The 57,671-nt window shown below is 63.6% G+C and carries 45 protein-coding genes, 1 other RNA gene and 2 pseudogenes (2 of these 48 cut by a window edge); 29 read left to right on the top strand and 19 right to left on the bottom strand.

The window, feature by feature from the left end; translation table 11 throughout:
- The 5 genes from urtA to P9255_RS15515 all read right to left on the bottom strand — a co-directional run.
- Positions 1-320: the 5' portion of an urea ABC transporter substrate-binding protein gene (gene urtA / locus P9255_RS15535; RefSeq protein ID WP_309789994.1), read on the bottom strand. Its footprint begins 991 nt before the window's first position; the window shows 320 of its 1,311 coding nt (coding positions 1-320); it begins with the start codon at positions 318-320; its stop codon lies beyond the left edge, outside the window.
- A gap of 1,384 nt (positions 321-1,704) precedes the next feature.
- Positions 1,705-3,084, bottom strand: coding sequence for an IS4 family transposase (locus P9255_RS15530; protein ID WP_309789499.1), 1,380 nt, complete (start codon positions 3,082-3,084; stop codon positions 1,705-1,707).
- A 171-nt stretch (positions 3,085-3,255) separates the two neighbouring features.
- Complete coding sequence (locus P9255_RS15525) at positions 3,256-4,572, bottom strand: MFS transporter (protein ID WP_309764282.1); 1,317 nt, start codon at positions 4,570-4,572, stop codon at positions 3,256-3,258.
- Positions 4,573-4,710: 138 nt separating this feature from the next.
- Positions 4,711-5,487 carry an SDR family oxidoreductase gene (locus P9255_RS15520; protein ID WP_309764283.1) on the bottom strand — a complete coding sequence of 259 codons (777 nt, stop codon included), beginning with the start codon at positions 5,485-5,487 and terminating at the stop codon, positions 4,711-4,713.
- A 25-nt stretch (positions 5,488-5,512) separates the two neighbouring features.
- Positions 5,513-6,952 (bottom strand): aldehyde dehydrogenase family protein, encoded by a 1,440-nt coding sequence (locus P9255_RS15515; protein WP_309789993.1) that lies wholly within the window; start codon positions 6,950-6,952, stop codon positions 5,513-5,515.
- Between the two features lie 183 nt (positions 6,953-7,135).
- On the opposite strand from P9255_RS15515, the gene ppa reads away from it, so the two are divergent.
- The gene (gene ppa / locus P9255_RS15510; RefSeq protein ID WP_309789992.1) at positions 7,136-7,663 is read left to right on the top strand and encodes an inorganic diphosphatase; all 528 of its coding nucleotides are present in this window, start codon (positions 7,136-7,138) and stop codon (positions 7,661-7,663) included.
- A 54-nt stretch (positions 7,664-7,717) separates the two neighbouring features.
- Here ppa and P9255_RS15505 read toward each other — a convergent pair whose 3' ends face one another.
- Positions 7,718-8,017, bottom strand: coding sequence for a GIY-YIG nuclease family protein (locus P9255_RS15505; RefSeq protein ID WP_309764287.1), 300 nt, complete (start codon positions 8,015-8,017; stop codon positions 7,718-7,720).
- Between the two features lie 146 nt (positions 8,018-8,163).
- Here P9255_RS15505 and P9255_RS15500 point away from each other — a divergent pair, with 146 nt between their 5' ends.
- From P9255_RS15500 to P9255_RS15480, 5 genes are all read left to right on the top strand, one after another.
- The gene (locus tag P9255_RS15500; protein WP_309764288.1) at positions 8,164-9,321 is read left to right on the top strand and encodes a GNAT family N-acetyltransferase; all 1,158 of its coding nucleotides are present in this window, start codon (positions 8,164-8,166) and stop codon (positions 9,319-9,321) included.
- 18 nt (positions 9,322-9,339) lie between these two features.
- Positions 9,340-11,427 (top strand): NAD(+) synthase, encoded by a 2,088-nt coding sequence (locus tag P9255_RS15495; RefSeq protein ID WP_404980356.1) that lies wholly within the window; start codon positions 9,340-9,342, stop codon positions 11,425-11,427.
- 125 nt (positions 11,428-11,552) lie between these two features.
- Positions 11,553-11,891 (top strand): P-II family nitrogen regulator, encoded by a 339-nt coding sequence (gene glnK, locus P9255_RS15490; RefSeq protein WP_008342452.1) that lies wholly within the window; start codon positions 11,553-11,555, stop codon positions 11,889-11,891.
- A gap of 183 nt (positions 11,892-12,074) precedes the next feature.
- The gene (locus P9255_RS15485) at positions 12,075-13,832 is read left to right on the top strand and encodes a cation:proton antiporter (protein ID WP_309764289.1); all 1,758 of its coding nucleotides are present in this window, start codon (positions 12,075-12,077) and stop codon (positions 13,830-13,832) included.
- A gap of 116 nt (positions 13,833-13,948) precedes the next feature.
- Positions 13,949-15,394, top strand: a complete 1,446-nt coding sequence (locus P9255_RS15480) for a type 1 glutamine amidotransferase (protein WP_309764290.1) — start codon at positions 13,949-13,951, stop codon at positions 15,392-15,394.
- Between the two features lie 83 nt (positions 15,395-15,477).
- Here the strand turns inward: P9255_RS15480 and P9255_RS15475 are convergent, their stop codons facing one another.
- Positions 15,478-16,170: a DUF2968 domain-containing protein gene (locus P9255_RS15475; RefSeq protein WP_309764291.1), complete on the bottom strand. Its 693-nt coding sequence runs from the start codon at positions 16,168-16,170 to the stop codon at positions 15,478-15,480.
- A 51-nt stretch (positions 16,171-16,221) separates the two neighbouring features.
- Positions 16,222-17,343, bottom strand: a complete 1,122-nt coding sequence (locus P9255_RS15470; protein ID WP_309764292.1) for a hypothetical protein — start codon at positions 17,341-17,343, stop codon at positions 16,222-16,224.
- 522 nt (positions 17,344-17,865) lie between these two features.
- On the opposite strand from P9255_RS15470, the gene P9255_RS15465 reads away from it, so the two are divergent.
- A complete protein-coding gene (locus tag P9255_RS15465) occupies positions 17,866-19,161 on the top strand; it encodes an MFS transporter (RefSeq protein ID WP_309764293.1) in 1,296 nt (431 codons plus the stop codon).
- Between the two features lie 72 nt (positions 19,162-19,233).
- Here the strand turns inward: P9255_RS15465 and P9255_RS15460 are convergent, their stop codons facing one another.
- Positions 19,234-21,084: a tetratricopeptide repeat protein gene (locus P9255_RS15460; RefSeq protein WP_309789991.1), complete on the bottom strand. Its 1,851-nt coding sequence runs from the start codon at positions 21,082-21,084 to the stop codon at positions 19,234-19,236.
- A gap of 126 nt (positions 21,085-21,210) precedes the next feature.
- Here P9255_RS15460 and P9255_RS15455 point away from each other — a divergent pair, with 126 nt between their 5' ends.
- The 3 genes from P9255_RS15455 (at position 21,211) to P9255_RS15445 (ending at position 24,462) form a co-directional block, all read left to right on the top strand.
- A complete protein-coding gene (locus P9255_RS15455; protein WP_309789990.1) occupies positions 21,211-21,546 on the top strand; it encodes a metalloregulator ArsR/SmtB family transcription factor in 336 nt (111 codons plus the stop codon).
- 22 nt (positions 21,547-21,568) lie between these two features.
- Complete coding sequence (locus P9255_RS15450; RefSeq protein ID WP_309764296.1) at positions 21,569-22,558, top strand: cation diffusion facilitator family transporter; 990 nt, start codon at positions 21,569-21,571, stop codon at positions 22,556-22,558.
- Between the two features lie 170 nt (positions 22,559-22,728).
- The gene (locus P9255_RS15445; RefSeq protein WP_309789989.1) at positions 22,729-24,462 is read left to right on the top strand and encodes an FAD-dependent monooxygenase; all 1,734 of its coding nucleotides are present in this window, start codon (positions 22,729-22,731) and stop codon (positions 24,460-24,462) included.
- A 28-nt stretch (positions 24,463-24,490) separates the two neighbouring features.
- Here P9255_RS15445 and P9255_RS15440 read toward each other — a convergent pair whose 3' ends face one another.
- From P9255_RS15440 to P9255_RS15425, 4 genes are read right to left on the bottom strand one after another with little or no spacing between them, the layout of a single operon-like run.
- The gene (locus P9255_RS15440; protein WP_309764298.1) at positions 24,491-24,736 is read right to left on the bottom strand and encodes a formate dehydrogenase subunit delta; all 246 of its coding nucleotides are present in this window, start codon (positions 24,734-24,736) and stop codon (positions 24,491-24,493) included.
- 3 nt (positions 24,737-24,739) lie between these two features.
- A complete protein-coding gene (gene fdhF, locus P9255_RS15435) occupies positions 24,740-27,667 on the bottom strand; it encodes a formate dehydrogenase subunit alpha (RefSeq protein WP_309789988.1) in 2,928 nt (975 codons plus the stop codon).
- Between the two features lie 10 nt (positions 27,668-27,677).
- Complete coding sequence (locus P9255_RS15430) at positions 27,678-29,234, bottom strand: NADH-ubiquinone oxidoreductase-F iron-sulfur binding region domain-containing protein (protein WP_309789987.1); 1,557 nt, start codon at positions 29,232-29,234, stop codon at positions 27,678-27,680.
- Entirely contained in the window at positions 29,231-29,713 is a 483-nt protein-coding gene (locus P9255_RS15425) for an NAD(P)H-dependent oxidoreductase subunit E (protein ID WP_309764301.1), read from the bottom strand. Before P9255_RS15425 ends, P9255_RS15430 begins: the two co-directional genes overlap by 4 nt.
- 126 nt (positions 29,714-29,839) lie before the next feature.
- On the opposite strand from P9255_RS15425, the gene P9255_RS15420 reads away from it, so the two are divergent.
- The 3 genes from P9255_RS15420 to P9255_RS15410 all read left to right on the top strand — a co-directional run bounded on the left by P9255_RS15420 (position 29,840) and on the right by P9255_RS15410 (position 32,793).
- On the top strand, positions 29,840-30,910 hold the full coding sequence (locus P9255_RS15420) for a substrate-binding domain-containing protein (protein ID WP_309765419.1): 1,071 nt from the start codon (positions 29,840-29,842) through the stop codon (positions 30,908-30,910).
- Positions 30,911-31,036: 126 nt separating this feature from the next.
- On the top strand, positions 31,037-31,306 hold the full coding sequence (locus P9255_RS15415; RefSeq protein ID WP_309764302.1) for a hypothetical protein: 270 nt from the start codon (positions 31,037-31,039) through the stop codon (positions 31,304-31,306).
- A gap of 410 nt (positions 31,307-31,716) precedes the next feature.
- Entirely contained in the window at positions 31,717-32,793 is a 1,077-nt protein-coding gene (locus tag P9255_RS15410; protein WP_309764303.1) for a glycosyltransferase family 4 protein, read from the top strand.
- A 52-nt stretch (positions 32,794-32,845) separates the two neighbouring features.
- On the opposite strand, the gene P9255_RS15405 is transcribed toward P9255_RS15410, so the two are convergent.
- From P9255_RS15405 to ompA, 5 genes are all read right to left on the bottom strand, one after another.
- Positions 32,846-35,251, bottom strand: coding sequence for an FG-GAP-like repeat-containing protein (locus P9255_RS15405; protein ID WP_309764304.1), 2,406 nt, complete (start codon positions 35,249-35,251; stop codon positions 32,846-32,848).
- A 481-nt stretch (positions 35,252-35,732) separates the two neighbouring features.
- Positions 35,733-36,090, bottom strand: a transfer-messenger RNA (tmRNA) gene (gene ssrA / locus P9255_RS15400).
- 77 nt (positions 36,091-36,167) lie between these two features.
- On the bottom strand, positions 36,168-36,932 hold the full coding sequence (gene gph, locus P9255_RS15395) for a phosphoglycolate phosphatase (RefSeq protein ID WP_309764305.1): 765 nt from the start codon (positions 36,930-36,932) through the stop codon (positions 36,168-36,170).
- A gap of 4 nt (positions 36,933-36,936) precedes the next feature.
- On the bottom strand, positions 36,937-37,635 hold the full coding sequence (gene ubiG, locus P9255_RS15390) for a bifunctional 2-polyprenyl-6-hydroxyphenol methylase/3-demethylubiquinol 3-O-methyltransferase UbiG (protein WP_309764306.1): 699 nt from the start codon (positions 37,633-37,635) through the stop codon (positions 36,937-36,939).
- A gap of 183 nt (positions 37,636-37,818) precedes the next feature.
- Positions 37,819-38,484 (bottom strand): outer membrane protein OmpA, encoded by a 666-nt coding sequence (ompA, locus tag P9255_RS15385; protein ID WP_309764307.1) that lies wholly within the window; start codon positions 38,482-38,484, stop codon positions 37,819-37,821.
- 654 nt (positions 38,485-39,138) lie between these two features.
- On the opposite strand from ompA, the gene gyrA reads away from it, so the two are divergent.
- From gyrA to cysM, 16 genes and pseudogenes are all read left to right on the top strand, one after another.
- Positions 39,139-41,796 (top strand): DNA gyrase subunit A, encoded by a 2,658-nt coding sequence (gene gyrA, locus P9255_RS15380; RefSeq protein ID WP_309789986.1) that lies wholly within the window; start codon positions 39,139-39,141, stop codon positions 41,794-41,796.
- A gap of 181 nt (positions 41,797-41,977) precedes the next feature.
- The gene (locus P9255_RS15375) at positions 41,978-42,589 is read left to right on the top strand and encodes a DUF2059 domain-containing protein (RefSeq protein WP_309765420.1); all 612 of its coding nucleotides are present in this window, start codon (positions 41,978-41,980) and stop codon (positions 42,587-42,589) included.
- Between the two features lie 208 nt (positions 42,590-42,797).
- Positions 42,798-43,880 carry a 3-phosphoserine/phosphohydroxythreonine transaminase gene (gene serC, locus P9255_RS15370; RefSeq protein WP_309764309.1) on the top strand — a complete coding sequence of 361 codons (1,083 nt, stop codon included), beginning with the start codon at positions 42,798-42,800 and terminating at the stop codon, positions 43,878-43,880.
- A 26-nt stretch (positions 43,881-43,906) separates the two neighbouring features.
- Positions 43,907-44,990: pseudogene (pheA, locus tag P9255_RS15365) on the top strand (prephenate dehydratase).
- Positions 44,991-45,052: 62 nt separating this feature from the next.
- A complete protein-coding gene (locus tag P9255_RS15360; RefSeq protein WP_309764311.1) occupies positions 45,053-45,979 on the top strand; it encodes a prephenate dehydrogenase/arogenate dehydrogenase family protein in 927 nt (308 codons plus the stop codon).
- Between the two features lie 9 nt (positions 45,980-45,988).
- Positions 45,989-47,294: pseudogene (gene aroA, locus P9255_RS15355) on the top strand (3-phosphoshikimate 1-carboxyvinyltransferase).
- Between the two features lie 55 nt (positions 47,295-47,349).
- Positions 47,350-48,033 carry a (d)CMP kinase gene (gene cmk / locus P9255_RS15350; RefSeq protein ID WP_309764313.1) on the top strand — a complete coding sequence of 228 codons (684 nt, stop codon included), beginning with the start codon at positions 47,350-47,352 and terminating at the stop codon, positions 48,031-48,033.
- 155 nt (positions 48,034-48,188) lie between these two features.
- The gene (rpsA, locus tag P9255_RS15345; protein ID WP_309789985.1) at positions 48,189-49,922 is read left to right on the top strand and encodes a 30S ribosomal protein S1; all 1,734 of its coding nucleotides are present in this window, start codon (positions 48,189-48,191) and stop codon (positions 49,920-49,922) included.
- A 22-nt stretch (positions 49,923-49,944) separates the two neighbouring features.
- On the top strand, positions 49,945-50,274 hold the full coding sequence (locus P9255_RS15340) for an integration host factor subunit beta (RefSeq protein WP_035959682.1): 330 nt from the start codon (positions 49,945-49,947) through the stop codon (positions 50,272-50,274).
- Between the two features lie 317 nt (positions 50,275-50,591).
- Positions 50,592-50,885, top strand: coding sequence for a LapA family protein (locus P9255_RS15335; protein WP_309764315.1), 294 nt, complete (start codon positions 50,592-50,594; stop codon positions 50,883-50,885).
- Positions 50,886-50,940: 55 nt separating this feature from the next.
- A complete protein-coding gene (gene lapB / locus P9255_RS15330) occupies positions 50,941-52,116 on the top strand; it encodes a lipopolysaccharide assembly protein LapB (protein WP_309789984.1) in 1,176 nt (391 codons plus the stop codon).
- Between the two features lie 71 nt (positions 52,117-52,187).
- Positions 52,188-53,591, top strand: a complete 1,404-nt coding sequence (locus tag P9255_RS15325) for a UDP-glucose/GDP-mannose dehydrogenase family protein (protein WP_309764316.1) — start codon at positions 52,188-52,190, stop codon at positions 53,589-53,591.
- Positions 53,557-54,534, top strand: coding sequence for a D-glycero-beta-D-manno-heptose-7-phosphate kinase (gene rfaE1, locus P9255_RS15320; RefSeq protein ID WP_309764317.1), 978 nt, complete (start codon positions 53,557-53,559; stop codon positions 54,532-54,534). Before P9255_RS15325 ends, rfaE1 begins: the two co-directional genes overlap by 35 nt.
- Before the next feature lie 20 nt (positions 54,535-54,554).
- Positions 54,555-55,547 (top strand): ADP-glyceromanno-heptose 6-epimerase, encoded by a 993-nt coding sequence (gene rfaD, locus P9255_RS15315; RefSeq protein ID WP_309764318.1) that lies wholly within the window; start codon positions 54,555-54,557, stop codon positions 55,545-55,547.
- 73 nt (positions 55,548-55,620) lie between these two features.
- The gene (locus P9255_RS15310) at positions 55,621-55,989 is read left to right on the top strand and encodes a helix-hairpin-helix domain-containing protein (protein ID WP_309764319.1); all 369 of its coding nucleotides are present in this window, start codon (positions 55,621-55,623) and stop codon (positions 55,987-55,989) included.
- 250 nt (positions 55,990-56,239) lie between these two features.
- Positions 56,240-57,142, top strand: coding sequence for a cysteine synthase CysM (gene cysM, locus P9255_RS15305; protein WP_309789983.1), 903 nt, complete (start codon positions 56,240-56,242; stop codon positions 57,140-57,142).
- A gap of 38 nt (positions 57,143-57,180) precedes the next feature.
- Here cysM and mltB read toward each other — a convergent pair whose 3' ends face one another.
- Positions 57,181-57,671 carry the 3' end of a lytic murein transglycosylase B gene (gene mltB, locus P9255_RS15300; protein ID WP_309764321.1) on the bottom strand. It continues 664 nt past the right edge of the window, so the window shows 491 of its 1,155 coding nt (coding positions 665-1,155); its start codon lies off the right edge, out of view — the gene reads right to left on this strand; the stop codon is at positions 57,181-57,183.

Genomic DNA, 57,671 nt, shown 5'->3' with positions numbered 1-57,671 from the left:
ACGCATGCGACCTTGTCTTGCGTGAGCAGTTGGCGGGCCTTTTCGGCGAAGAGCGGCCAGTTGGAGGCGGGATCGACGACGACAGGTTGAAGCTGACGTCCCATGACGCCGCCGTTCTTGTTGATATCGGCGATGGTCATGAGGGCGGTGTCCTTGAGCGATGTTTCGGAGATCGCCATGGTGCCGGACAGCGAATGCAGAATGCCGACCTTGATCGGACCGTTCGTGTCGGCGGCTTGCGCTTTCGATATCGGCAGTTGGCCTGCGATGGCCAGTGCGCCCGACATGGAGCCGAGTTTCAGCAGACTGCGTCGTTTCATTTTTTGGTTTCCCCTCTTGGCGGATTTGGCTCTTGCATGCTTGCTTTCTGTTGCTCGCAGGGTGGTTTGCAAGGGGTATGCCAATGGGGGCCGTTTGCACGGCTGGCTTGGGTTTGCTGGGGTTTTTCACTCCAGTTCTTCTTGTTCGCTTGGGCTTGTTCTGGATTGTTTTGGTGCACTGCCCGTGCGGGTTGCATCGTTGCGGTGCGCTTAGGGATTTCTTTTTCCTTGCAGGGGCTTCTTCGTTGAGCTTGTATTCGTGTCGGTCTATTAGTGCGCCCCTCCCCGGGGCGGGGGTCACTTTCTTTGCTGCTGCAAAGAAAGTAACCAAAGAAAGCAGCTTTTCCGGCCCGAAGCAGTGACTGTTTCGCCACTCCGTAGATCATCGGTGGCACTCAGCTTGACACAGCCTTGAATCACCTTCCACGCCCACTGACGACTAACGTCCTCCGAGCCCCCTGGCTCGACAACACCACCACGACACACAACACCACTCTCTAAGAAATAAAGCGGAAGCAAACCCATACACCGCTAGCCGCTAGCCAAAAGCCAAAAGCCAAAAGCCAAAAGCCAAAAGCCAAAAGCCAAAAGCCAAAAGCCTCGAACGCAACTTAAAGCGCACGAGTACGACCAAGCGAAAGGGCCGACTTCCACGGCGAATGATGGCCGAGGCCGTACAGGAGGGAAGTCGGTTGCGATCGACAAGCGCTTTAGGGAAATGGGAAGTTATCGAGTGATTTGCTTGGGCGGGGTGGTGACAGTCCTGATGGTGCTAACGAGCCAGGGGGCTCGGAGGACGTAAGTAGTCAGTGGGCGTGGAAGGTGATTCAGGGCTGTGTCAAGCTGAGTGCCACCGGTGTTCTACGAAGTGACCACACAAATCAGTGCATCGTGCGGTTCAGAAAAAAGCTGCTTTCTTTGGTTACTTTCTTTGCAGCAGCAAAGAAAGTAACCCCCGCCCCGGGGAGGGGCAAGCTAATAGACCGACACGAAAACAAGTTCACCGTAAGAAAAAAACTCACCGATTGACCATCCGCGCCGGAACACTAAGCGCGAGCAAAGCCCCAAGCACGAGGAAACAAGCGAGCATATACATCCCACTAGAGTTAGACCCAGTGACCTGCTGGTGTTAACGAGCCAGGGGGCTCGGAGAACGTAAGTAGTCAGTGGGCGTGGAAGGTGATTCAGGGCTGTGTCAAGCTGAGTGCCACCGGTGTTCTACACAGTGACCACACAGTCAGTGCATCGTGCGGTTCAGAAAAAAGCTGCTTTCTTTGGTGACTTTCTTTGCATGGGACCAGAGTAGGCGCTAAAGCGCCAACTCTGGTTGACAGCCAAGAAAGTGACCCCCGCCCCGGGGCTCACCTTTACCCACAAAGTGGAATCACTCGTTTTGCCGGAAGATCCGATACATCTCGGTGATCTCGTGCAAGGTGAGAAAGCCGCGCCACATGACGGTCGGTCCGGGTGGCGTGTCATGCTTGCGATTCAGATATCCGCCGAGCTTGGCGATCCACAACACGACTTGTGCAAGTGTTGGGGGGGCGTCAGGCAGTTTGGTCGTGCCATGTACGCGGCAGTACAACGCGCGCCATTCGACCGGCTGTAGCAACACCTCGCATGGCAAGTCGCCGTCCATCCGGGCGAGCAGCGTCGCGTACAGAATACGCCAGCTGATCACTGCAAATAGCGCAGTGGCCCGCACGAAGCGATCGAGGTTGCCGAATTGCCGCGCCTCGACACGGCACCCGCTCTTGAGCACGCGATGCCATGATTCGATGGTCCACCGGCGGGCGTACCATGCGAGACGTTCAAGGGCTTCGGCGTGCGTTCGCGTGGGCACCGAACTTAGCAGCAGCCATTCGAGCGGCTCGATGCCTTCGCTGGTGTCAGTCTCCAGGGCGTGGATGGCAAACACTTCAACTTCCGGTAACTTCTCGCTGCGACGCGCGCGCGGTGGGCGAAGCCGCACTGGGATACAGCGCACTGTCAGGCGTGCGGTGCGCGCCAGCCTCTTCGCGGTGGCAGGCACCTGGAGTTCGGTTTCGCCCAACACTGGCGCGGCTAGCACGGTTTGCCAGAGATACGCTTCGGGGTGGGCGACGCGCCGATTCCAGGACGCGCGGACTAGCCAATCGACGCCAGCAGGCCGGTTGGCCAAAAACACGTCATAGACGTCGCCCTCGCGATCGCTCACGCCGACGATGCGCGTGTTCGGGCAGTACGCCTTGAGTGCGGCAAGATGCTCGCTACCTTCGAGCCACTTGACGCTCTCCTTCTCACGGATAGTCCGGTGCCTGCGTTGGTGTTTCTTGCCGAATTCTTCCTGCGGGCGCACCCAGGTCTTCATGCCCAGCACACCAAGTGGCAAGCCCTCGGGTGTAACCGCCAGCAGGCTGTGCATCAGGAACCCGCGTTCGTTACCGCCCGTGCCATAGCCCAGACCCTGTGTCGCCGGCAGATGGGTGAGATTGAATTCGGTCGTGTCCTGGGCCGCCAGCACGATTGGCAACTGCCGCATGCGATTCAGCGTCTGGCCAATATGCGAGCCCAGCACGCCGTCGGTATTGACCTGCGGATTGTCGAAAAAACGGTACGCCGCCTTGAGCTGCGGGCCATCAAGCGACTGCGGAAACGAGCACTGTGGACTGAGCGACAGCCGGCGCGCGAGCGCAACCAGACGCTGAGTCAGGCGTGCGTCGCCCAGCTCAGCCGCGCCGAACTCCTCATTCGCCCAGTCGTCAAGCTCGTCGGTGTCAGGCACTGCCGTACATCGCCGTCAACGAAGTGCATCGACGTTAACATCGCCTACCGTCGTTTACAAGCACGTTCGGCCTTGCAACATTGCTGCCGTACCGACTTGTCGGGAATCCTCAGGCCCCGGGGAGGGGGAGCAAGCAGACCGACACGAAAACAAGTTCACCGCAAAAAAAACTCACCGATTGACCATCCGCGCCGGAACACTAAGCGCAAGCAAAGCCCCAAGCACAAGGAAACAGGCAAGCATATACATCCCACTAGAGTTAGCCCCAGTAACCTGCTTAAGCCAGCCCACAAGATAAGGACTAAGAAACCCAGCCAGATTACCGAGTGAATTGATCATGGCGATGCCAGCAGCGGCTCCAGTGCCAGCAAGAAACGCCGTAGGCAAGCTCCAGAACAACGGCAAAGTAGTGAGAATGCCCATCGTGGCAAGCGTAAGTCCGAGCATCGCAAGCGCGGTATTCCCGGCCCAGACCACCGAAAGCACGAGCCCAATGGCCCCAACAAAAGCCGGCACGGCAATATGCCACCGACGCTCGCCGCGCTTGTCCGCACTGCGCGCCACGAGCAGCATGCCAACCACCGCAGCCCCATAAGGAATCGCCGACAGAAGCCCGATCATCAACGCATCCGTCACGCCCGTCGCCTTGATAATCGTCGGCAACCAGAAACTCACGCCATAAAGACCCATCACGAACGAAAAATAAATCAGGCTCATCAGCCAGACCTTCGGGCTCGACAAGATACGCCTGATCGGCGGATCCTCCTTCTCGACGTTATCCGCCGCGATATTGCGCTCCAGTAAGTCGCGCTCTTCCTGCGTCAGCCACTTGGCCTTGGATATGCGATCGTCCATCATCAACAGCACGACGATGCCCACGATCACCGACGGAATGCCCTCCAGCAGCAACAGCCATTGCCAGCCATGCCAGTTGTTCATGCCATCGAAGGTCTTCATGATCCAGCCCGACACCGGCCCGCCAATCAGTCCCGACAACGCAATCGCCGTCATGAACAGCGTCGTCATCCGTCCGCGCCGCTGCGCCGGATACCAGTACGTCAGATAAAGAATGATGCCGGGAAAGAAGCCCGCTTCCGCGACGCCGAGCAAGAAGCGCATCACGTAGAACATCGTGGGCGTGGTGACGAACATCGTGAGCGCAGAGATGATGCCCCACGAAATCATGATCCGCGCAATCCACACACGCGCGCCGACCCTGTGCAGAATGACGTTGCTCGGTATCTCGAAGATGAAATAGCCGAAGAAAAAGATGCCCGCGCCGAAGCCATATACGGCATCCGACAAGCCGAGATCGGCGGACATCTGCAGCTTCGCAAAGCCGACGTTCACGCGATCCAGGTAAGCCACCACGTAACAAATCAGGAGCAGCGGCGAGAGCCGCCACGCGACCTTCCGATACGTCGCTTCCTCAAAGCTCGAAGGCGCACCCGCGCCCGGGCGCTGCATGGGATTGGCAGTGCTGGACATCTCGTCTCCTTACGCTCGTGCGAACGCGAGCATCGTTATGTTTGCGTAAGGATTCTAGCCGCTCGGCTGCACGCCAAGCGGCTGTTTTCGATGGGGAAAACACCGATGAAGCCCGCACGGTGCGCCCGTTACGCCGCGTCAGACGCAGCGTCCGCCATCCACTTCGAGCGCGACGCCCGTGATGAACTCGGCATCGTCGGAAGCGAGGTAGAGCGCCGCGTTCGCGATGTCCTGCGGCGTCGAAAGGCGGCCGAGCGGAATCGTCGCAAGGAACTTCTGACGGTTCGCGGGGGTGTCCTCCATGCCCATGAACTCGGAAAGCAAGCCCGTCTCGCCCATCACCGGATTGATGCAGTTCACGCGGATGCGGTCCGGGCCCAGTTCGACGGCCAACGCCTTGCTCGCGACGATCACCGCCGCCTTGCTGCCGTTGTACCAGACGAGTCCGGGACGCGGCCGCACGCCCGCCGTTGACGCAACGTTGATGAACGCGCCGCCGCCTTGCTCCCGGAAATACGGCACGAACTGCTCGACGCTCCAGTAGATGCTTTTCACGTTCACCGCATAGACGCGATCGAACTCCGCCTCCGTCACATCGAGCACGGGCTTGTTACGGTGCGTCGTGCCCGCATTGTTGACGACGACCTGCACGCTGCCGAAGTCGTCGATGGCGGCATCGAAGAGACGCTGCCAGTCGTCGCGCTTCGTGACATCGCCCTGAACGGCGATGGCGCGTCCGTGCTTCGCTTCCGGCGACGAAGCCAGCGCAATCTCGCTCGCCACGCGCTCGGCCGCCGCGCCGTTCAGATCGTTCACGACCACGTTCGCGCCTTCGCGTGCGAACGTCTTCGCGATGCCTTCACCGAAACCCGAGCCCGCGCCCGTCACGATTACCGTTTTGCCTTGCAGTCGCATGTTGTCTCCTGTTGATGGCTATGCGTCAGCCGTGCTTGATTGCAATGGTCTTGAGCGTCGTGAAGCCATAGAGCGCCTCGAAGCCTTTCTCGCGTCCGTGTCCCGAATGCTTGACGCCGCCGAACGGCAACTCGACCCCGCCGCCCGCGCCATAGTTGTTGATGAACACCTGGCCCGAACGCACGCGCCGCGCGAGCCGCATTTGCCGTGCGCCGTCGCGCGTCCAGATGCCGGCGACGAGGCCGTAATTCGTGTCGTTGGCGAGTTTCAATGCGTCGGCTTCATCGTCGAAAGGCATCACGGCGAGCACCGGGCCGAACACTTCCTCACGCGCGAGCCGATGCGTGCGCGGCACGTCGCGCAACAGCGTCGGCGCCTGATAGAAGCCCGCTTCGGGGGCTTCGGTGACGACCTCGCCATGCGCGGCCATCGCGATGCCGTCGTGCTGGGCATCGGAAAGAAAGTCCCACACGCGCTGCTGCTGCTTCGCGCTGATGAGCGGGCCGCAGTCCAGATCGAGCCTGCTCGGGCCGACCTTCAGCGCCGCGAACGCCTCTGACAGTCTCTCGATGAGCGGCTCGTAAGCCGCACGCTCGATCAAGACGCGGCTGCCCGCCGAACACGTCTGCCCCGCGTTCTGCACGATCGCCGCGACCAGCACGGGCAGGGCGGCGTCGAGATCCGCATCGGCGAAAACGATCTGCGGCGACTTGCCGCCCAGTTCCAGCGTGACGGGCACATGGTTGTCGGCGGCCATCTTCGTGACCGCTGCGCCCGTCATCGGCGAACCGGTGAAAGAAATATGGTCGATGCCCGGATGACGCGCGAGCGCCGCGCCGGCTTCGTGTCCGTAGCCGGTGACGATGTTGAGCGCGCCTTCCGGCAACCCCGCCTCCGCGGCCAGCTCCGCGATGCGCAAGAGCGACAGGCACGCGTCCTCCGCCGGCTTCACGACGCACGCATTGCCCGCAGCCAGCGCGGCGCCGACGCTGCGTCCGAAGATCTGCAGCGGATAGTTCCACGGCACGATATGGCCAGTCACGCCATGCGGCTCGCGGATCGTGAGCACGGTGTAGCCGGATTGATAAGGCAGCGTCTCGCCGTGCAGCTTGTCGGCGGCGCCCGCATAGAACTCGAAGTACCGTGCGATGCCGGTCGCGTCGGCGCGCGCCTGCGTGAGCGGCTTGCCGGTGTCGCGGGCCTCGATCTGCGCGATATCCTCGTGACGCGCGGCGATCAGCATCGAGAGGCGAGCGAGGATGCGCCCGCGCTCGGCGGCGCTCGTCGCGCCCCATGCGCCGTCATAGGCGGCGCGGGCGGCGCTCACGGCGCGGTCGATGTCCGCGCTCGTGCCGCGAGCGATCTCCGAGAACACTTGCCCGTCCGATGGATCGACGACCGGAATGGTTTCGCCGACCGACGGCGCGGTCCATCGGTTGCCGATGAAATGCTTGCCTTCTTCCATGCGTGTCTCCTTGTGATAGTCCGTCTTCGCGTATCGATTATCCCGCCATCCGTGCTGCATGGCGCGCCAGGCAGGCCCGGTCCGGCAGGCTCGTTTGGCTATAATGCCTGAAGTGTTTCACCTCGCTGCGCCGGCGTTTCATGCGTCGCCTGCTTTACAAACCAACTTCTCCAGAGAGCGCTCATGAGCTTCAACAACGTACCTCCCGGTAAGGATCTCCCGCAGGATTTCAACGTCATCATCGAAATTCCCGCACAGAGCGATCCGGTCAAATACGAAGCGGACAAGGACATGGGCCTGCTCGTCGTCGATCGATTCATCGGCACCGGCATGCGCTATCCGGCGAACTACGGCTTCATTCCGCAGACGCTGTCGGGTGACGGCGACCCCGTCGACGTGCTCGTCGTCACGCCGTTCCCGCTGCTCGCCGGCTCGGTCGTGCGCGCACGTGCGCTCGGCATGCTGCAGATGACCGATGAGTCGGGCGTGGACGCGAAACTGATCGCCGTGCCGCACGACAAGATCTGCCCGATGACGGCGAACATCAAGTCCATCGACGACGTGCCCGAATATCTGAAGGATCAGATCAAGCACTTCTTCGAGCAATACAAGGCGCTCGAGAAGGGCAAGTGGGTGAAGGTGGAAGGCTGGGCGGGCATCGACGCCGCGCACAAGGAAATTTCGGAAGGCGTCGCGAACTACAAGAAGTAAGCGCGTCTTATCGATGAAAAGCGCCGCCGCGCGATAGAAGCGCGGCGGCGCTTTTTATTTTTCTTCTGCTGCCTCGATTTCTTTCCGAGGCAACACGGATTCAAGCGTTCTTTCTCCCGCGATCAGCGCGCGCTTTTGCTGCACCGGCAAGCGCTTCACCCAATACTCGGCGCGCGACGCTTCCGACCGTCCGGACAATTCGAACGACGCCATCACCCTGAGCGGCTTTCTCGTTCGCGTATAACGCGCGCCCTTGCCGCTCGCGTGCGCGGCGAAACGCGCATCGACATCGGTGGCGATGCCGGTGTACAGACTGCCGTCGGCACATTCGATCAGATAGAGAAACCACGGCATCGCGTCGTATCGGCAATGGGAAAGAATTGCCGGGCATTATCGCCGATACACATCGCATCGGCCCATGCCGACGCCTTTTATCGACTTGCGCGAAAATAGCCGCTTCGCGCATGACGCGCTCATCGGTCACACAGCGAGGTAGCCTGTTGAATCGCGAAGTCGAAATTCATGTGGTCGATACGCTCGACGATATTTCAACGGACGACTGGAATCGCCTCTCCGGCGACAATCCCTTCGTGCGGCACGGCTTTCTTCGCGCGTTGCAGGACACGCAATGCGCGGTGAAGCGCACGGGCTGGCGCGCGCACCATCTGATCCTGCGGCGCGGCGGCGATTTCGCAGGCGCGATGCCGCTGTATCTCAAGTCGCATTCACGCGGCGAATACGTGTTCGATCACGCCTGGGCCGATGCCTTCGAACGCCACGGCCTGCGCTATTACCCGAAGGCCGTATCGGCGGTGCCGTTTTCGCCGGTGACAGGGCCGCGTCTCATCGCAGCGGAACACGAGGATCGCGTGTTGCTCGCGCGCGGCGCGATCGAGCTGACGCGCCGGCTCGACATCTCGTCGCTGCACGTGCTGTTTCCGCATGCGCAGGACCTCGACGCGCTGACGGACGCCGGCTACATGCTGCGCGAAGGCGTGCAGTTCCACTGGGAGAACTTGCCCGGCGAAGGCTACGCGAGCTTCGACGCCTTCCTCGCGACGATGAGTCACGACAAGCGCAAGAAGGTCAAGCAGGACCGGCGCCGCGTGATGGAAGCGGGCGTGCGTTACACGTGGCTGCGCGGCGCGCAGATCGACGACAGCGCGCTCGACTTCTTCTACGACTGCTACGACAACACGTACCGCGAGCACTGGAACGCGCCGTATCTGTCGCGCGAGTTCTTCGGACAGATTCACGCCGATGCCCCCGACAGCATGCTGCTTGTTATCGCCGAAGCGGACGGCGAGCGGCTCGCGTGCGCGCTCAACATGATCGGCGGCGACACGATGTACGGCCGCTACTGGGGCACGCGCGAGTTCATCTCGGGGCTGCACTTCGAGACGTGCTACATGCAGGGCATCGCGTATTGCATCGAGCACGGACTCGCGCACTTCGAAGGCGGCGCACAGGGCGTGCACAAGATGTCGCGCGGCCTGCTGCCGACGCCGACATGGTCCGCGCACTGGATCGCGGATCAACGTTTCGCGCATGCGATCAGCGAGTTTCTGGATGCCGAAACCACCGCGATGAACGAGCACATCGAAGAGCTCGAAGCGCATACGCCGTTCAGAAAAACCAGCGAAAGCCCCATGCGATAATCGTTTGAACGCTTCGCTATGTCCGACACACACGCGCAAACAACGATGAACACGAGCAAGAACTTCTTCAACTTATACAGTCACGATTTCGCGCGCGTCGCTGTCGCCATCCCGAACTGCAAGGTGGCCGATCCCGCCTTCAACGCGGAAGCGACGATCGCGCTCGCAAGGCAGGCGGCCGCGCGCGGCGCGGTGCTCGTCGCGTTCCCCGAGCTCGGCTTGTCCGCTTATACATGTGACGATCTCTTCCATCAAAGGCCCTTGCTCGATGCGTGCGAAGAAGCGCTCGGAAGCATCGTCGAGGCGTCGAAGGGCTTGAAGATCGCGATGATCGTCGGCTTGCCCGTGCGCGCCGAGCACAAGCTCTTCAATTGCGCAGTGGTCGTGGCGAACGGCGTGATCCGCGGCGTCGTGCCGAAGAGCTATCTGCCGAACTACGGCGAGTTCTACGAAGCGCGTCAGTTCAGCCCCGCCGATGCCGCCACCACGCGCACGCTCTCGCTGTGCGGTCAGGAGGTACCGTTCGGCGCATCGCTGCTGTTCCAGATCAAGGACCTGCCGCTCTTCCGGTTCCACGTCGAAATCTGCGAGGACGTGTGGGTGCCGATCCCGCCGTCGTCGTTCGCCGCGCTCGCGGGTGCGACGGTGCTCGTGAACCTGTCGGCGTCGAATATCGTCGTGGGGAAGTCGGCGTATCGGCATCAGCTCGTCGGGCAGCAGTCCGCGCGTTGTGTCGCCGCTTATCTCTATACGTCGGCGGGCGAGGGCGAATCGACGACCGACCTCGCATGGGACGGGCAGGGCCTCATCTACGAAAACGGCGAGATGCTCGCGGAGTCCGAGCGTTTCGCGGGCGAATCGCATGTGATCTTCGCGGATGTCGATCTGGAACGGCTCTCGCGCGAGCGCATGAAGCAGACCACGTTCGGACGATCGACGGCGCGCCATGCCGATGAAGTCGCGAAGTTCACCGTCGTGGAGTTCGCGCTGGCGGCGCCGGTCGAAGGCGCGCTGCCGCTGGAACGGCGTGTCGCGCGCTTCCCGTATGTGCCGGCCGACCGCACGCGCCGCGACGCGCGATGCAACGAGGTCTACAACATCCAGGTTCAGGCGCTCTTGCAGCGGCTGCGATCGTCGGGGATATCGAAGGTCGTCATCGGCGTATCGGGCGGTCTCGACTCCACCCATGCCCTGCTCGTGTGCGCGAAGGCGATGGACCGTCTCGGCCTGCCGCGCTCGAACATCCTCGCCTATACGATGCCCGGCTTCGCCACCAGCGACCGCACGCTGCGACAGGCGCGCGAGCTGATGGAGGTGATCGGCTGCACGGCCGGGGAGATCGACATTCGCCCGAGCTGCACGCAGATGCTCGCGGACATCGGCCATCCGCACAGCGAAGACAACGCGCAATACGACATCACCTATGAGAACGTGCAGGCCGGCGAACGCACGAGCCATCTGTTCAGGCTGGCGAACCTTCATCACGCGATCGTCATCGGCACCGGCGATCTGAGCGAGCTTGCGCTGGGATGGTGCACGTATGGCGTAGGCGATCACATGTCGCATTACAACGTGAACGCGAGCGTGCCGAAGACGCTCATCACGCATCTGGTGCGCTGGGTTGCGGAGTCGGGCGCTATCGGCGATGCCGGAACCGACGTGCTCGAACATATCCTCAGCACCGATATCAGTCCCGAACTCATTCCGGGGAAAGCAAGCGGGGCGCTGGAGCAGAAGACGGAAAGCGTCATCGGGCCGTACGAGCTGCAGGACTTCAATCTCTACTACACGATCCGCTTCGGCTTCGCGCCATCGAAGGTCGCGTTCCTCGCGCACGCCGCCTGGCGCGACCGCGAGGCGGGCGACTGGCCCGAAGACCCGAACGTCGTGCGCAATCAATACGGGCTTGCCGACATCCGCAAGAACCTGCGCATCTTCCTCGACCGGTTCTTTCGCACGAGCCAGTTCAAGCGTTCGTGCATCCCGAATGCACCGAAAGTGGGATCGGGCGGTTCGCTGTCGCCGCGCGGCGACTGGCGCGCGCCGAGCGATTCGCAGGCCACCGTCTGGCTCAGGGACCTGGAGCGGATTCCCGAGACCGACTGACGTTCATCCTCATCTTCGTGTTCGAGGAATCGCAGGGCCTTGCAAAACCCGACTAGAATCGAAAGCATCCGTCACGCGAGTGACGACCACTTCTCTGAACTCTTGACTCCGAAGCGAGGCACGCCATGAAACGCATCACCGCCATCATCAAACCGTTCAAGCTCGACGAAGTTCGCGAAGCGCTCGCCGAAGTCGGTCTGACGGGGCTCACGGTCACGGAAGTGAAGGGCTTCGGCCGCCAGAAAGGGCATACCGAGCTCTATCGTGGTGCGGAGTACGTGGTCGACTTCCTGCCGAAGGTGAAGATCGAAGTGGTCGTGGCGAACGATCAGACCGACCAGGTCATCGATGCGATCATCGGCGCCGCGCGCACCGGCAAGATCGGCGACGGCAAGATTTTCGTCGCGGATGTCGAGCGCGTCATCCGCATCCGCACCGGCGAGGAAAACGAAGCGGCAGTCTGAGCGCCGCGCGTTTCTCTCCGCCGCATTCGAAGACAAGCCCGCTCGCCCGAGCGGGCTTGTTTCTTTCTGCGCCCGCATCGCGTGCACCCGCTCGATGCGCGGCGCTTCTCCGATTCCTCGAAGCCGCGATCATCGCCGTGCGGTAACATCGGCTCAAATAATACTTTTGTAAGGAATCACTCGATGCACCACGCGATCGGCTTCATTCAGGATCTCGCTGTCATCATGGCCATCGCGGGCGTCGTGACGGTGCTGTTTCATCGCTTGCGGCAACCGGTCGTGCTGGGCTATATCGTGGCGGGCGTCATCATCGGCCCCTATACGCCGCCGTTTCAACTCATCAACGACGAAGCGACCATCCAGACGCTCGGTGAAATCGGCGTCGTCTTTCTGATGTTCTCGCTCGGGCTCGAATTCAGTCTGCGCAAGCTGTTTCGCGTCGGCGCGACGGCGTTCGTCGCGGCGCTCTCGGAAATCGTGCTGATGATCTGGATCGGCTTCGAGATCGGCCGATGGTTCGGCTGGAACGCGATGGACTCGCTCTTTCTCGGCGCGATGCTCGCCATCTCGTCGACCACGATCATCGTGAAGGCGCTCTCCGAACTCGGCATGAAGCGCGAGAGCTTCGCGCAACTCGTGTTCGGCATCCTGATCGTCGAAGACATCCTCGCCATCGCGATGCTCGTGCTGCTGTCGGGCATCGCGCAGACGGGTTCGGTGAGCGCAGGCGTCGCGGTCGTGACGCTCGGCAAGCTGCTGCTTTTCATGACGGTATCGCTCGTCGTCGGCATTCTGACGGTGCCGCGCGCGCTCAATTACGTGGCGGGCGCGAAGAGCGACGAAATGCTGCTCGTCACCGTGCTCGGCTTCTGCTTCGGGTTCTGCCTGCTCGTCGTGAAGCTCGATTATTCGATCGCGCTCGGTGCGTTTCTGATCGGCGCGATCATGGCGGAATCGAAGCATCTCGCGCGCATCGAACACTTGATCGCGCCGGTGCGCGACATGTTCTCCGCGATCTTCTTCGTGACCATCGGCCTGCTGCTGAATCCGACGGTGCTCGTCGATTACGCATGGCCGATCGCCGTCATCACGATCGCGGTGGTGCTCGGCAAGATCGTGTCGTGCGGGCTCGGCACGTTTCTCGCGGGCAAGGACGGACGCACGTCGATGCGCGTCGGCATGAGCGTCGCGCAGATCGGCGAGTTCTCGTTCATCATCGCGTCGCTCGGGCTGTCGCTGAAGGTGACGAGCAGTTTTCTGTATCCGATTGCGGTCGCCGTGTCCGCGCTGACCACGCTGTTCACGCCGTATCTGATCCGCGCCGCCGATCCGCTGACGCTGCGCCTCGCCCGCGCGATGCCCGCGCCGCTCGCGCATACGTTCGGGCTCTATTCGCAATGGCTCTCGAGCCTGACGCCGGCAACCGGCGGCGCGACGCTCTTCTCGATGACGCGGCGCATCGTGCTGCAGATCGCGGTCAATCTCGCGCTCGTCGCCGCGATCTTTCTCGGGGCGTCGTATTCGGCGCCGTTCGCATCGCAATACTTGTCCCGCTGGCTGGATACCGACAATGCGCAGCGCGTCGTGCTGTGGGGCGCCGCGCTCGTCGTCGCGCTGCCGTTTCTGGTGGCGGTGTATCGCAAGCTGGAGTCGCTCGCGCTGCTGCTCGCCGAAGTCAGCGTGCAGCCGGCGAAAGCGGGGCGCTTCACGAGCGCCATCCGCACGGCGATTTCCGGCCTGATTCCGATCGTAGCCATGTTCGGCGTCTTCCTGCTCGTCGCGGCGCTGTCGGGCGGCATTCTCCCGCCGTTCGGCCTGATGATCGGCGTGCTGCTGTGCGCGGCGCTGCTGCTGACGGTGCTGTGGCGCTGGTGCGTGAAAATCCACGCGACGATGCAGATCGCATTGTGCGAGACGCTCGAGGAGACGCGGGATCACTGAGCGGCGGGGTTCGTCGCAGATGTGAGCAAATGTGTGCTGGTTTGCGTCGTCACGTTCGATGGGCGGATAATCGACTTCTCTTTTCTATCGTGGCGCCGCGCGCGCCTGAAATCGGGATGAGCGAAAACAAAACGTCCAACGACTCAGGCAACACCGCAAACAACCCAGGCAGCGCGACCGGTGCGACGCATGTTGCACAGGACGCCGCCAGCCGCGCGGCCGAAGCCCGGCGCGGCGGCGCGGATGCATCCGCGGCCGGCGGCTCGCGCGAAAGCGCATCGCCTGCGGCTTCGGCTTCGGCTTCGGCCAGCGCGACGCAGCGGGCATCGACGGATTCGCCTGTCAGCGCATCGACCGTCGAACCCGTCGAACCCGTCGATAGCGCCGCCGCGCGCCGCGAGGACGCGCGGCAATCGGCCCGCGAAGCCCGCGCCAATGCGGCAAGCGCGACGGCCGCGCAAGAGGCCGCCGTGCGCGCCAGGAACCCGGCGCGCGTCGAACCGGTTGACGCAAAAGCAAGCCTCGCGCACAACCTCGAAGCCGCCACGGAGGCCGAAGCCTCGGCGGCGGCGGAAGTGGAAACGCCAGTCAACGCCCAGGTTCTGCCGCCCGACTTCGGCGGCGCGCCGGATTTCAGCAAGCTCAATGCGCCGCAGCACGTGGCCGACGCGCCAACCGCGCCCCCCGCCTATCTCAAGACTTCCGATTCGGCGTGGTCCGTGTTCGGGCGCATCATCGCGGCGCGTGCGCGGCAAATCTTCGACCGGGCGGGGCAGCGCATCACGCAGCGCACGCTGCGCATCGGCGTGTCGGCGCGCATCTTTCATCCGGAGCCTGGCGCGCGCGGATTGCGCGGCAAGACGCTGCAGTATCTGGAAGAGTCGATCGCGCACTGGGTCATGTCGCGCGATGTGCTCGTGTTCATGATCCCGACGGTCGGTCATCAGGGGATGCTGCATCCGAGCAACATCCGTCTGCGCGATTACGCGAAGCATCTCGACGGCCTGCTGCTGCAGGGCGGCGCGGACGTGTCGCCGCAGTCCTACGAGGAGGCGACGACGCGCCCCGAATGGCCCGGCGACCGCGTGCGCGACATGTACGAGCTGGAACTGCTGCACGAGTTCGTCGAGTCGGGCAAGCCGGTGCTCGGCGTGTGCCGGGGCTGTCAGCTCATCAACGTGGCGTTCGGCGGCACGCTCTATGGCGATATCGCCACCGATGTGCCGACGGCGGCCCTGCACGTCAGCGAGCGTTACGACCAGCATCGCCATTCGATCCGCTTCCCCGACGGCTCCTCGCTCGTCAACATGTTCCCGCATCAGCGCGAGGCGGTCGTCAATTCGATTCACCATCAGGCGGTGAAGACGCTCGGGCGCGATCTGAACATCGAGGCGGTGTCGTCGTCGGACGGGATCATCGAGGCGGTGCGGTATCGCAAGGCGCCGTTCGTGGTCGGCGTGCAATGGCACCCGGAGTTTCATCGCGCGGGCGGCGAGGAATTGCTCGATTGCACGCCCTTGCTCGATACGTTCCTGCGCGTCGCGCGGGAGACGCGGTTCTAGCCGCGCTCAACCGATCACGTGCAAACGACAAGGCCCGCTTCTCAGCGGGCCTTGTGTTTTCTGCGGTCTACATCACGTGACGCTCAGCGCGATGGCACCACTGTCACCGACGTCAGTCCGGCTTCCGTTGCACGCTGAAGCTGATCGACCTGCTGCTGCAGCGCGCGCAGCTTGCGTTCCGCTTCGAGCTTGTCGCCTTGCAGCGAGGCGGACTCCGCCTGCAGCTTCTGTTGACGTTCCGAGACCTGGCTGTCCTGCTGCTGCGCGAGCGCGAGGTCGGCGGACAGACGGCTCGCCCGGTTCGACAACACCGCGATCACCCGCTCCAGCAGCGCGGTTTGCGCCTGCAGCCGCGTGCGGCGGATTTCACCGTCCGCGAGTTCGAAGGTCTTGCGGGCGAACTGCGAGTAGACCGATTCGGCGCGCGCTTCGTCCTGTGTCTTGACGACACGCCACAAGCGCGTCTCCTGCTGCAGCGCGACGTAGTAGAGCATCTCCTGCGGCAGGAAATAGAGCTTCGCGCCGTAGCTGGCGTTGCGAGTCGCGCGCAGTTCGGTCACGCGCCCGCCCTGGATCATGTCCTGCAGTTCCGCGAGATTGCCGGAGACGTTCCCGGCGCCATCGGCCTGCAGATTGGACAAGTCTTCCGGGGATGGCGCCACCGGTGCGGCCTGCTCGGTCTTCGCGGCGGGGGCGGCCAGAACATGCGTGAATGCAGTGACGAACGACAGCGCGACGGCGAGCGTCGCGATACGGAAAAGACGTGAGTGCTTCATGTTGGCGTCGTGCCGATAAGGTTCAGCGGGCGTCGAAGGTAAGCCACGGCGTTAGTTCGCGCGGGCATCCGCGTTTTGCCTGGAAGACGGAGCGTTGCTGTCGAGCGCCGGGTTGTGCTGGAGGATCGCGTACAGCGCTTCGACGTTCAGCGCGGCGGCTGGCTGCGCGACTCGTTGCGAATGAGCGCGCCGTCCCGACGCATGTTTGGAGGCCGCGTTGGCGATGACGGCGTAGTTCCCGCCGGCGGTGTTTCTGCGCGCGCCCCGGGCGACGGCTGCATGCGCGCGCTTACCCGGCTTGGATGCGGCGCCGCGTGCTTGCGCCTGCGCGGAAGGCATCGACGACGCTGCGCGAGCATCGCGAGAAGCGCTACCGCTGATGCGCGAGCTGGTGCTGGCGTGGATCGTCGTTGCGCGAAGGGGATGGTCGCGTGACTCACGCTGGCTCACGGTTTCGTCGGCCGTGCTTTCCGATAGCTGTACGACGCTTCCGGTGGTTGCACTGCCCTCGACCTGCGTGTGCACGATGGCGACGGCCCGGCTCGCTTCGCCCTGCGATGCCTGTGTGCGCGGGCTAGCGGCGGCGCTCGCCGACACGACCCATTGCGATACCGCCATCGGCTGCGGGGCACCGGCCCCATTGACTGCATCGGCTGTCGCGACGGTGGCGGGTTCATCGCCCGCTGAGTACTGCTCGAGACCGAACAACAGGCATACGATGAGCGCCGCGCAGGCAAGCGCAATAGCGCCCCTGACCGGCTTTCCGAGGGACGCGTAGCGGCGGGCCGCGGCTTCGGCGGCTGCGGCGGCTGCGCTGGTGGCTGCGCTGGCGGCGAGCGGAACCGGCGCCGGCTGCGGCGACTCGTGCGCGGCGGGCGTCGCGGCGGTCCCGGCCGCCTGCTTCAGCGGCGCCACCTTTTGCTGAATACGGCCCTCGGTGAGCACGCCCCAGGTGTTGGCAGCCCGATACGGCGCGTTGTTGTCGCGGAGGCTGGGGGCGTCGACGTAATCCGTATGAAGCAGGGCTGCCGCGATAGCGAATTCGCAATTCGAGTGAAGCGGGCGCGAGCGCCAGGGCGACCATTCGCGACCGAACATCCGTGCCGGACCCGCGAGTGCGCGAAGCGCCGGCAGACGCAGCTTGCCTTCGATATCGATCAGGGGTTCGGTCATGAGGATTCCAGATGCATGGGTCGAGGCGCGAGACCGGAGCCGCGCCCAAAGCCCCGTTGCGGATCGCAGCCCGCGGCTTACGCAAAATGCCCGGCGTGCCGGGGCGTCGCGCGCTAAGCCAAAGTTGAGCCGCGATGATACGGAACGCCCGAACGCACTGCGACCGGATTTTTCTGAAAGAAAGATTTTTATAGGATCACTGATTGACGAAACGCGAACGCTGTGGTGATCGCGGTATCTACGCCCCGCGCGGCACGCTTTCGGCCCGGCATATCCGATGCAATTAACATTTAGAAAGCCCTCGTACGCTAAACGACAGGCGGAAGTAGGCGAATCTTAATGTCGGTTGATCGAATTTAGCTGACGTTGCGTGCAAGGAGACGCCCCTAGGCGGTAAGATTTCTTAAGCGCGCGATAAAACGCGATGTAAAGGGGTAAACCCCCATAAAGCGGCGCCGGTTCCGTGCGTCCTTTTGGCTCGCACCGCAGCCGGCGCTATCAGCCCAGCTTCGAGAAAGTCCCATGTCCACGACCCACATAGCACCCGCCAACGAATCCAAGGCCAAGACGGTATTTCGCGTCGTCAGCGGAAATTTTCTTGAGATGTACGACTTCATGGTCTATGGCTATTACGCTTCGGCGATCGCCAAGACCTATTTCCCGAGCGGCAACGAGTTCGCCTCGCTGATGCTCGCGCTGTCCGTGTTCGGCGCGGGCTTTCTGATGCGGCCCGTCGGCGCAATCGTGCTCGGCGCATACATCGACCATCATGGCCGGCGCAAGGGCCTCATTCTCACGCTCGGGCTGATGGCGGTCGGCACTGCGCTCGTCGCGCTCGTGCCGGGGTACGCGAGCATCGGTGCGCTCGCGCCGATCATCGTGCTGTCGGGACGGCTGCTGCAAGGCTTCTCGGCCGGCGTGGAACTGGGCGGCGTGTCGGTGTACCTGTCGGAGATCGCGACGCGCGGCAACAAGGGCTTCTATTGCTCGTGGCAGTCGGGCAGCCAGCAGGTGGCCGTCGTGTTCGCGGCGCTCATCGGCGTGATGATGAATCGCCTGCTGCCGCCCGAGCAGATGACCGCCTGGGGCTGGCGCGTGCCGTTCCTGATCGGCTGCCTGATCGTGCCGTTCCTGTTCGTCGTCCGCCGCTCGCTGCGCGAAACGGACGAGTTCCTGGCAAGGAAGCATCGCCCGGCGATGGGGGAGATCGCGCGCTCGATCGCGCAAAACTGGGGCGTCGTGCTTGCCGGCATGGGCATGGTCATCATGACGACGGTCTCGTTCTACATGATCACCGCCTACACGCCGACCTTCGGCAAGGAAGTGCTGAAGCTGAGCGCAATCGACGCGCTCGTCGTCACCGTCTGCGTCGGCATCTCCAATCTGGTCTGGCTGCCGCTGATGGGCGCCGTGTCGGACCGCGTCGGGCGCCGTCCGGTGCTCCTGTTCTTCACGATCCTGACCATTCTCACGTCGTATCCGGCGGTGCAGTGGCTCGTGGCGGAGCCGTCGTTCGGGCGTCTGCTGATGGTCGAGCTCTGGCTCTCGTTCCTGTACGGCAGCTATAACGGCGCGATGGTCGTGGCGCTGACGGAAGTCATGCCGGTCGACGTCCGCACGACCGGTTTCTCGATGGCCTATAGCCTTGCGACGACCATCGGCGGCTTCACGCCCGCCATCTCCACCTTTCTGATTCACGAGACCGGCAACAAGGCTGCGCCGGGCCTGTGGATGGGACTCGCCGCGATCTGCGGATTGATTGCGACACTGGTGCTGTATCGTTCGCCGGAAGCGCGGAATCAGTACAAGACCGCCTGATCCGGATGCGGCTGCTGATATGCAAAGCCCCTCGCGCCGAATCCGCGCGAGGGGCTTTTTCGTATTCGGCGTTCAGTCGCGCAAGCCTGCAGCGACTTCGGCGACGACGCTGTCCCAGTCGCCCGGCGCGCGCTGCCGCACGAGTCGCGCGCTCGGATACCAGGCGGTTCTGTCGCCGTCGATGCCCCAGCGCCAGTCCGCCGCGAAGGGCAGCATCACCCAGACCCGTTTGTTGAGCGCACCGGCGAGATGCGCGACGGACGTATCGACGGATACGACCGCATCGAGCCGATCGACGATCGCGCCGGTATCCGCGAAGTTCTCGAGCCGCCCTTCGAGCCGATGAATGGCGTGCGCGCGCGGATGCGCGAGCAGCGCCGCGCGTTCCTCCTCGGTAACGAAGGGCTGCAGCACGATCCAGTCGATGCCCTCGATCACGAATAGCGGCGCGAGCGCGTGGAGCGGCGCGGAGCGCGTCTCGCCCGGCTGCAGCCGTCCTGACCATGTGATGCCGATCTTGCGCTTCTGCTGACCGCCGAGCGATCCGCGCCACTTCCGGCGATAGTCGGCCGGCACGACGATATACGGCGCGCGCGCGGGGATCGCCTCCAGCGATGTCATGCCGAGCGCAAGCGGCAGGCTCAACAGCGGGCAGAAGGCATCGGCGCTGGTCGCCGGTTCATCGGTACGGCTCAACAGTTCGATGCGAGCCGCGCGCGCCGCCGGCGCGAGCAGCGGCACGAGCGCCGGCTGCACTTCCAGCACGAGCTTGCCGACGCGCTTCGCCGCATAAGCCGCGAAGCGCATGAATTGCAGCGTATCGCCGAAACCTTGCTCCGCGCGCACGCGCAGCGTGCGGCCGGGCAGCGGCTCGCCCGTCCAGCGCGGCAGCGGCGGCGCGGGTTCGCTGCCGGGCGTCTGCAGACGCCACTCGTAGGCGGGCAGGCCGCGCTCGTAATCGCCCGTGGCGAGCAGCGCGAGACCGCGGTTCAGGTGCGCGGCCGGCATCCGCGGATCGAGGCGCAGGGCTTCATCGAATGCGCGGAGGGCGGCGGCGGGGGCGGAGAGCGCGAGGTGCGAATTGCCGAGACACAGCCACGCGATGCCGTACTTCGGATCGAGCCCGACCGCCCGTTCGTACGACAGCACCGCCTCTTCATGGCGATTCAGCCTCGCAAGCGCGTGACCGAGACCGAAGTGTCCCGGCGCGAAACGCGGCTGCAGGCTGATTACCTTCTGGAAGCGGGGCAGTGCTTCGTCGGAATGTGCGCGGGCATCGAGCAGATTGCCCAGATTGAAGTGCGCGGCGACGTAGTCCGGCTCGGCGTCGATGGCGGCGCGGAAATGCGCGATCGCGCCCACCGGATCGCCGAGCGCGTTGAGCGCCATGCCGAGATTGTTGTGCGCGCCCGCGTGACGCGGCCGCAGCGCGAGCGCGCGGCGAAAGGCGCGGGCGGCCTCATCGAAGCGGGAAAGCGCCGAGAGCGCGTTGCCGAAGTTGTTCCACGCGGCGGCATCGTTCGGCTGTGCGCGCAGGGCTTTTTCGAAGGCGTCGGCGGCGTCCTCGTGACGGCCTATGGCCGTGTAGGCGTTGCCGAGGTTGTACTGGGCGAGCGCGAAGCCGGGCGCGAGCGTGAGCGCGTTGCGAAAACGTTCGATTGCGTCGTCGATACGGCCGAGCGCCTTCAGCGCGTTGCCGAGGTTCAGTTGGAGGGCCGCGTCGGTGGGACGCAAGTCGACGGCGCGACCGACGAGCGCGGCCGCTTCCTCGTGCTGTCCCTGCTGATGGCGCAGCACGCCGAGATAATGCAGCGCTTCGACGTGGAAGGGTTCGGCGGCGAGCGCGGCCTGATAGTCGCGTTCCGCATCGGTCAGGCGGCCGTCACGATGGGCCGCGAAGCCGCGGGCAAATACGGTGTCCATGACGGAGGAGTGTCGCAAACCACGCATTTTCCCATATCGGGAAGCATCTCTTCCGAATCACGGGTTGACACGTTGTCCCGATGATACTTAACATGTGAACACCTATTCATATGTTGATGATATCCAGTGGCGTCCCTTCTTTCCGATTCCGCGACTTCCGATGATCGCGTGGTGCCGCTCGCGGACCTCTTCCGTTTGCTTGGCGACCCGACGCGGCTGCGCATCGTGCTGGCCTGTGTCGAGCGTCGGCGCGCGGTGGGGGCGATTGCGGAATCACTGGGTTTGTCGGCGTCGCTCGTGAGCCATCACTTGCGCCTGTTGCGCGCGGCGCGGATCGTACGGGCGGAGCGGCAGGGCAAGCAGGTCTTCTACGTCGCGGCGGACCGCCATATCAGTTCGATGCTGGGCGAGTTGCTGGAGCATGTAGCCGAGCCGCAGCCCGACTCCGCCGATATCGACTAACGACTGAAACAAGAGCAGGCAGATGAGCACGCATTCGCATCACGATCATTCCCACGCGCACGATCATGCCGATCACGCCGATCACGCCGGGCACGCCCATGACCATGGCGCCGGTGGGCATCACCATCATCATCATGCGCCGCAGGCGGGGCAGGGGCGCACGTTCGCGATTGCAGTCGGACTCAATGTACTGATCGTGATCGTGCAGGCCGTTTATGGCGTGATCGCGCATTCGACTGCCTTGCTCGCGGATGCAGGCCACAATCTTTCCGATGTCCTCGGTCTTCTGCTTGCGTGGGGCGCGGTGTGGCTCGGCGCGCGGCGGCCGAGTGCGCGTTATACGTTCGGGCTCGGGAGTTCGTCGATACTCGCGTCGCTTGCGAATGCTGCGCTGCTGCTTTTTGCGTGCGGTGCGATCGTGCTTGAAGCGGTGCAGCGTCTTTTGAATCCGGCGCCGGTTGCGGGGCTGGATGTGTTCATCGTTGCGATGCTGGGTCTCCTCGGCAATGGATTTTCGGCGTGGCTTTTCATGCGGGGAAGCAAGGAGGATCTCAACGTACGCGGTGCATTCCTTCACATGGCCGCCGATGCGGCGATTTCCGCGGCCGTCGCGGTGAGTGGGCTTGTCATTCTGTACACGGGATGGAACTGGATCGATCCGGCGATGAGCATCGTCGTGGTAGCCGTCATTCTTTACGGCACCTGGGGGCTGGGGCGCGATGCCATGCGGCTCGCGATGGCGGCCGTGCCGCCGGGGGTTGATACTGAGCGTATTCAGCGCTATTTAACTGCGTTGCCTGGAGTGCGCGGTGTGCATGATCTTCATGTCTGGGCGCTTTCTACTACTGAGAATGCTCTCACCGTGCATCTGGTTATGCCGCAAGGGCATCCGGGGGATGCGTTCCTGCAAAACGTCGTTGCCACGCTTCGGCGGGAATATGCTATGCATCATGCTACTTTGCAGGTGGATTTTGGGGATGCCTTCACTGGGTGTGTTTTGGATCGGAGGTGATTTTTTGCTTCGCTATTCGGTGAACTTGTATTCGCGTCGGTTTATTAGTGCACCCCGGGGAGGGGCACACTAATAGACCGACACGACAAGAAAACACCAAACAACCAAAGCCGCACTCATAAAAGCCAGCGTACACTAACCCCAACCGCAGGGTCGCGGAGGAACCCAGCATGTACGCCTACAAGCTGAACCCCAACGACAAACTCGACGTCGCCCAGGTGTTGATCGTGGGCGCCGGCCCGACAGGCCTGTCGGCAGCAATGAGCCTGACCCGCTCCCACATCCCCGTTCGCATCATCGACAAGGCGCGCCAGCCTTCGCCATACTCCCGCGCCATCGGCATCCAGGCCCGCACGCTCGAACTCTTCGAACAGCATCGCATCGTCGACCGGTTTCTCGAACTCGGGCACCGCGCCCGCGTCGCAAACCTGTACTCCAACGGCCAACGCCTCGCACGGCTCGACTTCGATCCGCTGCAAACACGCTATCCCTATCTGCTCTTCCTGCCGCAATCGGAGACCGAACGCCTGCTCGCCGAGCATCTGCACGAGGCAAGCGTGAACATCGAACGCGGCATCGAACTCGTCGACTTCACGCAAGGCTCCGCCGGCATACAGGCAACGCTGCGCCACCCCAACGGCCGCGAGGAGACGCTGCGGCCCTCGTACATGATCGCCGCCGACGGCGCACACAGCGCCGTGCGGCACAGGCTCGACATCGGCTTCGATGGCAAGACCTTCGACCAGACGTTCCTGCTCGCCGACCTGCAAGCCGATTCCGACTGGCCCGACGACGAATTCCACATCTTTGCATCCGGCGAAGGGCTCACCGCGCTCTTTCCGATGGGCAATGGCCGCGCCCGCCTCATCGCGGACCTGCCCGCCGCCGGCGTCGCAACCCGAGCCGATGAACTGAAGCCCGGCCCGTCACTCGACGAATGCCGGGCCCTCGTCGAGCGGCGTGTGCATCATCGGGTGATGCTGTCGGATCTCACGTGGTCATCGACGTTTCACGTCAACAGCCGCATGGTCGACCGCCTGCGCGTCGAACGCATCTTTCTCGCGGGCGATGCCGCGCATGTTCACAGCCCCGCCGGCGCGCAAGGCATGAACACCGGCATCCAGGAAGCGCTCAACCTGGGCTGGAAAATCGCACGCACGCTCGGCGGCGGCGCGTCGGAGCGTCTGCTCGATACCTATCACGCGGAGCGGCATCCGATCGAACGCGACGTTCTGCGCCAGACCAGCATCCTAACGCAGATGGCCGAAGCCGGACACGGCCCGATGAAGCTGATGCGCGATCACGTGATGCCCGCGCTCGCGGCCATCGGCCCGTTGCGCGACGCGATGCGGCGCACCGTCAGCGAGCTGTCGATCAACTATCGCAAGAGCCCGCTCACGCTGGAACGTCTGCTCGATGGCGGCCCGCGCGCCGGCGAACGCGCGCCGGATGCGCGCGTGCATGTCGTCGACGGACCGCTCGGCCGGCTGCCCGGCGTCGGCTGCCTCTACGACCTGCACGATCCCGGCTGCTTCTCGCTGTTCCTGCTCGTGAATCCGACCGGTGAAGACGACATCGCGCTCGCGCCTGCCACCATCACCGTGGCCCACGCCGTGCGCGATCCCGATCTCGACGGCCTGGTGCAGTCGATCGAAGCCATCCTGCCGAACGCAGTACGCATCTGGCGCATCACCGATACGAGCGGCGACGACGCACATTCGCTCACCGACAACTACGGCCGCACGCGTCCCGCGTTCTATCTCGTGCGTCCGGACGGCTATGTCGCCGCACGCGGGCGCGCGCCATCGGATGTGCAGGCGCTGCTGCGTCACTGCGAAACATGGTTCGGCCAGGAGCGCCCGAGCCCTCCGCAACGCAGCGTGGGCGAGTACCCCGAAGACTGAAGCGACTGAGGCGACTGAGGCGTCTCGCTCAGGCCGTGGCTACCTTCGGTTGCAGATCGGCTCTATGCAGGGTCAGCGCCTCGCGCAGGATCGGCTCCATCGTTGCGCTTGCGCGTTCGTCATCGAGCGCCGCCAGAATGGCGAGCCGCATGCGCGGCTCCCAGAAGCGGCGGATGTGATCGGCGACGCTATCGACGGCTTCCGGGCGATCCGGCATCGAATCGAAAAACTGTCCGATGCGGTTCGCCATCTCGATCAGGTTATCGACGTCCATAGGTCACTTCCCCGAAGTAGTCGCGACGTCGCGCATGTTGAGCAGTTCGAGCTGCTGCGTGTTGAAGCGCGAGTAGTCCTTCTGCCATTGCGACGGCTGTTCCACCGGCATGACCTGCACCGCCGTGACCTTGTACTCGGGGCAATTGGTGGCCCAGTCCGACGAGTCCGTCGTGATGACGTTCGCCCCCGACTCCGGGAAATGGAACGTCGTATAAACGACGCCCGGCTGCATGCGCTCGGTGATCTTCGCGCGCAACACGGTCTGCCCCGCACGCGATTCGATGCCGACCCAGTCGCCCGTCCGGATGCCGCGCTCTTCCGCGTCGTGCGGATGAATCTCCAGCCGGTCCTCTTCGTGCCAGCGCGAGTTCTCCGTGCGGCGAGTCTGCGCGCCGACGTTGTATTGCGACAGGATGCGCCCCGTCGTCAGCAGGAGCGGATACTTGCGCGTGACCTTTTCCGGCGTCGCGACGAACTTCGTGATGACGAAGCGTCCCTTGCCGCGCACGAATTCGTCGATGTGCATCGTCGGCGTGCCGTCGGGCGCTTTCTCGTTGCACGGCCACTGGATGCTGCCGAGCTCGTCGAGCTTCTCGAACGAGACGCCGTGGAAAGTCGGCGTGAGACGCGCGATCTCGTCCATGATCTCCGACGGATGCGCGTAGTTCATCTCGTAGCCGAGCGCGCGCGAGAGCCTGATCGTCACTTCCCAATCGGCGTAGCCCGCAAGCGGCGGCATGACCTTGCGCACGCGCGAGATGCGGCGCTCGGCGTTCGTGAACGTGCCGTCCTTCTCGAGGAACGTCGAACCGGGCAACAGAACGTGCGCGTACTTCGCCGTCTCGTTGAGGAAGATGTCCTGCACGACGATGCATTCCATCGCCGACAGCGCGCCCGCCACATGCTGCGTGTTCGGGTCCGACTGAACGATGTCCTCGCCCTGGCAATAAAGGCCCATGAAGGTGCCGTGCGTGGCGGCATCGAACATGTTGGGGATGCGCAGGCCCGGCTCCGGCTGCAGCTTCACGTCCCATGCTTCTTCGAAGAGGGCGCGCGTCGCGGCATCGCCGATATGACGATACCCCGGCAACTCATGCGGGAACGAGCCCATGTCGCACGAGCCCTGCACGTTGTTCTGGCCGCGCAGCGGATTCACGCCGACGCCTTCGCGGCCGACGTTGGCCGTCGCCATCGCGAGGTTCGCGATGCCCATCACCATCGTCGAGCCTTGCGCGTGTTCGGTGACGCCGAGGCCGTAATAGATCGCGGAGTTGCCGCCCTTCGCATAGATGCGCGCGGCCTCGCGGACCTTTTGCGCGGGCACGCCGGTGACCGCTTCCATCGCTTCGGGCGAGTTGTCCGCTTGCGAGACGAAATCGCGCCATTGCTGGAACGCGCGCGGCTCGCACCGGTCGGCGACGAACTGCTCGTCGACGAGTCCCTCGGTCACGATCACATGCGCGAGCGCATTGACCATCGCGACGTTCGTTCCCGGCCGCAGCGCGAGATGATGCGATGCCTTCACGTGCGGGGTATCGACGATATCGATGCGGCGCGGATCGATCACGATCAGCGTCGCGCCTTCGCGCACGCGGCGCTTCAGGCGCGATGCGAAGACCGGATGGCCGTCGGTCGGATTCGCGCCGATCACGACGATGACATCCGCCTTCTCGACCGACGCGAACGTCTGCGTGCCCGCCGATTCGCCGAGCGTGGCCTTGAGGCCGTAGCCGGTCGGCGAATGGCAGACGCGCGCGCACGTGTCCACGTTGTTGTTGCCGAACGCGGCGCGCACGAGCTTCTGCACGAGATACGTTTCCTCGTTCGTGCAGCGCGACGAGGTGATGCCGCCGATCGAATCGCGTCCGTACTTGTCCTGGATGCGGCGGAATTCGCTCGCCGCATAGTCGATGGCTTCATCCCATGACACTTCGCGCCACGGATCGGTGATCTTCGCGCGGATCATCGGCTTCGTGATGCGGTCCTTGTGCGTCGCATAACCCCACGCGAAGCGGCCCTTCACGCAGGCGTGTCCTTCGTTCGCCTGACCGTTCTTGTTCGGCACCATGCGCACGACGGTGTTGCCCTTCATCTCCGCTTTCAGCGAGCAGCCAACGCCGCAGTACGCGCACGTCGTCACGACCGAATGCTCCGGCTGGCCGAGCATGATGACGCTCTTTTCCTGCAGCGTCGCGGTCGGGCAGGCGGCCACGCACGCGCCGCACGATACGCATTCCGATTCCATGAACGGCACGCTTTCGCTCGCGGCCACACGCGACTCGAAGCCGCGCCCGGTGATGGTCAGCGCGAACGTGCCCTGCGTTTCCTCGCACGCGCGCACGCAGCGATTGCAGACGATGCACTTCGACGGGTCGTAAGTGAAGTACGGATTCGACTCGTCCTTCTTGTCCTTGAGATGGTTCGCGCCTTCATAACCGTAACGCACTTCACGCAGGCCGACGACGCCCGCCATGTCCTGCAGTTCGCAGTCGCCGTTGGCGGGGCAGGTGAGGCAGTCGAGCGGGTGATCGGAGATATAAAGCTCCATCACGTTGCGGCGTAGCGATTGCAGCTTGTCGGTTTGCGTGCGGACCTTCATGCCCGCCTCGACGGGCGTCGTGCACGATGCCGGATAGCCGCGCTTGCCCTCGATCTCGACGAGGCACAGACGGCACGAGCCCCACGGCTCGAGCGAATCGGTGGCGCAGAGTTTCGGCACGTTGACGCCGGCCTCGATCGCCGCGCGCATCACGGAGGTGCCCGCCGGCACCGTCACGCTCTGGCCGTCGATTTCGACCGTCACGTCGATATCCGCGTGACGCAGGGGCGTACCGTAGTCGGTATCGTCGAAGGGATCGCGGCGCTGCACGGAAGCCGCGCTCTTGCACGCGCAATTGCCGGAGCCGCAGCCGTTGATGGTGTTGGACATAGCGTTATCCTCAGGCAGCTTTTTGCGCCGGCGTACGCGGCAGGCCAAAGTCTTCGGGGAAATGATCGAGCGCGGAGAGCACCGGGAACGGCGTCATGCCGCCCATCGCGCAGAGGGAGCCTGCGACCATCGTGTCGCACAGTTCGCGCAGCAGCGTGATCTGCTTCACCGACGTATCGCCCTCGCGAATCTTCGCGATGACTTCTTCGCCGCGCGTGGAACCGATGCGGCAGGGCGTGCACTTGCCGCACGATTCGATCGCGCAGAAGTGCATCGCGTATTGCGCGAGATCGGCGAGATTCGACGTGTCGTCGTGAATTACGAGACCGCCGTGGCCGACCACCGCGCCGACCTTCGCATAGGCTTCGTAGTCGAGCGGAATGTCCCACTGGCTTTCGGGCAGATATGTGCCGAGCGGCCCGCCGACCTGCACCGCGCGCGCGGGACGGCCGCTCGCCGTGCCGCCGCCGTAGTCATGGATGAGTTCGCGCAAGCTGACGCCGAACGCGAGCTCGACGAGCCCGCCTTGCTTCACGTTGCCCGCGAGCTGGAAAGGCAGCGTGCCGCGCGAGCGGCCCATGCCGTAATCGCGATAGAAGGCCGCGCCCTTCGCGAAGATGACCGGCACCGTTGCGAGCGTGATGACGTTGTTGATGACCGTCGGCTTTCCATACAGGCCGACGAGCGCGGGCACCGGCGGCTTCGCGCGCACGATGCCGCGCTTGCCCTCGAGCGATTCGAGCAGCGCCGTTTCCTCGCCGCATACGTACGAGCCCGCGCCCTTCGCCACGTACAGATCGAACGCGTGCGACGTGCCGAGCACGCTCGCGCCGAGCCATCCGGCATCGCGCGCGCGGTCGATCGCGCGATTGAGCGTCGCGATCGAATGCGGATACTCGCTGCGCACGTAGATATAGCCCTTGGTCGCGCCGGTCGCCACGCCCGCGATGATCATGCCTTCGATGAGCATGTACGGATCGCTTTCCATCACGAGGCGGTCGGAGAACGTGCCGGAGTCGCCTTCGTCCGCGTTGCAGACGATGTACTTCTGATCGGCCAGCGCCGCGCGCACGGTCTTCCACTTGATGCCCGCCGGAAACGCCGCGCCGCCGCGCCCGCGCAAGCCGGAGTCCATGAGCGCTTCGCAGACGGCGTCGCCGTTCATGTCGAGCACGTTGCGCAGGCCTTGCAGACCGCCGAGCGCGGTGTAGTCGTCGATCGAAAGCGGGTCCGTGATGCCGATGCGCGCGAACGTCAGGCGCTGCTGGTTCTTCAGATACGGAATCTCGTCAACGATGCCGACGTTCTTCGCGTGCGCCTTGCCTTCGTGAAAGCCGGCATCGAAGAGGGCGGCGATTTCGTCTTCCTCGACGTTCGCGTAACCGATGCGTCCCTGCTCCGTTTCCACTTCGACGAGCGGTTCGAGATAGAGCAGCCCGCGCGATCCGTTGCGCACCAGTTGCACGTCGATGCCGCGCGTTTGCGCTTCTCCTGCGATGGCCTGCGCGATGCGATCGGCGCCGAGCGCGAGCGCGGACGAATCGCAGGGGACATAGATGCGCGTCATGCCGTCACCTCGCTTTTCTCTTTGGCCGCGGCGAACAGGCGGTCGAACTTCTGCGGCGTCACCTTGGCGTGAATCTCGCCATTGATGGTCATCGATGGCGACAGCGCGCACTGGCCGAGGCAATAGACCGATTCGAGTTCGGTGTCTTCGGCGTGGCCGCTATCGAAGCGGCACCCCGTATGGCCTTCGATGTGATCCTTCAGCGCCTCGGTGCCCATGCTGCGGCATGCCTCCGCGCGGCACAGCTGCACGGTGACGCGTGCAGGCGGTTCGGAGCGAAAGTGATGATAGTAGGTGATCGTGCCGTGCACTTCCGCGCGCGACAGCGACAAGGCCCGCGCGAGCGGCTCGACGGTTTCGGGCGGCACGAAGCCCGTTTCGTCCTGGATGGCGTGCAGGATGATCATCAGGGTCGCGCCTTGCACGGCATGGCGACGCACGAGTTCCTCTGCGGCGACGGCGGATAGCGGTTGTCTCATGGGGCTCCTCCACGCTCGGCATATGTTTTATCGATGCATATTTCAATCATATAATCAGGGGTGCCGAGCCTGTGAAAGAACAATAGGCGTCGTGATATATCTTGGCAATAGGAAGGGGCAGTGCATATGGTCGACATCGAATGCCGCGCCGAACTCATCCTGCGGGACGTCGATGGCCGGGAAACCAGTCTCAGCGCGGTTGTGCCGCTTTTGCAGCTCGTCGCGCAGACGGGCAGCATCGCCAACGCGGCGAGCGCTAGGGGTTTGTCCTATCGTCATGCGTGGGGTCTTTTGCGCGAAATCGAGGCGCGTCTGGGCGGCGCGCTCATTACGAAGTCGCGCGGACGCGGGTCGGTGCTGTCGGAACTGGGCGAATCGGTCCTGCGCGCGCAGCGCATGTGCGGCGACCGGCTCGAAGCGCCGTTGCAGGCCGTCGCCAACGATGTCGCCAACGAACTGAACCGGCGGCTCGCGGGCGAAGTATCGGAAGTGCGGATTCATGCGTCGCATGGCTATGCGGTCGCGACGCTGGTGCGCGCGCTCGGCGAGCGGCGCGTGCCGGTGGACATCAAGTACCGCGAAAGCGCGGAAGCGGTCCGGGCGCTCGCGCGCAGCGAGTGCGAGCTGGCCGGCTTTCATCTGCCGATCGGCGAATTCCGCTCGATCTGCGCCGATATTTACCGGCCGTATCTGGACAGCAAGAAGCATCAATTGATTCGGCTCACGCGGCGCACGCAGGGCCTCTTTCTCGCGAAGGGCAATCCGAAGGGCGTGGCCGGCCTGCGCGATCTCGCGCGCGACGACGTGCGCTTCGTGAACCGCCAGCCGGGCTCCGGCACGCGCATGCTGCTCGATCTGGCGCTGCGTGGAGTCGGCGTCGATCCGGACCAGATCAACGGTTACGCATCGACGGAGCTCACGCATTCGGCGATCGCCGCATTCGTCGCGAGCGGCATGGCGGATCTCGGCTTCGGCGTGCAGCCGGCGGCGCAGCACTTCGGGCTCGATTTCATCCCGATCATCGACGAGGATTACTTCTTCGCGTGCGAGCGCGCGCGGCTCGATGAGGCGCGGCTCTCGACCGTGCTCGGCGTGCTGCGCAGCGAGGCGTTCAACCGCAGCGTCGCGCATCTCGAAGGCTACGATCCCGAGCGATGCGGCACGCTCGTCGATATCGACGAGGGCTTGCGCGGCTGAGGCCGAAACGAACCGTAAGAGGAACACGGACGGCGAAGCGGGCCTGCGGCGGCGAATTGGGTTAACCTAACGGTTTGCTGTCGGGTTCCACCTTGTTCAGACGCGCGTTGCCGCGCGAATACCGCCATGAAATTCTCGTTGCTCGCTTCACTGTCGGCGTCGCTCGTCGCCGGCGCAATCTATCTCGCGCCTGTCGCTTTTGCGCAGAATTCGCCGGGTCTTCCCGGCGGCGTGCTGCAAGACCAGTTCCGCATCAACGAGCATCCGCAGATGCCGTTCGCCGCGTCCGCGCCGTCGGACAAATATCAGCAGGGCACGTCCGCGATGCGCCGCCGCGCCGATAACGGCGACCCCAACGGCTGCAATCTGAAGTGCCCGAAAGACGGCACCAACTGAAGCCCGAACCAGAGCCTGAATGAATCGCGGCGCGTGCAATGCGCGCCGTCGCCGGCTTAGATTTCTTCCTCACGCTTTCTTCCGCTCTCTCCCTTTCCGTATGGCCGTCCGCACGCAGCGTGTGCGCGTCGCCTCATTGCGCGCGCAATGGTTCAGTCGCGGACCGAAAAGCACTACGTGATGGCGGGTGCGGGGCACGGCCCGGGAAGTACCTTAAACCGGGCGTGTCACCGAGGCTTTTTCCGGTGCGCGCGGTCGTTCATTTCAAAGTCGAAAAATCACAAAGACACGAGTGCGCTGGCTGCCCGAAAGACGCGGATATCGCGCGCGGGCGAGGCACGGGGACGCGATGCCTTGGGCAGGCCGCGCGGCTTCGAGCGCACTTCGGACCATCCGAGGGACTGCACACCATGCGAATTCTGCAGGTCATACTGGCGCCCCGCCTGTCGGGGGCGGAGGTTCTTGCAAAGGGCGTCGCGATCGGGCATCAGCGCGACGGACACGATGTCTCCATCGCCTCGCTGATGCCGGAGCACGACGACTTCGCGCACATCAGCGCGGAGCTTCGCGCGCACGGCGTGTCGTGCATCTTCCCGGACAAGACGCCGGGGAAGCTCGGCCGCCTGCTGTTTCTTCATCGCGCGATCCGCACGTTTCGACCCGACATCATCTTCGCGCACGCGACGATTCCCGCGCTTTACGTGCGCGCCTTGCCGACGCGCGTGCCGATCGTCTGGGTCATGCACTCCGGCGCGAACGACTTTGCCAACGCCGCGCTGATGCGTGCGGAACGGCTGCTGTCGAATCGCGCGAAGGCGGTGATCGGCGTGTCGCAGAAGAATATCGACGAATACGTGAAGGAGATCGGGCTGCATCCGTCGATGATCGTCGTGCCCAACGGCGTCGACGTATCCCGCTTCGCCGACGATGCCGGCCCGCGCGTGCCCGTCGCGTACAAGCAGATCGTGCAGGTGGGCCGGTACATTCCCGAGAAGAACCAGTTGCAGACGGTCGAAGCGTTTGCCCGCGTCGCGCGCGCCGATCCGGATGCGCGGCTTTTGCTGTGCGGCGTGATCGAAAACCTCGAGTATCACGCGGCCGTCGTTGAACGGGTCGCGCAACTGGGGCTGAAGGACCGCGTGAGCATCGACGGGCCGCAGACGAACGTCGCGCAGATCCTGCGTGCATCGGCTGTGTTCGCGATGCCTTCGAGCTTCGAGGCGCACAGCATCGGCTTTCTCGAAGCGCTCGCGTCGGGGATTCCGGTGGTGGGCAACGAAATCGCGTCGTTCGCGTTCGCGGGCGGCTTCCCCGGCGTGCAATTGCTCGATACGGGCGATGCGGATTCATACGGCCGCGCGCTGCTTCATGCGCTGACGCAGCCACGCGCCAAGCGCCCGCTGCATGGACTGACGTTGCAGAGCACGGCCGATCGCTATCTCGCGATTGCGCGCGATGTGCTGAACATGCGGGTCGGACTGAGCTGAGCAGCGCAAGACGAAGTACCGAAACGCCGCCCTGACCGGGCGGCGTTTTCTTTTAGCGGCGCCAGTAAGCGAGCGTCTTCGTCCAGAGCGATTCCGAGAACAAGCCCGGCAGATCGCCCCAGATTTGCACCGGCCCGAGATGAAAGGACGTGTCGATGTCGTAGCCCGACAGGCTCGGCGCGCCGCCCGTGTAATAGAACTCCTTGAGCAGCGCGTTCGCGCGCCGGAACAGCATCAGCGTGGCGTGATTGTCGTGCTCGTTGCGGCGGATCAGCGCGGGCATCGAATCGGCGTAGGAGGTGTCGCGCAGCGTCGCCGTCTTTTGCGCTGGCCCGAACGAGCGGCCGCCCTTGATCGTGAAGACGCGCGTGCCGGACGCATCGCCGCGCGGTTCGAGCACGGCGAGATCGTCGATGCCGTCGCCGTCGATATCGCCCGCCGCGACCTTCACCGATGCCGCCCGGAACTGCGGATACACGTTCGTGCGATAGCTCGCGGCGAACGCGCTTCCGGTGCTCGCAAGCTGCGAGAGCGCGAGCGCGCCGTTGACGTTTTCCATCGCGATGAGGCCCGCTTTCGGCGAGCCGGCCACGCGCGCCGGGAGGAAGCGCGCGCCAGCGTTCAGCTCGCGCGCTTCGAGCCACAGCGCCGGGTCGTTGCCCGGACGACCGGCTGCATCGAGCATCCACAAATCGAGGCCCGTGTCCTTGCGCTTCTGCGCGATGACGACATCGGCGCGGCCGTCGCCGTTGAAATCGCCCGCGATGTATTGCTGCGCGGTATCCGGCGTCCATGCGGCGCTCGTCTGCCGCCACAGGCGCGGCGTTTCGAAATGAGTGCCCGCGCTTCGCAGCAGCCAGAACGCGGTGCCGCCGTTGCGGGGCGTGACGGCCATCAGATCGGCGCGGCCGTCGCCGTCGAAATCGGCGAGCAGGAAGCGGGCGCTGTCGAAGCACAGGGTATCGGCCTGACAGGTGGGCGCGGTCGCTTTGGGATCGAACGGCACCGCGTTCAAGTACCAGGGCGCGGCCTGATCGATGCGCGACATCTCCGCCACCCAGACGTTGAAGCCGGGGCCGTCCTTGCGGCGCTGGATGTAGACCGTGCTATCGCGGCCCGCGCCCCGCACGTCGCCATAGAGCGCGCCTTCGAGACGCGTATCGGTCCACACGGTCTGCGGCGAGGGCGACCAGCGATATTCGGCGGTCAGCAATGAGCATCGGCCTGCGGTGACGGCGCCGTTCTTTTCGCCGAGGCAATGGTTGAGCGGCGTGTAGACAAAGCCGAAGTCCCACGGCGTCCATCGTTGCGATGCGTTTCTTGTGTCGCACGCTTCTTCGACGAGGCCCGAATCGCGCTCCGCGATGCACGCCCGCGTCGATGCGTTGACGAGCAGCGCATCGTTCTTTTCGCCGGGCGTCGCGGGCAACTGCTTCCAGAACCAGTTCTGCGATGCATCGCCCGAACATGCGCCGAGGCGCGGTGCATTGCCCGAGCCGCCGGACGCGAGGCATCGGCTGGAGTATTCGTTGACGAGCTGGAACGGGCGCAACTGGAAGTCGGGGCCTGCGTCGTTGGTGCGGGCGGCGCTCCAGTAGCGGCGCGCGACCCAGTTGCCGTCCCACATGTATTCGCCGAAGACGTGGCCGGCGTCGTCGCCGTCGACGGCGAAGTAGCTGCCGACGACATCGCGCTTGCGCAGCGTCTCGGCGGCGTCGAGGTTCTTCGGCAAGCCGCCGGTCGGGTAGGTCACGTGGTAGCCGATCGGCAGGCTGCGCCTGAGGCCCTGGGCCGCCACCCGCGTCATGCGCGCGGCGTAGATGTGATCCGGATGCTCCATGAACGCGACGGTGTCGGGATTCAGCGTGTAGATCTCGGTGGCGTCGGCGAGGATCGCGCGCAGGGTCGCGGTCAGCGAAGCGCGGTCGTAGGTCGTCGGCGCGCTGCCGTCCGCGTTCATCGGATAGGTGGTGAGCGTCTGGCCGCGATCCCACAACAGGCCGAGCGGAACCTTGCCGCCGCGCACGCCGCCGCCGGGCAGACGCAATTCGAGCAGCCGGACGCGTGGTTGCTGCGCCAGCACCAGTTCATGCACGGGCTTGCCGGCGAACGTGACCGTCGACTCCCGCCATTCGTCGGGGACGCCGGCCATGCGTGCATAGGCTAGCTTGGTGCCTTTTTCGCGGAGGAGCACGTAGTCGAACTTTGCACCGTTCGCGCCGCCCACGATGTGGACCGTCGTGATGCACCAGCCGGCGTCGAGCTTGTCGCTGATGCCTGGGTTGACGAAGAGGAGGTCGTCGTCGAGATGCGCGACCACGGTGATGAGCGTGCCGGCGTGGCAGTCCGGCGATGCGTTTGCGGCGTAGACCGGCTTCGGCGCGAAGAGCGTGATGAAGGCGCAAATCAACGACAGGCACGCCATTTCCTGCCAGGTGGTCCTTCTGCCTCTGCGCATGCTTTCCCCGTGTTTGCGCGACCGCGCGATCTTGTTCGAACGATAAAGCAGAAGATTGCCGCGCGCGGGTCGATCGGGTCGGTGCCCGAGCGAACATGGTTGACGGATGCGCAGGCGGCGTGATCCGTCGGCCGTGCAGCAGATGAGAAATGCGCGCGCAACGTCGGAGCGCGGGGGATTCTCAATGCGTTGGAAAGCAGTGATGAAGCGATTGCGGTAGCTTTGACCGGTATCGAACGTCGGAATCCTGAGTCCCAGCGTTATTAGGAGCGGTCCGATTCGATTGGTGCGGCGACGCCTCTATTCTCTCGGCCGTAGTTCACGTCGTCTCTGCCGTGACTATGTCTCTCAAGGATGTTTGCCCCGCCTCGTGCGGGGCTTTTTTTCGTCCCGCCGCAAAGCGAAGGATCGCGTTGCAGTTCAGCGCGGCCCCAAGAAAAAACCCGCGACGCTTGCGCGATCGCGGGTTCTCGAAAGGGGGTGGTGGAGGCGGCGGGAATCGAACCCGCGTCCAGAAGCGCTCTACGACCAGTTCTACATACTTAGTTCTGTCTTTTGATTTAACCGCAACGACGCGGACGAACACGCTGCGTTACGGCGATTCACTAGATTTTCGACCTTGGCGTCGTGACGCCACCAAGGCTTAACTGACGTATATGACCTCTCGCGGTATTGCTACCCTAGCCCGTCAGTGAACTAGTGAGAGGACGGCGGCCCTTAGGCTGCCAGTGCGAACGTATCGTCGTTTGCAGTTACGATTTTCCCATTGATTAACGAGGTGACGGGTCCTCGGTATGCCCTGACCGCTTCACAACCCCTGTCGAAACCAGGTCGCCCCCAAAGCGGAACTTGCATTATCCCACGAAAAGCCATATGAGGCGAACGTGCTCGCTTTCAAGTGGCCGCAGCGCCTTCTTTACGCGATGTCGCGCAACAGGTGCTGCAACTCCTCCGGCGTATCGACGACATAGTTCGCGTGCCACCGACGCGGCGGGATATCGTCGCCGCAATAGCCGTAGGCGGCCGCTACCGTGATCATTCCTGCCGCGAAACCTGCCTGGACATCGCGCAAGTCATCGCCCACATAGACGATGCGCTCCGGCGCGACATCGAGCAACTCGGCCGCGTGCAGCAGCGGCGCAGGATGCGGCTTCGAATGCGGCGTCGTGTCGCCGCATACGAGGCAGGCCGCGCGCGTATCGAGACCGAGCAGCGCGACGAGCGGCGCAGCGAGCCGCGTCACCTTGTTCGTGACAATGCCCCAGCGCACCCCGCGCGCATCGAGCTGATCCAGCAGCGCGGCGATGCCCGGAAACAGCGTCGTTTCGATGCATAGGTCGGCTTCGTAGTTCGCGAGAAACTCTTCGCGCATCGACGGAAACTCGTGATGCTCGGGACCGATCTCGAACGCGCCGCCGAGCAGCCCGCGCGCGCCCGCAGATGCGTACGGCCGCAGCATCTCGAGCGGCCGCATTTCGAGCCCCCGGTCGTGGCGCATTTTATTGACCGCCGCGACAAGGTCGGGCGCGGTGTCGGCGATCGTACCGTCGAGGTCGAACAGCACCGCCTGGCAAAGCCCGAGCGAATCGCCATCGGCGGCGCGCTGGGGCAGGGGAGTCGGATCGTCGGGGAGGGGCTTCGTCTGCACGATGCCGGTGTCGTCCTGGTCTTCTTGATTCATCGCGTCACGCTTCCCGGCGGCAAGCCATCATGTAGTTGATGCTCGTGTCGTTGGACAGGCCAAAGTGCCTGGAAATGGGCCGGTAGGTGATGCCCTTGATGTCGACGGGCAAAAGCGAAGCCGCGCGCGCGTACGACGCCAGTTCCGATGGCTTGATGAACCGCGCGTAGTCGTGCGTGCCGCGCGGCAGCATCCGCGCGATGTATTCGGCGCCGACCACCGCGAACAGATACGCCTTCGCGTTGCGATTCAGCGTGGAAAAAAACACCCAGCCGCCCGGCTTCACCAGCGCCGCGCACGCCGCGACGGTGCCCGCGGGATTCGGTACGTGCTCCAGCATTTCCATGCAGGTCACGACGTCATACGACGCCGGCTCACGCGCCGCGAGCGCTTCTGCGGAGATTTCCTCGTAGGCCACTTCGACGCCGCTTTCGAGACTATGCAGATCGGCGACGCCCAATGCATTCGACGACAGATCGATGCCCTTTACCGTCGCGCCGCGCGTGGCCATCGATTCGGACAGGATGCCGCCTCCGCAACCGATGTCCAGGACACGCTTGCCCATGAGGTGCGCGTGATCGTCGATCCACGCGAGCCGCACCGGGTTGAGTTCGTGCAGCGGTTTGAACTCGGCGTTCGGGTCCCACCAGCGATGCGCCAGCTCGCTGAATTTTTGTAGTTCGTGGGGATCGACATTGGTCATGAGAGAAGGCCCTTGCTAGGTCGTGAATCAGTTAGACCGAGTATATAGGCGGTCATTGAGGCGGGCAAAAGGCGCAACGGGCAATGCGTCCGGCATTCGGCAAGAAAATGCGCGATTTCCCGCGATCCGGGCATAAAAAAACCCCCGCCGAGGCGGGGGTTCGATCTGCGGCAATCCGACAGCTTACTGCTGCGGCTGACGCGTCGTGCCGACAACTTCGACTTCCACGCGACGATCCGGTGCGAGGCAGGCGATGAGTTGCTTGCGATTCTTCTGGTTGCACGAACCCTTCGTGACCGGGTCGCGCTTGCCCTTGCCTTCCGTGTAGATACGGTTGGCTTCGATGCCCTTGCTGACGAGGTAAGCCTTCACAGCTTGCGCACGGCGCAGCGACAGACGATCGTTGTACTTGTCCGAACCGATGCGGTCAGTGTAGCCGGTAGCGACCACGACTTCCAGGTTCAGCGCGCCGATCTTCGATGCGAGATCGTCCAGCGCGGTCTTGCCAGCCGGCTTCAGAACTGCCTTGTCGAAGTCGAACAGGGCGTCAGCTTGGTAGGTGACCTTCTGGGTCGTGATTTGCGGAGCCGGAGCCGGCGTCGGAGCGACTGCCGGAGCCGGTGCTTGCGCGACCAGTGCGCCGTCGCACTTGGCGTTAGCCGTTGCCGGCGTCCAGAACGCATCGCGCCAGCACAGTTCGTTCGTGCCGTTCATCCACACATACTCGCCCGTGCCGTTCACCCAGTTGTCATTCACGGCTTGTCGCGAGGCCGGCACCGACTGTGCCGAGGCCGATGCAGCCATAACTGCGGTAGCTGCAATGAACGCGAGCTTTGAAAGTTTATTCATATTTCTCCTCTCGAAATTGAGATTACCGCAGGTTTACTGCGAGCCTGTAGACGAAGACAAGTCATACATTGCTCGAAGTATAACATTCCCCGCGGAGCCAAACGCTGTGTGTAGACTTCGAGCAGTGTCTAACTTTGTGCGTTGGCATTTTGCCATATCGTTCCCTTGCAACGATAAAAATATCCCCGCACCCAGCCCGCTCGCAACCTTATGTGGTGCCTCCGCAACAAGAAAGGGACAGGAGGCGCCAGCCGTCGGACAAGGCGCTCCACGCGCGCATTTGTCATGCCCGAACCGCACCTTTCCGCACCCATTGCCGCGGCTGATTCTGCAGGCAGAAACAGTTGAGGCGGCATGATAGCCCGGCAGCGTGACGAAATGACGGAAAACGTTCCCCGGTTTTTGTAAGTAATTGGTACGAAGAGGGCGAGGCCCGCACCGCGAATGCGGGCGCGCGGGGCAACTGTATGTATACGCGACGCGGCAGGCGCAAATATGCCGCATGGTAGAATCTCCTGATGCGCTGCGTTCGCGGCGCCGCAGCGTACGTCGGCTGCGCGCCTGCCCGGCGTGCGCCGCGCGGCCGGCGGATGGATGTCGCGAGTTCGACGAACGCGCTGCCGTGTCGCTGCTGCACAGTTGAAGACACGGATAATGGATCAATTCGCCAAAGAGACTCTGCCAATCTCCCTCGAGGAGGAAATGCGCCGTTCGTATCTCGATTACGCGATGAGCGTAATCGTCGGGCGCGCGCTTCCCGATGTCCGCGATGGCCTGAAGCCGGTGCATCGCCGGGCGCTGTACTCGATGCACGAACTGAACAACGACTGGAATCGCCCGTACAAGAAGTCGGCGCGTATCGTCGGGGACGTGATCGGTAAGTACCATCCGCACGGAGACGCGTCGGTCTACGAGACGATCGTTCGCATGGCGCAGCCGTTCTCGCTGCGCTACATGCTGGTGGACGGCCAGGGCAACTTCGGTTCGGTCAACGGCGACAACGCCGCGGCCATGCGTTACACCGAAATCCGCATGGCGAAGATCGGCCACGAACTGCTGGCTGACATCGACAAGGAAACGGTCGACTTCGGCCCCAACTACGACGGCAGCGAGAACGAGCCGCTCGTTCTCCCGGCGCGCATTCCCAATCTGCTGATCAACGGCTCGGCCGGTATCGCGGTCGGCATGGCGACCAACATTCCGCCGCACAACCTGCGCGAAATCGTCGATGCCTGCCTGCACTTGCTGAACACGCCGGACGCGACGGTCGACGAACTGATCGAGATCGTCCCGGCGCCGGACTTCCCGACGGCGGGCATCATCTACGGCGTCGCGGGCGTGCGCGACGGCTATCGCACGGGGCGCGGGCGCGTCGTCATGCGGGCGGCCACGCATTTCGAAGAGATCGATCGCGGGCAGCGCATGGCGATCATCGTCGACGAGATTCCGTATCAGGTGAACAAGCGCACGCTGCTCGAGCGCATCGCCGAACTCGTCAACGAGAAGAAGATCGAGGGCATCTCCGACATTCGCGACGAGTCCGACAAGAGCGGCATGCGCGTCGTGATCGAGCTGAAGCGCGGGGAAGTGCCCGAAGTCGTGCTAAACAACCTGTACAAGCAGACGCAGCTTCAAGACACATTCGGCATGAACCTGGTCGCGCTCGTCAACGGCCAGCCGAAGCTGCTGAATCTAAAGGAAATGCTGGAGTGCTTCCTGTCGCACCGGCGGGAAGTGCTGACGCGGCGCACGGTGTTCGAACTGCGCAAGGCGCGCGACCGCGGGCACGTGCTCGAAGGTCTGGCCGTCGCGCTTGCGAACATCGACGAATTCATCGCGATCATCAAGGCGGCGCCGACGCCGCCTATCGCGAAGCAGGAACTGATGAACCGTCCGTGGGACTCGTCGCTCGTGCGCGAGATGCTCACGCGCGCGGAAACCGAGGCTTCGGGCGGGCGTATCGCGTATCGGCCGGAAGGGCTCAATCCTGCGTACGGTCTGCAGGAGGATGGCCTCTACAAACTGTCCGACGTTCAGGCGCAGGAAATCCTGCAGATGCGTCTGCAACGCCTGACCGGGCTCGAACAGGACAAGATCGTCGGCGAATATCGCGACGTGATGGCGCAGATCGCCGACCTGCTCGACATCCTCGCGCGGCACGAGCGCATCCGTCAGATGATCGTCGACGAACTCGGCCAGGTGCGCACGGAATTCGGCGACGAGCGCCGCTCGCGTATCGAAATGAACGCGACCGAGCTCAACACCGAAGACCTGATCACGCCGCAGGAAATGGTCGTGACCATGTCGCACGCGGGCTATGTGAAGTCGCAGCCGCTTTCCGAGTACCGCGCGCAGAAGCGCGGCGGCCGCGGCAAGCAGGCCACGCAGATGAAGGAAGACGACCTGATCGACACGCTGTTCATCGCGAACACGCACGATCACATGCTGTGCTTCTCCAACCGTGGCCGCGTCTACTGGATCAAGGTCTACGAAGTGCCGCAGGGCTCGCGCAACTCGCGCGGCCGGCCGATCGTCAACATGTTCCCGCTGCAGGACGGCGAGAAGATCAACGTCGTGCTGCCGATCAAGGAATTCTCGGCGGACAAGTACGTGTTCATGGCGACCTCCCTCGGCACCGTCAAGAAGACGCCGCTCGAAGCGTTCAGCCGTCCGCTGAAGAAGGGCATCATCGCGGTCGACCTGGACGAAGGCGATTACCTCGTCGGCGCAGCGATCACCGACGGCGCGCATGACGTCATGCTGTTCTCGGATGCCGGCAAGGCCGTGCGTTTCGACGAAAACGATGTGCGCGCAATGGGCCGCGGCGCGCGCGGCGTGCGCGGCATGCAACTGGAAGACGGGCAGCAGGTCATCGCGCTGCTGGTCGCGGGCGGTGAAACGCAGTCGGTGCTGACCGCGACGGAAAACGGCTTCGGCAAGCGCACGCCGATCCATGAGTACACGCGTCACGGCCGCGGCACGAAGGGCATGATCGCCATCCAGACTTCCGAGCGTAACGGCAAGGTCGTCGCGGCGACGCTCGTCGAACCGGAAAGCGAGATCATGCTGATCACCACGGCGGGCGTGCTCATCCGCACGCGCGTTTCCGAGATACGCGAAATGGGCCGCGCAACCCAAGGTGTTACACTCATCAGCCTTGACGAAGGGACGAAGTTGTCGGGACTGCAGCATATCGCCGAGGCCGAGGCTGAAGCCGAACTCGACGAAGCCGATGCAGCCGCGAACGGCTCCGCGCCCACGCCGGGCGACGCGGAAAACGGAGAAGGCGGCGAAAGTGGTGAGAGCGCCTGATATTTTTTGTGTCGCCGGTTTCTCGCTATCGCTTTTGAAAGCCTGGATTAGTTAAGCTGCGCGACGTGAGCTTCATGCCGGCGCTGCGCTTCGTTTCTTTCAGAAGCCAGCGTTGAGCGCACACCGGGTGTGCAAAGCTCGTCGCCGGTGCTGAACTGGATATTTTTAACAGGGAGTAATGATGCAAGGACGTTTCAAGCAGTGGATGTTGCTGGCCGCTTTCGTGCCGACTTTCGCGATGGCTCAGTCGCTTCAGAACCAGGCGCCGAACCAGGCGGCGGCGCCGGCTGCCGCAGCAGCACCGGTTGATCCGGCCAAGCAAGCCGCGATCAAGGAACTGCTCGACGCAATCGACGCGCAGAAGCTCGTCGGCGCGATCGGCAACAGCGCGCAAATGCAAGCCAAGCAACTGGTTCCGGCAATCCTGTCGGACGCACTGTCGGAGAACAAGTCGCTGAACGACAAGCAGAAGCAAGCTGCCGTTCCGACGCTGCAGAAGAATGCTGTGCCGAAGCTGGTTGACTCGGCAGGTCAGGTTTTCGCAACGGACAGCTTCCGTCAGGACGCCATGAAAGCTCAGTACGACGCGTACGCGAAGTACTACTCGACCGAAGAGATCAAGGACCTGACGAACTTCTACAAGAGCACGACTGGCCGCAAGTTCATCCAGGTCCAGGACCAGGTTGGCCGCGACGTGGTCAACGGTCTGATGCAGAAGTACATGCCGCAAGCGATCAAGGCGACGCGTACGCAAGCCGATTCCGAAGTGGCGAGCGTCAAGGCCGCCAAGTAAGCATGGGCGCGCAGTTCGGGTAGATTCGCCGGCGGGGCACACCGCCCCGCGCGTTGGCGGGTTTTCAGGACAATGCGATAATGGCTGTTTGCGCGAAAGCGCAAGCAGCCATTTCTTTTTAGGCGCGACGAAAGAGGCCACGTCCCAACGGACACTGTCTCTTCGCCAGTCCGTATTCTCGGCAGCGCCTGCCATTCGGGACCCTCAGATGCGCGTGTTCAATTTCTCCGCCGGCCCGGCCGCGATGCCAGAAGAAGTGCTGAAGCAAGCCGCCGACGAAATGCTCGACTGGCAAGGCAGCGGCATGAGCGTGATGGAAATGAGTCACCGTGGCGCCGAATTCATGTCGATTCACGAGGCGGCGCTGACGGATCTGCGTGAATTGCTGAACGTACCGGCATCGCATCGCATTCTGTTCTTGCAAGGCGGCGGCATTGGAGAAAACGCCATCGTGCCGATGAACATGCTCGGCACGAAGAAGACTGCGGACTTCGTCGTGACCGGTTCGTGGTCGACGAAATCGCTCAAGGAAGCGCACAAATACTGCACGCCGCACGTGGCCGCCACCGGCAAGACGGAGCAAGGATTCACACGCGTGCCGCGCATCGACGAATGGAAGCTGTCGGACGATCCCGCCTACGTTCATCTCTGCACGAACGAAACCATCGATGGCGTGGAAGCGTTCGACATTCCCGATCTCGGCGATATTCCGCTCGTCGCGGATGCGTCGTCGCATATTCTCTCGCGCCCGATGGATGTCGCGAAATACGGCGTGCTGTTCGGCGGCGCGCAGAAGAACATCGGCATGGCAGGTGTCACGGTGGTGATCGTGCGTGAAGACCTGCTGGACCGCGCACTCGCCATTTGCCCGTCGGCTTTCGAATGGAAGACGGTCGCCGAGAACAACTCGATGTACAACACGCCGCCCACGTACGCCATCTACATTGCGGGGCTCGTCTTCAAGTGGCTGAAAAAGCAGGGCGGCCTGCAGGCGATCGAAGCGCGCAACGTCGAGAAGGCGAAGCTCCTTTACGACACCATCGATTCCAGCGATTTCTACATCAACAAGGTGGAGCGGCAGAACCGTTCGCGCATGAACGTGCCGTTCTTCCTCGCCGATGAATCGCGCAACACCGATTTCCTGGCCGGCGCAAAAGCGCGCGGCCTTCTGCAACTGAAGGGCCACAAGTCCGTCGGCGGCATGCGGGCATCGATCTACAACGCGGTGCCGGTCGAGGGCGTACGGGCTCTCGTCGAATACATGAAGGAATTCGAGCGCGAATGCGCTTAACCCGCATCCGGACATCAAAGCACCGCATGGACGACGACCTCAATACGAAACTCAAGCCACTGCGCGAGCGCATCGACGCGCTCGATGCGCAACTCATCGCCTTGCTGAACCAGCGCGCTTCCGTGGCGCTCGAAGTCGGCGAGGTGAAGAAGCATTTCAACGCGCCCGTCTTTCGTCCGGAGCGCGAGATGCAGGTCATTGCGCGCCTTCAGGAGATGAGCGACGGGCCGCTCGCCGCCGCGCACATCAGCGCGATCTGGCGCGAGATCATGGCCGCGAGCCGCGCGCTCGAACAGACGATTCGCGCCGCGTTCCTCGGGCCGGTCGGCACCTATAGCGAACAGGCGATGTTCGAATACTTCGGCCATTCGATCGAGGGGCTCGCGTGTCCGTCGATCGACGAAGTGTTCCGTTCCGTCGAAGCAGGCGCGGCCCAGTATGGCGTGGTGCCGGTCGAAAATTCGGCGGAAGGCGCGGTGTCGCGCACGCTCGACCTGCTGCTGCAAACGCAATTGCTGATCGGCGGCGAACTCGCGCTGCCGATCCATCACAACCTGCTGACGGCGTCCGGCACGCTCGACGGCGTAACGCGCGTCTGCGCGCATCCGCAGGCGATCGCGCAGTGCCAGCGCTGGCTGTTGAACGAACGCGCCGCGTCTCGAGCGGCAAGCCGTGTCGAGCAATGCCGAAGCAGCGCGCATCGCGGTCAGCGATCCGACTGTCGCGGCCATCGCGGGCGATCGTGCCGCCACGCATTACGGGCTCAGCGTCGTCTCGCCGATGATTCAGGACGATCCGCACAATCGCACGCGCTTCGTGATCATCGGCAAGCAGCCGACCGATTCGAGCGGGCACGATCAGACTTCACTCATCGTCTCGGTGGCGAACGAGCCCGGCGCGGTGTTCAAGCTGCTCGAGCCGCTCGCGAAGCACGGCGTTTCCATGACGCGCTTCGAGTCGCGGCCCGCGCGCATCGGCACGTGGGAGTATTACTTCTATATCGATGTCGAAGGCCATCGCGACGATACCGCTGTGGCCGCCGCGCTCGATGAACTCGGACGCAAGGCTGCGTTCCTGAAGATTCTCGGGTCCTATCCGCGCGCCCGGTAGAATCCGCGCTTTCAGCCGTCCGATTGTCCCGCGTCCTCGCGACGCGTTTTCTCCGGTGCTCCGTGACCGCGTTCACTTTCAACAAACTGGTTATCTTCGGTGTCGGCCTGATCGGCGGGTCGCTGGCGCGCGCCCTGCGCGAACGCGCGGGGCTTCGCGGGCGCGTCGTCGGCGTCGGGCGTTCGGCGCAGTCGGTGGCGCGCGCGCTCGAACTCGGCGTGATCGATGAAGCCGCCGCGTGCGACGATGACGCCGCGCTCGCCCGCGCCCTCGAAGGCGCGGACGTCGTTCTGCTGGCCGCGCCGGTCGCGCAGACGGAGCCGCTGCTCGCACGCATTGCGCCGTTTCTCGACGGGCGGACCGTCGTGACCGACGCCGGCAGCACTAAGAGCGATGTCGTCGCCGCGGCGCGCTCGGCGCTCGGCGCGCGCATCGCGCAATTCGTGCCGGGACATCCGATCGCCGGGCGCGAATCGAGCGGCGTCGACGCCGCGCTGTCCGAGCTTTACGTCGATCGCAACGTGGTGCTGTGTCCGCTCGAAGAGAACGCGCCGGAAGCCGTCGAACGGATCGTGGCGATGTGGCGGGCAACCGGGGCCGCCGTGCATCGGATGAGCGAGGCGCAGCACGATCGCGTGTTTGCGTCGGTGAGCCATCTGCCGCACGTGCTGTCATTTGCGCTCGTCGAGCAGATTCTCGAAGCGCCCGACGCGCAGTTGAAATTCTCGTTCGCGGCGGGCGGTTTCCGCGACTTCACGCGCATCGCAGCGTCCAGCCCGGAAATGTGGCGCGACGTCTGCATCGCGAACCGGACCGCGCTGCTCGCCGAACTTGACGCCTACACCGATGTGCTCGCGCGGTTTCGGGCGGCCATCGACGCATCGGACGGCGCTGCGCTCGAAGCGGCGTTTGCGCGCTCGCGCGTCGCGCGCCAGGAATGGCAGGAACGCGGCGGCATCAGGATTCCCGGCGATAACGCCGCGAAATAAGGACACACCATGGAACATCTCGATCTCGGACCTTTCGCTCGCGCGTCCGGCACGGTGCGGCTGCCCGGCTCGAAGAGCATCTCGAACCGCGTGCTGCTGCTCGCGGCGCTGTCGGCGGGCGAAACCGCCATCACCAATCTGCTCGATTCCGACGATACGCGCGTGATGCTTGCCGCGCTGGAAGCGCTCGGCGTCGGGCTGAAGCGCGATGGCGAACGCGTCATCGTGACCGGGACCGGCGGCGCGTTTCCGACGAAATCGGCAGAACTGTTTCTCGGCAACGCTGGCACGGCGGTGCGCCCGCTCACGGCGGCGCTGGCGGTCAACGGCGGGGAATATCGCGTGCATGGCGTGCCGCGCATGCACGAGCGGCCGATCGGCGATCTCGTTCAACGGCTTGCGTCAGATCGGGGCGTCGATCGACTACGAGCAGAACGACGGCTTCCCGCCCCTCCGGATTCACGCATCGAAGATCGCCGTCGACAAGCCGATCCGCGTGCGCGGGGACGTGTCGAGCCAGTTTCTCACCGCGCTCCTGATGAGCCTGCCCGTGATCGAAGGCGGCAGCGGCCCGGTCACCATCGAAGTGGAAGGCGAGCTGATCTCGAAGCCGTACATCGACATCACGATCCGGCTGATGGAACGCTTCGGCGTGGCGGTCGAACGCGACGGCTGGGCGCGCTTCACCGTCCCGGCGGGCGCGGCTTACCGGTCGCCGGGCGCGATCATGGTCGAAGGCGATGCGTCGTCGGCGTCGTATTTTCTCGCGGCGGGCGCGATCGGCCACGGGCCGGTGCGCGTCGAAGGCGTCGGACGGTCGAGCATCCAGGGCGACGTGGGCTTCGCGGATGCGCTCAATCGCATGGGCGCGAACGTGATGATGGGCGACGACTGGATCGAAGTGCGCGGCGTCGAATCGGAAGACGGCAAGCTCGCCCCCATCGACATGGACTTCAATCTGATTCCCGACGCCGCGATGACCATCGCGGTGGCTGCGCTGTTCGCGAGCGGCACCACGACGCTGCGCAACATCGCGAGCTGGCGCGTGAAGGAAACGGACCGCATCGCCGCGATGGCGACGGAACTGCGCAAGGTCGGTGCGACGGTGGAAGAGGGCGCGGATTACCTCGTCGTCACGCCGCCCGCGCGGCTCAACGGCAACGCGGCGATCGACACTTACGACGATCACCGCATGGCGATGTGCTTCTCGCTGGTCAGCCTGGGCGGCGTGCCGGTGCGCATCAACGATCCGAAGTGCGTCAACAAGACGTTCCCCGACTATTTCGACCGTTTCGCGACGCTCACCCGGACGTGAGCCGCGCAATGCCTTCGATTCACACCGTAACGACCGGCCGTAACGGCCACACGCAATGAAACCGACTCGCCCATTCGACCCCATTCCAGTTATCACCATCGACGGGCCGACGGCGTCGGGCAAAGGGACCGTCGCGGCGCTCGTCGCGGCCACGCTCGGCTTCCACCTGCTCGACAGCGGCGCGCTCTACCGGCTCGCGGCGCTGGCGAGCATCCGCTATGACATCGATCAGGGCGACGCCGGCGCGCTTGCGACACTTGTTGACGACCTGCATATCACGTTCCGGGAGGGCTTGGCGCAGCTCGACGGCGTCGACGTTTCGACTGAAATCCGGGCGGAAGAGGTCGGCAATCGAGCTTCTTCGATTGCGGTTCACCCGGCGGTGCGGCAGGCGCTCGTCGCGCGCCAGCGGGCGTTTCGGAAGCGCCCGGGCCTCGTCGCCGACGGCCGCGACATGGGCACCGTCATCTTCCCCGACGGCACGCTTAAGGTCTTTCTTACCGCGAGCGTCGAGGCGCGCGCGGCGAGGCGCTATAAGCAATTGATGCAAAAAGGCTTTTCTGCTAATATGGATGACTTGCTGCGCGATTTGCGCGAACGCGACGCCCGGGACACCAACCGTGCGGCCGCGCCGCTCAAGCCCGCAGCGGACGCGAAGACGCTGGACACGTCGAGTCTTTCCATCGACCAGGCGGTCGAGCAGATCATCGGCTGGTACGGCGAAATTCGCGTTCAGTAAGGAAAGTCGTGAAAGCAGTAATCCGGCGTCGCCGGAAGTTTGGTGCTCCGTCAGAAGCGGAGCGTGTGTTAAACCCCTTAACCCCGTGCGGCTTCGCGCACTTACCGGTCCAGCGTCCGGCTTTCCCGGGCCATTGAGGCCACCGCGCCAAGGCTGTGCAAACATCGATTTTTATGTCCGACCTGCAAACCTCCACCCCGAATACCGAATCTTTCGCGGCTCTGTTCGAAGAGTCGCTGACCAAGCAGGACATGCGCGCCGGCGAAGTGATCTCCGCCGAAGTCGTGCGTGTCAACCACAACTTCGTGGTCGTGAATGCTGGTCTCAAGTCCGAAGCCTATATTCCGCTCGAAGAATTCCTGAACGACGCGGGTGAAGTGGAAGTGCAGGCGGGCGACTTCGTTTCCGTCGCGATCGACGCGCTGGAAAACGGCTATGGCGACACCATCCTGTCGCGCGACAAGGCGAAGCGCCTCGCTTCGTGGCTGTCGCTGGAAAAGGCGCTGGACAACAACGAACTCGTCACCGGCACCATCACCGGCAAGGTGAAGGGCGGCATGACCGTGATGGTCAACGGCATCCGCGCGTTCCTGCCGGGTTCGCTCGTCAACACGCGTCCCGTCAAGGACACGACGCCGTACGAAGGCAAGACGCTCGAATTCCGCGTGATCAAGCTGGACCGCAAGCGTAACAACGTCGTGCTGTCGCGCCGCGCTGTCATCGAGGCAACGCAAGGCGAAGAGCGCGCCAAGCTGCTCGAGACGCTGAAGGAAGGCGCGATCGTCGAAGGCGTGGTCAAGAACATCACCGACTACGGCGCGTTCGTGGACCTCGGCGGCATCGACGGCCTGCTGCACATCACCGACATCGCATGGCGTCGCGTGCGTCACCCGTCGGAAGTGCTGTCGGTCGGCCAGGAAGTCACGGCCAAGATCCTCAAGTTCGACCAAGAGAAGAACCGCGTTTCGCTCGGCATCAAGCAACTGGGCGACGATCCGTGGGAAGGCATCTCGCGCCGTTACCCGTCGGGCACGCGCCTGTTCGGCAAGGTTACGAACATCACCGACTACGGCGCATTCGTCGAAGTGGAATCGGGCATCGAAGGCCTCGTCCACGTGTCGGAAATGGACTGGACCAACAAGAACGTTGCGCCGTCGAAGGTCGTGCAACTCGGTGACGAAGTCGAAGTCATGGTTCTCGAAATCGACGAAGACCGCCGCCGTATCTCCCTCGGCATGAAGCAGTGCAAGCCGAATCCGTGGGATGACTTCAGCCGCAACTTCAAGAAGGGCGACAAGATCAGCGGCGCCATCAAGTCGATCACCGACTTCGGCGTGTTCATCGGTCTGCCTGGCGGTATCGACGGTCTGGTTCACCTGTCGGACCTGTCGTGGTCGGAAACCGGCGAAGAAGCCGTCCGCAAGTACAAGAAGGGCGACGAAGTCGAAGCCGTGGTTCTGGGCATCGACGTCGAGAAGGAGCGCATTTCGCTCGGCATCAAGCAGCTCGAAGGCGATCCGTTCAGCAACTTCGTCGCGATCAACGACAAGGGCGCGATTGTCAACGGCGTCGTGAAGTCGGTCGATCCGAAGGGTGCGGTCGTTACGCTGTCCGGCGAAATCGAAGGCTATCTCCGCGCTTCGGAAATCGCACAGGACCGCGTGGAAGATGCGCGCAACGTGCTGAAGGAAGGCGACAAGGTCAACGCGATGATCATCAACATCGATCGCAAGTCGCGCGGCATCAACCTGTCGATCAAGGCGAAGGATTCGGCGGAGCAGCAGGAAGCCATGCGCGGTCTGCAAGCTTCGGATTCGAACGCCGCCGCGACCGGCACGACCAACCTCGGCGCGCTGCTCAAGGCCAAGCTCGACGGCCAGAACAGCTAAGCCTTAAAGGCATTGCTGCAGTATGACCAAAAGTGAATTGGTCGCCCAGTTGGCGCTGCGATTTCCGCAACTTGTCCTCAAGGACGCGGATTTCGCAGTGAAGACGATGCTCGATGCGATGTCGGAGGCGCTTGCCAACGGTCACCGCATCGAGATTCGCGGCTTCGGCAGCTTCGGGCTCAACCGCCGTCCGTCGCGCGTCGGGCGCAATCCGAAGTCGGGTGAAAAAGTGCTGGTGCCGGAGAAATTCGTGCCGCACTTCAAGCCGGGCAAGGAGTTGCGCGAACGCGTCGATGGCCGCGCCGGTGAGCCGCTGAAGGCGTCGAATGACGACGATGCGGACGATCTCTGATCGGCGCGCATCGGTGCCGACGGCTCCCGCGCATGCGGACAGGCCGATCGTCGTGACGTCCGGCCATGAGGCAATCGACCAGAAAGCACCCCTCGGGGTGCTTTTTTTACGTCTGCAAACCGCCGTGGAGGTCTGCAGCGCCGTCCGGACGTTCGCTAGCGCACACAGACTCTTACATTCCTACTAAAGCCTTACCCGTGCTTCGGTGTCCCCGGCCAGATGCATCCATTACAATACCGGTCACTTTGACTCGGGTAATCACGTAGGCCGACCGGACGGGAAGGCTGCGGGATGCAACCGCTCTTGCGAGACCCCACATGAAATTCATCGTCTGGCTGATCCGCGTTCTGGTCTTCGTGCTGCTGCTCGTGCTGGCGCTCGCCAATACCCAGACGGCGACGCTGAATTTCCTTGCGGGCTACGCCTGGGATGCGCCGCTGATCCTCATCGGTCTCGCGTTCTTCATCGTAGGCTTGCTGGCAGGGCTCGTTTCGGCCGTCCCGGCGATGCTGCGCGTGCGCATGGAAAACGGGCGTCTGAAGCGCGAGTTGCGCGTCGCGCGCGAAACGCCGGTCGTCAAGGAGCAACCGCCGATGCCGCCCCTCATATGAGCGCATTCCCGCCACGCAAACAGCAGACACCTAACCGACTCAACCACACATTCGCATGGATCTAGACTTCTGGTGGCTGCTCGTCATTCCCGTGGCCTTCGCGCTCGGATGGATGGCGTCGCGCTACGACCTGAAAACGCTGCTGTCGGAGAATGCGAATCTGCCGCGCTCCTATTTCCGCGGCCTGAACTTCCTGCTCAACGAGCAGCACGACAAGGCGATCGACGCGTTTGTGGAAGTCGCGAAGCTGGACCCCGAAACCATCGAATTGCACTTCGCGCTCGGCAATCTGTTTCGCCGGCGCGGGGAAACGGACCGCGCAATCCGCGTGCATCAGAATCTGTTGAGCCGCGCCGATCTTCCCGTCGCCGAGCGCGACCACGCGCTGTATGAACTGGGTCAAGATTTTCTGAAAGCGGGTCTGCTCGATCGCGCCGAGGAAACGTTCCGCTCGCTGGATGCGGGCGAATACTCGCTCGGCGCACAGCGCGCGCTGCTGACCATTTACGAGATCGAGAAAGACTGGCCGAAGTCGATCGCGACGGCGGAACGCATCGAGAAGATGGGCGCGCCGTCGCTGCATATGGAGATCGCGCATTTTCACTGCGAGCTCGCGCAGGAAGCGTTGCAGCGCAAGAATCTCGACGATGCCCGCGCCGAGCTGAAACTCGCGCTGGCATCGAATCCGGACAACGTGCGCGCGACCATCCTCGCGGGCGATGTCGAAGCCGCCGCCGGCAATATCGAAGCCGCGATTGCCGGATGGAAGCGCGTCGAAGCGCAGAACGAGGCGTATCTGCCGCTCGTCGCCGAAAAGCTGATGAAGGCGTACGCCGCGCTCGGGCGCAAGGACGAAGGCGTCGAGCTGCTGACCGATTACGCGAGCCGCTATCCGTCGAACGATCTGCTCGATGTCGCCTATAAGCATGTCCAGGAACTGCGCGGCCTGGAAGCGGCACACGCACTCGCACGCAGGCAGATGCAAAGCGCGCCGAATCTTGCCGGCATGACGCGGCTGCTCGAAGCGCAGGAAGCGACCGCCGAGGAGCCGCGCCGCGGCGAACTGGAACTCATGCGCACGCTCGTCAAACAGCGCACCAAGAATCTGCCGCGGTACACGTGTCAAACATGTGGATTCCGCGCCCGTCTTTTTTATTGGCAATGCCCCGGATGCAGCGGCTGGGAAACTTACGCGCCGCGACGCGTCGAACCCATCACGAGCTCGGCCTGAGTTGCAGCATGGCGGGCGTGTTCATCTGGAACGCCCGTGACGGCCGGCACCATTGAAACCAACGGAGAGCTATGAAAGTTACCATCGTGGGTACGGGTTATGTCGGTCTGGTGACCGGCGCATGTCTCGCTGAAATTGGCAATGACGTATTTTGCGTCGATGTCGATCCGCGCAAGATCGATATCCTGAACAGTGGCGGCGTGCCGATTCACGAGCCCGGCCTGCAGGAAATGCTCAAGCGCTGCCGCGCGGCAGGGCGCATCCAGTTCTCCACCGATGTGAAGGCAAGCGTCGAGCACGGCGACATCCAGTTCATCGCGGTCGGCACGCCGCCCGACGAAGACGGCTCGGCGGACCTGCAGTACGTGCTGGCGGCGGCGCGCAACATCGGTCGCTACTCGAACGGCTTCAAGGTGATCGTCGATAAATCGACGGTGCCGGTCGGCACGGCGCTGCAAGTCAAGCGCGTCATCGACGAAGAGCTGAAGTCGCGCGGGCTCGAAGGCGCGGACAAGCACGGCTTCTCGGTCGTGTCGAACCCGGAGTTCCTGAAAGAAGGTGCGGCGGTGGACGATTTCATGCGTCCGGACCGCATCGTGATCGGCATCGACGACGACCAGGCGGGAAACCGCGCGCGCGAAATGATGAAGCGCCTCTACGCGCCGTTCAACCGCAATCACGAACGCACGCTTTATATGGACGTGCGCTCCGCCGAGTTCACGAAATACGCAGCCAACGCGATGCTCGCGACGCGCATTTCGTTCATGAACGACCTCTCGAATCTCGCGGATGCCGTCGACGCCGATATCGAATCGGTGCGGCGCGGCATTGGCTCGGACCCGCGCATCGGTTATCACTTCCTGTATGCGGGCTGCGGTTATGGCGGCTCGTGCTTCCCGAAGGACGTGCAGGCGCTCGTGCAGACCGCGCGGGAAAACGGGCATCGGCTGCAGATTCTCGAAGCGGTGGAGGCAGTCAACGACGCGCAGAAGGAAGTGCTCGTCAACAAGATCGTCCGGCGCATGGGCGAAGATCTGCGCGGCCGCACGTTCGCCGTGTGGGGACTCGCGTTCAAGCCGAATACCGACGACATGCGCGAGGCGTCGAGCCGTCGCCTGATTGCGTCGCTGCTCGAACGCGGCGCGACCGTGCGCGCGTATGATCCGGTAGCGATGCAGGAAGCGCAGCGCGTGTTCGCACTCGATCTCGCCGATCGCAAGAGCGACATGGACCGGCTGCACTTCGTGAATACGCAGCAGGAAGCGTTGACGGGCGCGGACGCGCTCGTCATCGTGACGGAATGGAAGGAATTCAAGAGCCCCGACTTCGGGCACTTGAAGAGCGAGCTGAAGATGCCGGTGATCTTCGATGGCCGCAATCTGTATGAACCGGAAACGATGGCTGAATTAGGCATCGATTATTTTGCAATAGGACGTCCCCATGTCGAACTCGACGGCAATGGAAGCCGGCAGTAATCCGGCGAATATCCCTGTAGTGCCGCGCGCCCGCATTTCTGCGGCGCGCGTGCTGGTGGTCGGCGATGTCATGCTCGACCGGTACTGGTTCGGCGATGTGAACCGCATCTCGCCGGAAGCGCCCGTGCCGGTCGTGCATGTGCAGAAGAAGGAAGACCGCCTGGGCGGCGCGGCGAACGTCGCGCGCAACGCGGCGGCGCTCGGCGCGCAGGCGGGCCTGCTTTGCGTCGTCGGGCATGACGAACCGGGCGAGCGCATCGTCGAATTGCTCGGTGAAAGCCGGGTGACGGGGCATCTCGCCCGCGATGCCGAACTGCTCACGACCATCAAGCTACGCGTGTTGTCGCGCCAGCAGCAACTGCTGCGCGTCGATTTCGAGAACACGCCGAATCACGAAGTGCTGCGTGCATGCCTGGAACGCTTCACGGAACTGCTGCCGCAGCACGACGTCATTCTGATGTCCGATTACGCCAAGGGCGGCCTCACACACGTCACGCAGATGATCAGCGACGCGCGGGCCGCCGGCAAACCCGTGCTCGTCGATCCTAAGGGCGACGACTGGGAACGCTATCGCGGCGCGACGCTCATTACGCCGAATCGCGCGGAGTTGCGCGAGGTGATCGGCCAGTGGAAGTCGGAAGACGACCTGCACGAGCGGGTGACGAAGCTGCGCGCCGATCTGGACCTGAGTGCGCTGTTGCTCACGCGTTCGGAAGAGGGCATGACGCTCTTCACCGCGAACGAAACGTTGCACAATTCGGCCGAAGCGCGCGAAGTGTATGATGTATCGGGCGCGGGCGACACCGTCATTGCAACCGTTGCAACGATGCTCGGCGCGGGCGTGCCCCTCGTCGATTCCATCGTCTATGCGAATCGCGCCGCGGGCATCGTCGTGGGCAAGCTCGGCACGGCGACCGTCGAATACAACGAACTCTTCGCCTGACCCAACCTGACTACTTCGCCATGACCTTCATCGTTACCGGGGCGGCCGGCTTCATCGGCAGCAATATCGTCAAGGCGCTCAACGAGCGCGGCGAGAACCGCGTGATCGCGGTGGACAATCTCACGCGCGCGGATAAATTCAAGAATCTGGTCGACTGCGAAATCGACGATTACCTCGATAAAACCGAGTTCGTCGAGCGCTTTCGCCGTGGCGATTTCGGCCGGGTGCGTGCGGTGTTTCATGAAGGCGCCTGTTCGGACACGATGGAAACCGACGGCCGCTACATGATGGACAACAACTTCCGCTATAGCCGGGACGTGATGGACATCTGTCTCGAGCAGGGCGCGCAGTTTCTGTATGCGTCGTCGGCGGCGACGTATGGCGGTTCGAGCCGCTTCGTCGAAGATCGCGAAGTCGAGAAGCCGCTCAACGTCTACGGCTATTCGAAGTTCCTGTTCGATCAGATCGTGCGCCAGGTCTTGCCAAAGGCGGGCAGTCAGATCGTCGGCTTCCGGTACTTCAACGTGTACGGCCCGCGTGAGACGCACAAAGGCCGCATGGCGTCGGTCGCGTTCCACAACTTCAATCAGTTCCGCTCCGAAGGCAAGGTGAAACTCTTCGGCGAGTACAACGGCTATGCGGCGGGCGAGCAGACCCGCGATTTCGTGTCCGTCGAAGACGTGGTGAAGGTCAATCTGCACTTCCTCGATCATCCGGAGAAGTCGGGCATTTTTAATCTCGGCACAGGGCGCGCGCAGCCGTTCAACGACATCGCATCGACGGTCGTGAATTCGCTGCGAGCGATGAACGGCGAAGCGCCGCTGTCGCTCGCCGAACTCGTGCAGCGCGGGCTTATCGAGTACATCCCGTTCCCCGACGCGCTGCGCGGCAAGTACCAATGCTTCACGCAAGCCGACCAGACGCGCCTGCGCGAAGCCGGCTACGACGCGCCGTTCCTGACCGTTCAGGAAGGCGTCGATCGCTACGTGCGTTGGCTATTCGGCCAGCTATAAACGCGTTCGCAGTCTCTCTACACTGGGTCTCGCGGTCGGCACTGTTCGCCGGCCGGTTCTTCTGGAGACCAGTATGTTCAAGCAAGCACTTTCTACCATCGTCGCGTTCGCGCTGACGCTTTCCATCGGTTCGGCGTTCGCGGCGGTCGATGTCAACACCGCCAACACCGATGCGCTGCGCGGCATCAAGGGCATCGGCCCGGCGAAGGCGAAAGCGATTCTCGATGAACGGCAGGCGCACGGCCCGTTCAAGGACGCGGCCGACCTCAGCGCGCGCGTGAAGGGCATGGGCGGCAAGACGGTGCAGCGTCTGGAGGCGGAGGGCCTGAGCATCGGCAACGCGCCGAAGACCGCTGCCGCAAGCGCGGGCGGCGCCAATCACGTCAGCGCGACGCCGGTGGCGTCGTCGGCGGGTTCGAAGCCTGTCGTCGTGAAGAAGTAAGCAGCGCGGCGTCCCGGCGGAGCCTCGCCGCCGGTGCGCTCCATTGATCACGCTCCTTCAGCCTTCGGATGTTTTGGGCTCCCCGCGGTCTGCCTCGCCGCGGGTTTTTGCCTGTGCGCGAGGAAGCCATTGGCCTATGAGGGGCGCGACGCATCTGAAAGAGCGGTGGGCTACAATCGATTCATTCCCACATCACAATCCCCGGACGCGGTCCCTGCGTTCGCCGCGGGATTCGACATCCGGTCCGTTTATGGCTTACATGACTATCGAAGACACGATCGGCAACACGCCGCTCGTGCAACTCGTCCGCGTCGTGGACGATGAAATCCGCAGCCGCAACAACGTCGTGCTGGGCAAGCTCGAGGGCAACAACCCGGCGGGGTCGGTGAAAGACCGGCCAGCCTTGTCGATGATCAGGAAAGCTGAAGAGCGCGGCCGCATCAGGCCGGGCGATACGCTGATCGAAGCGACGAGCGGCAACACGGGCATCGCGCTCGCGATGGCCGCCGCCGTGCGCGGCTACAAGATGGTGCTGATCATGCCGGAAGATCTGTCGATCGAACGCCGTCAAAGCATGGGCGCGTACGGCGCGCAGATCATTCTGACGCCGGTGACGGGCGGCATGGAATACGCCCGCGATCTCGCCGACCAGATGCAGCGCGACGGCAAGGGCATCATTCTCGACCAGTTCGCGAATCCCGATAATCCGCTCGCGCACTACGAGACCACCGGTCCCGAACTCTGGCAGCAGACCGAAGGCCGCATCACGCATTTCGTCTCGTCGATGGGCACGACGGGCACGATCATGGGCGTGTCGAAGTATCTGAAAGAGAAGAACGAGAAAATCGAGATTGTCGGGGCGCAGCCGGAGGAAGGATCGCGCATTCCGGGCATCCGCAAGTGGCCGGAAGCGTACATGCCGAAGATCTTCGATCGCGCGCGCGTGGACCGCACCGAAAGCGTGAGCCAGGCCGCGTCGGAAGCGATGGCACGCCGGCTCGCATCGGTCGAAGGCATCTTCGCCGGCATCTCGTCGGGCGGCGCGTGCGAAGTAGCGCTGCGCGTGGCGCGTCAGGTCGAGAACTCGACCATCGTGTTCGTCGTGTGCGACCGTGGTGATCGTTATTTGTCGACGGGCGTTTTCCCGGCCTGACCGATGACGCGCGGACGAACCGCGCGTCGCATCTGCGCTTACTGGCCGGCGCTCGTCGCCGCCATGCGCGCCTTGACCGCCTCGCCGAGCTGATACACCGCGAGCGCATAGAAGAAGCTGCGGTTATAGCGCGTGAGCACATAAAAGTTCTTGAGGCCGAGCGTGTACTCGGTTGCGCGGCCGGGCGTCGGCAGATCGACGACCGTCAGCGGCGTCGCCGCTTCTGCCGCGACATTCAACCCCGGCTCCGCCATCAGCATGCCGGCCTTGGTCAACTGCGCGAGCGACCAGTGAGGCTCCGCCTGCCCGTCGGCGGCGGCCTGCGCGATGCCCTGACTGCCTTCGTCGCCCGCAATGCGCCAGACCACCGGGCGGCCCGGTTCCCAGCCGTTCTGCTTCAGATAATTCGCGACACTGCCGATCGCATCGGCCTGGCTCGTGCGCAGATCGATGCGGCTGTTGCCGTCGAAATCGACCGCGTATTGCACGATGCTGCTCGGCAGAAACTGCGGAATGCCGATTGCGCCGG

The sequence above is a fragment of the Caballeronia sp. LZ019 genome (assembly GCF_031450825.1).
GTDB lineage: Bacteria > Pseudomonadota > Gammaproteobacteria > Burkholderiales > Burkholderiaceae > Caballeronia.
Note: the sequence above shows the minus strand (reverse complement) of the source record. Positions and strands in the feature narration are given on the sequence as shown.

Coding starts and splice junctions, on each gene's coding strand:
- P9255_RS15525 (WP_309764282.1), bottom strand. CDS start 4,572: ATGTCCAGCACTGCCAATCCCATGCAGCGCCCGGGCGCGGGTGCGCCT.
- P9255_RS15520 (WP_309764283.1), bottom strand. CDS start 5,487: ATGCGACTGCAAGGCAAAACGGTAATCGTGACGGGCGCGGGCTCGGGT.
- P9255_RS15515 (WP_309789993.1), bottom strand. CDS start 6,952: ATGGAAGAAGGCAAGCATTTCATCGGCAACCGATGGACCGCGCCGTCG.
- ppa (WP_309789992.1), top strand. CDS start 7,136: ATGAGCTTCAACAACGTACCTCCCGGTAAGGATCTCCCGCAGGATTTC.
- P9255_RS15505 (WP_309764287.1), bottom strand. CDS start 8,017: ATGCCGTGGTTTCTCTATCTGATCGAATGTGCCGACGGCAGTCTGTAC.
- P9255_RS15495 (WP_404980356.1), top strand. CDS start 9,340: ATGTCCGACACACACGCGCAAACAACGATGAACACGAGCAAGAACTTC.
- glnK (WP_008342452.1), top strand. CDS start 11,553: ATGAAACGCATCACCGCCATCATCAAACCGTTCAAGCTCGACGAAGTT.
- P9255_RS15485 (WP_309764289.1), top strand. CDS start 12,075: ATGCACCACGCGATCGGCTTCATTCAGGATCTCGCTGTCATCATGGCC.
- P9255_RS15480 (WP_309764290.1), top strand. CDS start 13,949: ATGAGCGAAAACAAAACGTCCAACGACTCAGGCAACACCGCAAACAAC.
- P9255_RS15475 (WP_309764291.1), bottom strand. CDS start 16,170: ATGAAGCACTCACGTCTTTTCCGTATCGCGACGCTCGCCGTCGCGCTG.
- P9255_RS15470 (WP_309764292.1), bottom strand. CDS start 17,343: ATGACCGAACCCCTGATCGATATCGAAGGCAAGCTGCGTCTGCCGGCG.
- P9255_RS15465 (WP_309764293.1), top strand. CDS start 17,866: ATGTCCACGACCCACATAGCACCCGCCAACGAATCCAAGGCCAAGACG.
- P9255_RS15460 (WP_309789991.1), bottom strand. CDS start 21,084: ATGGACACCGTATTTGCCCGCGGCTTCGCGGCCCATCGTGACGGCCGC.
- P9255_RS15450 (WP_309764296.1), top strand. CDS start 21,569: ATGAGCACGCATTCGCATCACGATCATTCCCACGCGCACGATCATGCC.
- P9255_RS15445 (WP_309789989.1), top strand. CDS start 22,729: ATGTACGCCTACAAGCTGAACCCCAACGACAAACTCGACGTCGCCCAG.
- P9255_RS15440 (WP_309764298.1), bottom strand. CDS start 24,736: ATGGACGTCGATAACCTGATCGAGATGGCGAACCGCATCGGACAGTTT.
- fdhF (WP_309789988.1), bottom strand. CDS start 27,667: ATGTCCAACACCATCAACGGCTGCGGCTCCGGCAATTGCGCGTGCAAG.
- P9255_RS15430 (WP_309789987.1), bottom strand. CDS start 29,234: ATGACGCGCATCTATGTCCCCTGCGATTCGTCCGCGCTCGCGCTCGGC.
- P9255_RS15425 (WP_309764301.1), bottom strand. CDS start 29,713: ATGAGACAACCGCTATCCGCCGTCGCCGCAGAGGAACTCGTGCGTCGC.
- P9255_RS15420 (WP_309765419.1), top strand. CDS start 29,840: ATGGTCGACATCGAATGCCGCGCCGAACTCATCCTGCGGGACGTCGAT.
- P9255_RS15415 (WP_309764302.1), top strand. CDS start 31,037: ATGAAATTCTCGTTGCTCGCTTCACTGTCGGCGTCGCTCGTCGCCGGC.
- P9255_RS15410 (WP_309764303.1), top strand. CDS start 31,717: ATGCGAATTCTGCAGGTCATACTGGCGCCCCGCCTGTCGGGGGCGGAG.
- P9255_RS15405 (WP_309764304.1), bottom strand. CDS start 35,251: ATGCGCAGAGGCAGAAGGACCACCTGGCAGGAAATGGCGTGCCTGTCG.
- gph (WP_309764305.1), bottom strand. CDS start 36,932: ATGAATCAAGAAGACCAGGACGACACCGGCATCGTGCAGACGAAGCCC.
- ubiG (WP_309764306.1), bottom strand. CDS start 37,635: ATGACCAATGTCGATCCCCACGAACTACAAAAATTCAGCGAGCTGGCG.
- ompA (WP_309764307.1), bottom strand. CDS start 38,484: ATGAATAAACTTTCAAAGCTCGCGTTCATTGCAGCTACCGCAGTTATG.
- gyrA (WP_309789986.1), top strand. CDS start 39,139: ATGGATCAATTCGCCAAAGAGACTCTGCCAATCTCCCTCGAGGAGGAA.
- P9255_RS15375 (WP_309765420.1), top strand. CDS start 41,978: ATGCAAGGACGTTTCAAGCAGTGGATGTTGCTGGCCGCTTTCGTGCCG.
- serC (WP_309764309.1), top strand. CDS start 42,798: ATGCGCGTGTTCAATTTCTCCGCCGGCCCGGCCGCGATGCCAGAAGAA.
- cmk (WP_309764313.1), top strand. CDS start 47,350: ATGAAACCGACTCGCCCATTCGACCCCATTCCAGTTATCACCATCGAC.
- P9255_RS15340 (WP_035959682.1), top strand. CDS start 49,945: ATGACCAAAAGTGAATTGGTCGCCCAGTTGGCGCTGCGATTTCCGCAA.
- P9255_RS15335 (WP_309764315.1), top strand. CDS start 50,592: ATGAAATTCATCGTCTGGCTGATCCGCGTTCTGGTCTTCGTGCTGCTG.
- lapB (WP_309789984.1), top strand. CDS start 50,941: ATGGATCTAGACTTCTGGTGGCTGCTCGTCATTCCCGTGGCCTTCGCG.
- P9255_RS15325 (WP_309764316.1), top strand. CDS start 52,188: ATGAAAGTTACCATCGTGGGTACGGGTTATGTCGGTCTGGTGACCGGC.
- rfaE1 (WP_309764317.1), top strand. CDS start 53,557: ATGTCGAACTCGACGGCAATGGAAGCCGGCAGTAATCCGGCGAATATC.
- rfaD (WP_309764318.1), top strand. CDS start 54,555: ATGACCTTCATCGTTACCGGGGCGGCCGGCTTCATCGGCAGCAATATC.
- P9255_RS15310 (WP_309764319.1), top strand. CDS start 55,621: ATGTTCAAGCAAGCACTTTCTACCATCGTCGCGTTCGCGCTGACGCTT.
- cysM (WP_309789983.1), top strand. CDS start 56,240: ATGGCTTACATGACTATCGAAGACACGATCGGCAACACGCCGCTCGTG.